The sequence below is a fragment of the Coleofasciculus sp. FACHB-542 genome (assembly GCF_014695825.1).
Taxonomy (GTDB): domain Bacteria; phylum Cyanobacteriota; class Cyanobacteriia; order Cyanobacteriales; family FACHB-T130; genus FACHB-T130.
Window position 1 is genome coordinate 1 of record NZ_JACJPB010000023.1, and the last position, 57671, is coordinate 57671.

General features: G+C 47.5%; 43 protein-coding genes (1 of these 43 running past the window's edge). 20 read left to right on the forward strand and 23 right to left on the reverse strand.

Annotated features, from left to right (window positions below; genetic code table 11):
• Positions 1–200: 200 nt before the first annotated feature.
• From H6F52_RS06320 to H6F52_RS06335, 4 genes are all read right to left on the reverse strand, one after another.
• On the reverse strand, positions 201–2897 hold the full coding sequence (locus tag H6F52_RS06320; RefSeq protein ID WP_190427568.1) for an ATP-binding protein: 2697 nt from the start codon (positions 2895–2897) through the stop codon (positions 201–203).
• A gap of 127 nt (positions 2898–3024) precedes the next feature.
• Entirely contained in the window at positions 3025–3453 is a 429-nt protein-coding gene (locus H6F52_RS06325; protein ID WP_190413616.1) for a response regulator, read from the reverse strand.
• A 59-nt stretch (positions 3454–3512) separates the two neighbouring features.
• Positions 3513–6404: a PAS domain-containing protein gene (locus H6F52_RS06330; RefSeq protein ID WP_190532919.1), complete on the reverse strand. Its 2892-nt coding sequence runs from the start codon at positions 6402–6404 to the stop codon at positions 3513–3515.
• A gap of 629 nt (positions 6405–7033) precedes the next feature.
• Complete coding sequence (locus tag H6F52_RS06335; protein WP_190532922.1) at positions 7034–9217, reverse strand: PAS domain S-box protein; 2184 nt, start codon at positions 9215–9217, stop codon at positions 7034–7036.
• A gap of 747 nt (positions 9218–9964) precedes the next feature.
• Between H6F52_RS06335 and H6F52_RS06340 the strand changes: the two genes are divergently transcribed.
• The 3 genes from H6F52_RS06340 (at position 9965) to H6F52_RS06350 (ending at position 13217) form a co-directional block, all read left to right on the forward strand.
• The gene (locus H6F52_RS06340; protein ID WP_190524996.1) at positions 9965–10687 is read left to right on the forward strand and encodes a response regulator transcription factor; all 723 of its coding nucleotides are present in this window, start codon (positions 9965–9967) and stop codon (positions 10685–10687) included.
• A 348-nt stretch (positions 10688–11035) separates the two neighbouring features.
• Positions 11036–12784, forward strand: a complete 1749-nt coding sequence (locus tag H6F52_RS06345) for a SpoIIE family protein phosphatase (RefSeq protein ID WP_190532925.1) — start codon at positions 11036–11038, stop codon at positions 12782–12784.
• 4 nt (positions 12785–12788) lie between these two features.
• Entirely contained in the window at positions 12789–13217 is a 429-nt protein-coding gene (locus H6F52_RS06350; RefSeq protein WP_190413607.1) for an anti-sigma regulatory factor, read from the forward strand.
• A 320-nt stretch (positions 13218–13537) separates the two neighbouring features.
• Here the strand turns inward: H6F52_RS06350 and H6F52_RS06355 are convergent, their stop codons facing one another.
• Complete coding sequence (locus H6F52_RS06355; RefSeq protein WP_190532928.1) at positions 13538–13972, reverse strand: ketosteroid isomerase family protein; 435 nt, start codon at positions 13970–13972, stop codon at positions 13538–13540.
• A gap of 174 nt (positions 13973–14146) precedes the next feature.
• On the opposite strand from H6F52_RS06355, the gene queG reads away from it, so the two are divergent.
• Both queG and H6F52_RS06365 read left to right on the forward strand, forming a co-directional pair.
• Positions 14147–15160, forward strand: a complete 1014-nt coding sequence (gene queG, locus H6F52_RS06360) for a tRNA epoxyqueuosine(34) reductase QueG (RefSeq protein WP_190533386.1) — start codon at positions 14147–14149, stop codon at positions 15158–15160.
• Between the two features lie 66 nt (positions 15161–15226).
• Positions 15227–15877: an HAD-IA family hydrolase gene (locus H6F52_RS06365; protein ID WP_190413601.1), complete on the forward strand. Its 651-nt coding sequence runs from the start codon at positions 15227–15229 to the stop codon at positions 15875–15877.
• Positions 15878–15949: 72 nt separating this feature from the next.
• Here H6F52_RS06365 and H6F52_RS06370 read toward each other — a convergent pair whose 3' ends face one another.
• The 3 genes from H6F52_RS06370 to gyrA form a co-directional block, all read right to left on the reverse strand.
• Positions 15950–16591 (reverse strand): restriction endonuclease subunit R, encoded by a 642-nt coding sequence (locus H6F52_RS06370; RefSeq protein WP_190532930.1) that lies wholly within the window; start codon positions 16589–16591, stop codon positions 15950–15952.
• Positions 16592–16767: 176 nt separating this feature from the next.
• The gene (locus tag H6F52_RS06375; RefSeq protein WP_190413596.1) at positions 16768–18111 is read right to left on the reverse strand and encodes an ATP-binding cassette domain-containing protein; all 1344 of its coding nucleotides are present in this window, start codon (positions 18109–18111) and stop codon (positions 16768–16770) included.
• Between the two features lie 165 nt (positions 18112–18276).
• Positions 18277–20808 carry a DNA topoisomerase (ATP-hydrolyzing) subunit A gene (gene gyrA, locus H6F52_RS06380; protein ID WP_190532932.1) on the reverse strand — a complete coding sequence of 844 codons (2532 nt, stop codon included), beginning with the start codon at positions 20806–20808 and terminating at the stop codon, positions 18277–18279.
• A gap of 165 nt (positions 20809–20973) precedes the next feature.
• Here gyrA and H6F52_RS06385 point away from each other — a divergent pair, with 165 nt between their 5' ends.
• Complete coding sequence (locus H6F52_RS06385; RefSeq protein ID WP_190413592.1) at positions 20974–21369, forward strand: response regulator; 396 nt, start codon at positions 20974–20976, stop codon at positions 21367–21369.
• A gap of 244 nt (positions 21370–21613) precedes the next feature.
• On the opposite strand, the gene H6F52_RS06390 is transcribed toward H6F52_RS06385, so the two are convergent.
• Positions 21614–21778 (reverse strand): hypothetical protein, encoded by a 165-nt coding sequence (locus tag H6F52_RS06390; RefSeq protein WP_190532936.1) that lies wholly within the window; start codon positions 21776–21778, stop codon positions 21614–21616.
• A gap of 166 nt (positions 21779–21944) precedes the next feature.
• Here H6F52_RS06390 and H6F52_RS06395 point away from each other — a divergent pair, with 166 nt between their 5' ends.
• Positions 21945–22343, forward strand: a complete 399-nt coding sequence (locus H6F52_RS06395) for a response regulator (protein WP_190533389.1) — start codon at positions 21945–21947, stop codon at positions 22341–22343.
• Between the two features lie 362 nt (positions 22344–22705).
• On the opposite strand, the gene H6F52_RS06400 is transcribed toward H6F52_RS06395, so the two are convergent.
• On the reverse strand, positions 22706–23053 hold the full coding sequence (locus H6F52_RS06400; protein ID WP_190532939.1) for a hypothetical protein: 348 nt from the start codon (positions 23051–23053) through the stop codon (positions 22706–22708).
• A gap of 213 nt (positions 23054–23266) precedes the next feature.
• Between H6F52_RS06400 and H6F52_RS06405 the strand changes: the two genes are divergently transcribed.
• The gene (locus H6F52_RS06405; RefSeq protein WP_190413586.1) at positions 23267–24196 is read left to right on the forward strand and encodes a DMT family transporter; all 930 of its coding nucleotides are present in this window, start codon (positions 23267–23269) and stop codon (positions 24194–24196) included.
• A gap of 221 nt (positions 24197–24417) precedes the next feature.
• On the opposite strand, the gene H6F52_RS06410 is transcribed toward H6F52_RS06405, so the two are convergent.
• Complete coding sequence (locus H6F52_RS06410) at positions 24418–24600, reverse strand: hypothetical protein (RefSeq protein WP_190413584.1); 183 nt, start codon at positions 24598–24600, stop codon at positions 24418–24420.
• A 142-nt stretch (positions 24601–24742) separates the two neighbouring features.
• Positions 24743–25657, reverse strand: coding sequence for a LysR family transcriptional regulator (locus H6F52_RS06415; protein WP_190532942.1), 915 nt, complete (start codon positions 25655–25657; stop codon positions 24743–24745).
• Positions 25658–26056: 399 nt separating this feature from the next.
• Between H6F52_RS06415 and H6F52_RS06420 the strand changes: the two genes are divergently transcribed.
• On the forward strand, positions 26057–26359 hold the full coding sequence (locus tag H6F52_RS06420) for a hypothetical protein (RefSeq protein ID WP_190532945.1): 303 nt from the start codon (positions 26057–26059) through the stop codon (positions 26357–26359).
• Positions 26360–26555: 196 nt separating this feature from the next.
• Here H6F52_RS06420 and H6F52_RS06425 read toward each other — a convergent pair whose 3' ends face one another.
• A complete protein-coding gene (locus tag H6F52_RS06425) occupies positions 26556–26762 on the reverse strand; it encodes a hypothetical protein (RefSeq protein WP_190429256.1) in 207 nt (68 codons plus the stop codon).
• 33 nt (positions 26763–26795) lie between these two features.
• Positions 26796–27458 carry a class I SAM-dependent methyltransferase gene (locus H6F52_RS06430; protein ID WP_190532948.1) on the reverse strand — a complete coding sequence of 221 codons (663 nt, stop codon included), beginning with the start codon at positions 27456–27458 and terminating at the stop codon, positions 26796–26798.
• An 86-nt stretch (positions 27459–27544) separates the two neighbouring features.
• On the opposite strand from H6F52_RS06430, the gene H6F52_RS06435 reads away from it, so the two are divergent.
• Together H6F52_RS06435 and H6F52_RS06440 are read left to right on the forward strand one after the other, a co-directional pair.
• Positions 27545–27952, forward strand: a complete 408-nt coding sequence (locus H6F52_RS06435) for a hypothetical protein (RefSeq protein WP_190413574.1) — start codon at positions 27545–27547, stop codon at positions 27950–27952.
• Between the two features lie 200 nt (positions 27953–28152).
• Positions 28153–28923 carry a hypothetical protein gene (locus tag H6F52_RS06440; protein WP_190413572.1) on the forward strand — a complete coding sequence of 257 codons (771 nt, stop codon included), beginning with the start codon at positions 28153–28155 and terminating at the stop codon, positions 28921–28923.
• 369 nt (positions 28924–29292) lie between these two features.
• Here the strand turns inward: H6F52_RS06440 and H6F52_RS06445 are convergent, their stop codons facing one another.
• Positions 29293–30630 carry an N-acetylmuramoyl-L-alanine amidase gene (locus H6F52_RS06445; protein ID WP_190532952.1) on the reverse strand — a complete coding sequence of 446 codons (1338 nt, stop codon included), beginning with the start codon at positions 30628–30630 and terminating at the stop codon, positions 29293–29295.
• A gap of 208 nt (positions 30631–30838) precedes the next feature.
• Between H6F52_RS06445 and pgl the strand changes: the two genes are divergently transcribed.
• From pgl to trpA, 6 genes are all read left to right on the forward strand, one after another.
• Complete coding sequence (pgl, locus tag H6F52_RS06450; RefSeq protein ID WP_190532955.1) at positions 30839–31564, forward strand: 6-phosphogluconolactonase; 726 nt, start codon at positions 30839–30841, stop codon at positions 31562–31564.
• 110 nt (positions 31565–31674) lie between these two features.
• Complete coding sequence (locus H6F52_RS06455) at positions 31675–32454, forward strand: FHA domain-containing protein (protein WP_190413566.1); 780 nt, start codon at positions 31675–31677, stop codon at positions 32452–32454.
• A gap of 464 nt (positions 32455–32918) precedes the next feature.
• Positions 32919–33410 (forward strand): FHA domain-containing protein, encoded by a 492-nt coding sequence (locus H6F52_RS06460; protein WP_190525022.1) that lies wholly within the window; start codon positions 32919–32921, stop codon positions 33408–33410.
• Between the two features lie 904 nt (positions 33411–34314).
• Positions 34315–34527 carry an NAD(P)H-quinone oxidoreductase subunit L gene (ndhL, locus tag H6F52_RS06465; protein WP_190413562.1) on the forward strand — a complete coding sequence of 71 codons (213 nt, stop codon included), beginning with the start codon at positions 34315–34317 and terminating at the stop codon, positions 34525–34527.
• Between the two features lie 24 nt (positions 34528–34551).
• The gene (locus tag H6F52_RS06470) at positions 34552–34863 is read left to right on the forward strand and encodes a DUF3007 family protein (protein WP_190413560.1); all 312 of its coding nucleotides are present in this window, start codon (positions 34552–34554) and stop codon (positions 34861–34863) included.
• 148 nt (positions 34864–35011) lie between these two features.
• Positions 35012–35809, forward strand: a complete 798-nt coding sequence (trpA, locus tag H6F52_RS06475) for a tryptophan synthase subunit alpha (protein ID WP_190428699.1) — start codon at positions 35012–35014, stop codon at positions 35807–35809.
• 105 nt (positions 35810–35914) lie between these two features.
• Here the strand turns inward: trpA and cheB are convergent, their stop codons facing one another.
• The 3 genes from cheB to H6F52_RS06490 all read right to left on the reverse strand — a co-directional run bounded on the left by cheB (position 35915) and on the right by H6F52_RS06490 (position 41402).
• Positions 35915–36967 carry a chemotaxis-specific protein-glutamate methyltransferase CheB gene (cheB, locus tag H6F52_RS06480; protein WP_190533392.1) on the reverse strand — a complete coding sequence of 351 codons (1053 nt, stop codon included), beginning with the start codon at positions 36965–36967 and terminating at the stop codon, positions 35915–35917.
• Positions 36968–37021: 54 nt separating this feature from the next.
• Complete coding sequence (locus tag H6F52_RS06485; RefSeq protein ID WP_190533395.1) at positions 37022–39562, reverse strand: hybrid sensor histidine kinase/response regulator; 2541 nt, start codon at positions 39560–39562, stop codon at positions 37022–37024.
• 259 nt (positions 39563–39821) lie between these two features.
• The gene (locus tag H6F52_RS06490; RefSeq protein ID WP_190532958.1) at positions 39822–41402 is read right to left on the reverse strand and encodes a methyl-accepting chemotaxis protein; all 1581 of its coding nucleotides are present in this window, start codon (positions 41400–41402) and stop codon (positions 39822–39824) included.
• Positions 41403–42011: 609 nt separating this feature from the next.
• Between H6F52_RS06490 and H6F52_RS06495 the strand changes: the two genes are divergently transcribed.
• Positions 42012–42200 carry a hypothetical protein gene (locus H6F52_RS06495; protein ID WP_190532961.1) on the forward strand — a complete coding sequence of 63 codons (189 nt, stop codon included), beginning with the start codon at positions 42012–42014 and terminating at the stop codon, positions 42198–42200.
• Here H6F52_RS06495 and H6F52_RS06500 read toward each other — a convergent pair whose 3' ends face one another.
• The 3 genes from H6F52_RS06500 to H6F52_RS06510 all read right to left on the reverse strand — a co-directional run bounded on the left by H6F52_RS06500 (position 42201) and on the right by H6F52_RS06510 (position 50096).
• Positions 42201–43259: a chemotaxis protein CheW gene (locus tag H6F52_RS06500; RefSeq protein ID WP_190532964.1), complete on the reverse strand. Its 1059-nt coding sequence runs from the start codon at positions 43257–43259 to the stop codon at positions 42201–42203.
• Positions 43260–43264: 5 nt separating this feature from the next.
• Positions 43265–44845 carry a CheR family methyltransferase gene (locus H6F52_RS06505; RefSeq protein ID WP_190532967.1) on the reverse strand — a complete coding sequence of 527 codons (1581 nt, stop codon included), beginning with the start codon at positions 44843–44845 and terminating at the stop codon, positions 43265–43267.
• A 124-nt stretch (positions 44846–44969) separates the two neighbouring features.
• On the reverse strand, positions 44970–50096 hold the full coding sequence (locus H6F52_RS06510) for a PAS domain S-box protein (RefSeq protein WP_190532969.1): 5127 nt from the start codon (positions 50094–50096) through the stop codon (positions 44970–44972).
• Positions 50097–50983: 887 nt separating this feature from the next.
• On the opposite strand from H6F52_RS06510, the gene H6F52_RS06515 reads away from it, so the two are divergent.
• Positions 50984–51385: a response regulator gene (locus H6F52_RS06515; RefSeq protein WP_190413546.1), complete on the forward strand. Its 402-nt coding sequence runs from the start codon at positions 50984–50986 to the stop codon at positions 51383–51385.
• A gap of 221 nt (positions 51386–51606) precedes the next feature.
• On the opposite strand, the gene H6F52_RS06520 is transcribed toward H6F52_RS06515, so the two are convergent.
• Positions 51607–54225 carry an adenylate/guanylate cyclase domain-containing protein gene (locus H6F52_RS06520; protein ID WP_242033197.1) on the reverse strand — a complete coding sequence of 873 codons (2619 nt, stop codon included), beginning with the start codon at positions 54223–54225 and terminating at the stop codon, positions 51607–51609.
• 155 nt (positions 54226–54380) lie between these two features.
• Complete coding sequence (recN, locus tag H6F52_RS06525; RefSeq protein WP_190428704.1) at positions 54381–56255, reverse strand: DNA repair protein RecN; 1875 nt, start codon at positions 56253–56255, stop codon at positions 54381–54383.
• 279 nt (positions 56256–56534) lie between these two features.
• On the opposite strand from recN, the gene H6F52_RS06530 reads away from it, so the two are divergent.
• Positions 56535–57671, forward strand: the 5' portion of a protein-coding gene (locus H6F52_RS06530) for an AarF/ABC1/UbiB kinase family protein (RefSeq protein ID WP_190532972.1). 957 nt of this gene lie beyond the right edge of the window; the window shows 1137 of its 2094 coding nt (coding positions 1–1137); the start codon lies at positions 56535–56537; its stop codon lies off the right edge, out of view.

The window sequence follows — 57671 nt, forward strand, 5'->3', positions numbered from 1 at the left end:
GTATTTCATTAGTTTTACTTATGAATTACCCGGGGTGAGCGTAGAAGACAGGTGAGCGAGCGCATAATTTCAGACCTCATATTACCCCAGCGACGACTTTTGCAAGAGGTCTAGTGTAGAGCAATTCTATTTGAATTGTGAGGGTGTAGGGCACCCTTGATTGAGAACTGCCTCGACACAACTGATTCGATGAAAACAAGCTAAATACTGACTCGGCGGGGAAATTTTACATTGAAGGTAGATCCGTGACCTAAATGACTTTCCACTGATATTTTTCCATGCATTAATTGCACTAATGAGTGAGTGATGGCAAGCCCTAAACCCGTACCCGGATATTTTTTGGCGAGGGACTGATCGACTTGCCGAAATTCTTCAAAAATATGCTTTAAGTTTTCCTCAGCAATTCCAATTCCGGTATCTTGAACGCTTAGTAACACTTGATCCGGGGAAATTTCTTGTACTTTGATGCACACACTTCCGGTGTCAGTGAATTTAATCGCATTGGAGAGAAGATTTACCAAAATCTGCCGCAGCCGAGCGCTATCATTCAATATCTGAGGGTTTTGTAAATTTGCCTCAACTTGCAGCTCCAAATGCTTTTCTGAAGCAAGCGATCGCAATTCTTCTGCGGTTGTTCTCACTAGCACTGGCAGATTAAATTCTTCCAGTTTGAGTTCCAATCTTCCGGCTTCAATTTTTGAGAGGTCAAGGATGTCATTAATCAGCGTTAGCAGGTGTTTCCCATTGCTGAGGATGCGATCCACCATGTCCAATTGTTGCGGGCTAAGCTGATTTTGCCGCTGGCGCAACAGCAGTTGAGAAAAGCCGATCACAGCATTCATTGGCGTCCGCAGTTCGTGGGACATGGTGGCGAGAAACTGCGATTTCAACCGTGCTGCTTCCATCAATTGCAGATTCTGAAGTTGAATTTGCGTGGAAAGATTTTCGAGTTCTTTGTTTTGCTGAGCCAGGATTTCGTTTTGTAAAGCTAAGCGTTCCTCTCGTTCTTCTAAAGCATTGATCAGACGGGCATTATTAATCGCGATCGCGGCTTGTTCTCCCACCGCCGCCAGCAGATATCGGTCTTCTTCGTCAAACGCATGAGAATTTTCCCAATTACCGATTGCCAGCACGCCCAACCGTCCCGCTTGCGCGGACTCAATCGCCACCACATAAAGTGAAGCTGGCAACTCTGAGGGCTTTACGGTGTCGGATGTCGAGTGGAGGAAAGCGGCTTGTTCCCCTTCGATAAGCTGAGAAATCCCAGTCAAAAACACCTGAGAAAGCAATCCTTCCCCCGAACTAAAACCATCTTCCAGGCGCAATTTTTCCGTACCGATTCCCGCCGTCACCGTCAAGACCAGGCGATTGCACTGGGGGTTTTGCAGCATGATAAAGCAAAACTGGGCACCCGCGATCGCATCGCAAACCGCTTGAACCATCACCCGTAACAAACCAGGTAAGTCACTCAGGCGCTGGTTTAGTAAATTCGTCAGCTGCTGGAGTGTCCGGAGTTGTTGCTGTTGTTCGCCCAGAATAATGATCGCCTTGCGTAAGTTCTCGGTCGCCGCTTGCGCTTCTCGGTATAATTTTCCATTTTCGACCGATAAGGCAGCACGACGGGCAAGTTCCTCTGCCAGAGCCAAGTCCATCGCATCGTAGCGGCGTTTCTCTTGAGTGGACACCAAGGAAATTGCCCCTAACGTGCGATCGCGCACCAACAGGGGCACCACCATGTAAGACTGAAAGCCCAGCTCCCGAACGATTTGCAGATGTTCGGCATTGCGGGTCGCAGCTACGAGCATTTCGTCGTCAATTTCAACGGCAAATTTTGGTTTGCCCGTGCGTAATACAATGCTTGCGGGGTGTTCTCCATCCGGGTCGGGGGGGAACAGATGCAGCACCTCCTGCACCAACTTCTCTGGAGAGGGGTTTGCATAAGCCGTCCCCATCCGATGAATTGAGCCGTCCGCTGCCAGAATATCTACTATGCACACGTCGGCTAAGTGGGGTACTGCCAATTGAGCCAGATTTTCCAGGGTTGTTTTGTAATCTAGAGAAGCTGAAAGGACAGCACTCGCTTCTGCCAGAAATCGCTGGTTTTCTAATGCCCGCTTACGCTCTGTAATATCGCTAATAATTCCAGACATCCGGAAAGGCTTGCCGTTCCCATCTCGCTGCGCTTTACCTCTGGCAATGCAGTAACGATAATGCCCAGAAGCGTGCAACAGCTTAAATTCCACATTACATTCAACTTGATGCTCCAGGTGATCGCGGATGCTCTGGACGATGCGGTATCGATCTTCTGGATGCAAAAGTTGGCACAATGCCTGGTAATTGCCGACAAATTCTTCACGGGACAAGCCGCTGATTTCAAAACAGCGGTCATTCCAATAAACTGTGTTGGTGGTGATATCCCAGTCCCAAATTCCGTCGTTCGATCCCTCTAGAACAAATCGATAGCGTTCTTCGCTTTCTTTGAGTAATTGGTTGGCTTCTGATGCCTGTCTTTCCGCTCGATAGAGGCGAAGCGCATTGTGCAGGCTGCGAGAGAGACTTTCTGGAGAAACTTTGCCTTTAGAAATATAGTCGGATGCTCCGGCTTTCATCAGTTCGACGGCAGTTTGTTCGTCTCCCTGACCCGTCAAGACGACCAAGGGGATTTTAAAACCAGACGAGCGGATATTTTGAACGAGGGTGAGTCCATCCCCGTCAGGCAAGCGATAGTCGAGGAAGACACAGTCAAAATGGTCGCTGTGTAAAGTAGCGATCGCTCCTTGGCAGTCGCTGGTTTCTACTAATTCCATTTGCACGCCAGCCGTTTTGAGCGACCGGCGAACCGCCATCCGGTCTACTTCATCATCATCGACTACCAGGATTTTTAACTTTTCTTCCATAACCATTCAAGGACGGAATTCGTAAAAAGCTTTGAGTTTTAAATTTTAAGTTTTGAATTAAAGAATTTTCTTGTAATTCATCACTCATCACTCATCACTCTTACAATCCATTACCCATTCTCCAAAATTAGGGCATTTCACTAAGCATCCAATATTGATTGAGCGTTGCCACTACCTCCACGAATTTAGCAAATGTTACGGGTTTGACAATATAACCCGCTACATTGAGATTGTAGGCTTCCACCTTGTCTTTATCTTCATTGGAAGTCGTTAGTACAATCACTGGAATTGCTTTGAGTTCTGGGTCTGCCCGCAATTCACGCAAAAATTCAATTCCACCCATTTTGGGCATATTCAAGTCGAGTAAGACCAGCCGCCGCTCTCGCGGAACCTTTGTTGAATCGTCAGTCCCCCGCAACATAGCCAGTGCTTCTAGCCCGTTATTGGCGACATAGAAGGGATTTTGAATATTATTTTTTTTGAATGCCCGTTTTACGGTCATTACATCAACTTCGTCGTCATCAACTAGCAAAAGGTTTGTCATCTTATCTACCATGATTTAAAAAACTATTGATTATTATTTTTTTATTCATTTTTTATTAGTAATATCCATATCTAGACAAAAAGCGAATTGTTACTACTGGGTTGTTTGGGCCAGGTAAAGTAGAAAGTTGACCCTTGATTGACTTGAGATTCCAGGCGAATGGTTCCTCCTTTGTTTTCGATGATTTTCTTAACGATGGCGAGTCCCACGCCGGTGTTTTCTACCTTATCTCGTGCCTCTAGAGTTTGAAACATGACAAAAATTTTTTCATGATATTCCGGAGCGATCCCACACCCATCATCTGCCACGGCAAATTCATAGAATGTCTCTTTATCTTGTACTGATATGGTCGCGCTTCCATCCAACCGAGGGTGGTGTTTGAAGCAATTGCTGAGCAGATTTGCAAACACTTGTTCTAAGGGCAAACGCTCGGTGTGGAAGGTAGGCATTCCGGGCTGGATGGTGATAGCGAACGTGGGTGGAGGTGCAAGCGTGTTGATAACTTCTGCCAGTAAGGTGTCAACGTCCACAAGATCCACAAAGGTCTTAACCCGCCCCACACGAGAATACTGCAAAAGACCGTTGATTAGAGCTTCCATCCGATGAACGCGCCCCCGCAGTAAATTCATATTCTGCTGGGTTTCCGGATTTAGAAAGTCGAGTAGGTCTTCTTCAATCCAAGTGGAGAGGTTAGCGATCGCTCTTAGAGGTGCCTTGAGATCGTGGGAAACAATATAAGCGAAGTGGTCGAGTTCGGCGTTGCGTTTTTCTAAAGCGGCGTTAGTTTTGGTGAGGATGTTACTCAGACGGGCTAATTCCGCCGCGCGATCGCGCAAAGCTTCTTCGGCAAATTTTCGCTCAGTAATGTCAATACACGAGCCAATATAACCCGCAAAACTTCCATCCGCCAAAAATCGTGGCGTTCCGGTATCTAAAACCCAGCGATACTGCCCATCTGCCCGCAATAGACGGTACTCCATTTGGAAATTTTTTTGGACATGAGAAGCCGCCCGATAAGTATCCAAACAGCGCGGCAAATCCTCTGGATGCACGCCTTCTGCCCAACCTTTGTCGAGTTCTTCCTCCAAGGTTCGCCCTCGGAAGCTCAGCCAACGCTGATTGAAGAAATGACACCGCCCATCCCGATCTGCCACCCATAACAAGACGGGGGCACTATCTGCCATCGTGCGGAAGCGTTCTTCGCTCTCCCGCAATGCCGCCTCCGTTCGCTGACGCTCTGCGAGTTCTTGTTGCAGCGTTTTAAACAGACCCGCGTTGTCAACAGCTAAAGCGGCGCGACGGGCAAGTTCGCAGGCAAAGGTCAGGTCAGCTTGACCGTAGCGACGACCCGACTCGGCTGAGGTAAAGGTAATTGCCCCCAAGGTGCGTCCGCGAGCTACCAGGGGCACCACCATTGCCGATGTAAAGCCTATCTGTCTCAAGATTTCTAGGTGTTCGGGATCGCGAGCCGCCTCTACCAGGAGGGAGTCGGGAACCTCCGCGTATAACTCCGCCTGACCCGTGCGTAAAACGTTGGGGAGACCATAAGCTTCATCGGGATCGGGCGGGTAGCGCTCCTGCAATTGGTAAGCCCAATCGACCTTCGATGGGTCTTGATGGACAACCGCCAGTCGGCGAATTGTTTGATTTTCGTCGAGCATATCGATAGAACACCAGTCAGCTAGCTGGGGAACTGCTAGATGAGCCAGGGTTTCTAAGGTAGTTTGATAGTCAAGGGAGCTAGTCAGGAGGGTCGTCGCTTCACCCAAAAAGTGCTGTTGTTCGTTAATTCGCTGGCGTAGCGTAGCGTGCCGATGGCTTTCGCTGATGTCCGTACCCACCCCAATCGTGCGTACTGCCTTGCCGGTTTCGTCGCACAAAACCTGACCTTTTCCAGAGATCCAGTGGATGCTACTGTCAGGCCAAACGATGCGAAATTCAAGCTCAAAATCAGTCTTCTGCTCGACTGACTGAGCGATCGCCTTTTTCAAGGAATCCCAATCCTCTGGATGCACTACTTCTAGGAAGGCAGCAAACGTACCGGCAAAAGTTCCGGGAAGTAAACCGTGCATGCGTTCTAGAGTCTCTGACCACGTCAGCTCGCCAGTAAGGATATTCCAGTCCCAGATCCCCATCCGTCCTGCCTCCAGGGACAATCGCAGTCGCTCCTCGCTCGTATGTAGCGCTGCTTGCGTTTGCTGCCGACTGGTAACATCCAGAACCAAAGATAACACTGACATCAAGCGACCCGATTCATCTAGCAAAGCAGAGTTGTACCACTCGCAGTAGACAATCGAGCCATCTTTTGTATAGTTACGGTTTTGGGACACGCTGCGCCCTTCGCTGCCTTTGAGCAACCGTCCGATCTCATCATTGACTGCTGCTACATCTTCGGCGTAGATAAATTGCCATTCCTGAGGATGTTTACCCGTTACTTCGGCGCTTCGCCATCCGAAGAGCGCTTCAGCTTCCCGCGACCACCTCGCCACTCGAAAGTTGCTGTCCCACTCAATGAGTGCTAAGGGTGAGTTTTCTAGATGGAAGTTGAGTTTTTGCAGTTCATCTCCCGATGCCGTTGGAGTTGGCTGTAAGAAGCCGCGATCGCTGAGCATTTCCTCCCAGGAGCGATCGCGGCTTCGGTCTGGCGTTTTTAGAGACATCTGAGGATAATTGCTAACAGCACTACTCAGCCTCGTTTCCAAAACGGAATTTTCGCTTGGGCTTCCCGCCTCTGGGTACTTTTTTACATTGGCGAAAGCCGCTAAAACAGCGCTCCACAGACCGAGTTTCGTGCCACCGTACCAGATGCCCACCAATATGGCAGCAAAAAGTATTAGAAAAGGAGTTTCTTTTCCACCAGTTAGAATGTTTAGAATCAGTTTAATTAGCAGTGCTAGTGTCACCGCTAATAGAGCGATACCGTAACGCATTACCTGGAAGCCTACCCCTGGCAAAAGTTTCATCCTTCTAAACACAAATTGCCATAAAACCACTTTCTCAGGCATCAACCACTAGGAAGGTGATCGATTGCCTAGGGTTTTCCGCTGTGTTCAGTCGGATTGCATCCAGTATTATAGAACTCGCTCCAGAAAGTCCGCGCAATTGAGTTGGAGCTGCGATCGCGTGTCTTCGGAGCGAGGCGTTAGCCTCGCCCTGGCTTGTTAATTCGCGCTAGAGTTTTTGTAGTTGCTTTTTAGTAGAATCAACCCTGACGTAGCATCAGCCATAGGGACGATTATAGAGATTCGGCATCTACAATTTGCACCGTTACTCTATCGAATCTAGATTAAGGAATCCTTACTAAAGGCTTGAATTTAAAAAAAAGTTTAAGTTTTAACGAAAGTAAAAAAGTAAGTTTTAGTACCAATCGAAGATTTAAAACTCGCATTAGATGCAGACCAAAAGTTTTTGAATTGGTACTTTTGTACGCCTAAGCAAGGATGGTTTTGTTTATCGCAGTTCTCTCTTGAGTGCAAGAAGGAACCTCACCCCCAGCCCCTCGACCTTCACGGAGAGGGGAGAAGATTGAACGCCTCTGGGATGTTTAGACGCGCTTTCAACCGCCAGCTTAAGACGGGTGCCTGAGATGAGTTTAGGTACTCAGAACCGATTTCGACCAGGTAAAGCGAAAGGTTGCTCCTTTGCCTGCTTGAGATTCTACCCAGATGGTTCCTCCTTGGGTTTCAACGATTTTTTTGACCAGGGTTAGACCGATGCCCGTGTTTTCGACGATATCGCGAGCTTGTAAAGTCTCAAAGATGGCAAAAACCTTCTCGTGATATTCGGGGGCAATTCCTGGCCCGTTATCTGCCACGGCAAACTCATAAAAGTTGCTTTGGTCTTGAACCGATATTGTCACTTGTCCCTCTGCTTGGGAGTTGTGTTTAATCGCGTTGCTAATCAGATTGGCAAACACCTGTTGTAGGGGCAAGCGTTCGGTGCGTAGGGTAGGCATTCCAGGGTTTACGGCGATGGTAAAAGCCGGTGGCGGTGCGAGGGTGTCAATGACCTCTGCGAGAAGTTTTTCCACATCCACCCATTCCACAGACGCCTTTATGCGCCCAACGCGGGAATATTGAAGGACGCCATTGATCAGCGCTTCCATACGATGGACGCGCGATCGCATTAAGTCTAAATTGTGCCTAGTTTCTTCAGTCAGGTGGTCGGAGATGTCTTCTTCAATCCAAGTGGAGAGATTAGCGATCGCTCTCAGCGGTGCTTTGAGGTCGTGGGAGACAATATAGGCAAACTGATCGAGTTCTTGGTTGCGTTTCTCTAGAGCAATATTGGTTTGGGCAAGGATGGCGCTTAGGCGGGCTAATTCCCCTGCACGCGATCGCAAATCTTCTTCTGCTTGTTTGCGTTCGGTGATGTCGCTGTTGATTTCCAGGGTCGCTAAGGGTTCGCCCTCATCGTCTGTCTGCAATGTCCATCGGCTAGAAACCCGAATCTGCGTACCATCGCGCTTGGTGTCGAGCAGTTCGCCTTTCCAGTAACCGTCGTGAAGAAACATTTCGTCGATTTCTTCGATATTGGGGGGAAATTCGGTTCTCAAGAGTTCGTGGGCGTATTGACCGAGGGCTTCTTTCTTTGTCCAACCGTACAGCCGTTCTGCCCCCAGATTCCAATAAGTAATCCGATCGTCGCGATCGCGCACTAAAATCGCGTCATTTGCCAGATCCAGCAATGTCGCTTGTTTTCGCAGCATTTCCTCAGCTTGCTGGCGATCCGTAATGTCCCGCATAATCCCAATCAGCAAGCGCTGATTGTAAGAATGTATCTCGCTAAACGCTAACTCCATTGGAAACGTGGTGCCATTCTTGCGGCGTCCTACCGTTTCTTGCAGTTGCCGCATTTTGACTGGGTTGTTGCCCACAAAGTGGTTGAGCGCCTGGATGCTATCACCGCTGAAGGGCTGCGCCACCAAGAGTTTCAGGTTTTTGCCAATCGCTTCGGCGGGTTCGTACCCAAACATCAAGGTAGCAGCTTGATTAAAAGACTCAATATGACCTTGATCGTTGATAGTGATAATCCCATCTACCACATTGTCTAAAATGGCGCGGATGCGAATGTTACTTTCGCGCAAACCCGTTTGTTGTCCTGCCAGTTCCCGGTCGAGCTGATCGAACAGATACACCGCTGCTAACGATCCCAGAAGACCGAGTGTTGCTGTGGCGCTGAGTACGCCAATGGTAATTCGCTGCTGATGCTTTAAGTCTCGGCTGCGCTGGTCAAGCAAACGAGCTTCCTCGGCGGAGAACAGGGCAATTTGCCGACGAATGGCATCCATCGTGGTTTTGGCTTGAGGCTCCAATCGGAAACTGCCAGCATTTCCCTGCTTGACGACTTTTATCCGAGCCACATTCTGGTTCATTATGCTGACTTTTTGCCGTACCAGCGTTTGAAGCTGCTGGACTCGTTGCATCTGTTGCGGCTTATCTTTGACGGAATTATCCAGTTCTTTGAGGAATTGAGGAATGCTTGCGATCGCTGCGTTATAAGGTTCTAGATATTCCGGGCGATAAGTTAAGGCATAACCCCGAACCCCTGTTTCGGCATCCACTATCGCTGTGAGCAAGCGATTGGCTTGTAATAGCACCTTCTGCGTTTTGTCAACATAATTTTGCGCCGTTGCAGTACTGCGTTGCAGCCCAGCAAATACCACCACCGACGTTAAAAGACACATGATCGGGATGGCGATGATCAGGGCACCTCGCCGACGCACGGGAAGATCGGACCAAAGAAGGTGTAGGTATTGAGTTCCAGAAGGAGCCATTGCAAGCTTTGACTTTTAGCTTAAGCTTTTAGCTTAACGAACTTGGGTGCTGTCCCAGTGAAAGTGTAGATGGTGGCTGATAACGAGTGAGTGGCTACTGATGGAGAAAGCGATCGCCCAACTTGCCAAGTCCAAAGCCGACACAATCCGGTTCTGTAACAGGTACAGTCCTGGGATCGGGGTGTAACTGAACGAGCTATCTATGCTCGCTGCTTCGGCTCTAGATGGTTTGGCAAAGAGATTCCTTTAAAGAATTCTCCAGCCCGGATGATTCTCATGCTGCCAACCCGGTATACTCATACCAGCGGTAGTTGAACTCTGGGCTGCTCGTGCTGCCATTGGCAAGTAAAAATCTGAGATTCTGATGTCTGCCACGTCTGGTGATGTTGAGCAAGGCATTTTCCCAGTTCAGCCACCTGACTCAACCAGAGAAACCGCCTTGTGCGCTCCAGCAGAAAGGTAAAATCCAGATGGTTAGTGGTTTGTTGCAGTTATCGATCGTACACTCGTACTAAAATTGACCAATTGCCAAACTGTCCCCTTTAAAAAACTGCCGCGCTCAAGCTTTGGTTTATGGTTAGGTTTGCCATGTCCCCGCCAGTAAAAATATCACCTCAAACAGATGAGGAGGGTATAAATTACTAATACTAGAACACGCAAAGAATGGCAGTAGATTGACGACTGCAAACTCTTTAGGAAATCTTTATTTTTAGAAAGTCCATAGAATTGCAAAGTGTGGAAGAGAAGATGAGTCAAATTCGCGTCGCTTTAATTGAAGACCACGACCTGACTAGGGTCGGCATCCGGACAGCGCTGCAACAGCGCGGGGAAATTGAATTTGTAGGTGAAGCCGCCAATGCCACTGAAGGTCTGAAATTACTGGAAACGACCAAGCCAGATGTGGCGATTGTCGATATTGGCCTGCCCGATATGGACGGAATTGAATTGACGAGGACGTTTAGGGAATGGCAGGCGGCTTCGGAGGATGGGGGTCATACCAAGATACTGGTGTTGACTTTACAAGATGACGAAGAAGCGGTATTGGCGGCATTTGCAGCAGGTGCAGATTCCTACTGCATGAAAAACATTAGTTTTGATAAGTTGCTCGAAGCGCTGCAAGTGACGCACGAAGGCAACGGCTGGATCGACCCAGCGATCGCCCGGATTGTCTTACAGCAAACTCGATCTAGTCAGACAGGATTGGATCAAGCAGCCATATCCAAAACGGTGATTATCAATGCCACCGAACCGGAATACAGCCAGCTAATTGAAGCTTATCCGCTAACGGAACGGGAATTAGAAGTTTTGCAGCTGATTGTTGAAGGGTGCAGCAATGCCGCGATCGCGGAAAAGCTCTACATCACTGTCGGAACGGTCAAAACCCACGTCCGGAATATTTTGAACAAGCTGTGTGCCGATGACCGCACCCAAGCGGCGGTGCGTGCTCTACGCTCTGGCTTAGTCGGATAAATACCTTTGCTTGTGGAGGATCGGGCGCTCGGTATGAGTTGACTTCTGCTTGGCTTGACATCGGTGAACCCTCTGTAGCTGCCACAACCTGGCAGCTATGCTCGCCTCTATATCCTGGCAGCGGTATTTAACCCGTAGTCAGTTGGTCGAGTAACAAACCTTAGTCAATGGGCGTCTCAGAATGCCCTCAAAGCTGTTATTCTATCGAATCATCAATCAGCAGCATCACGAGAAATAAAAGCGAGAACCGGATTTTGCTCCGGGAATGCGATATGCAGGCAAGGGATGAGGAGTGAAAATCCCCTCAAGCTGTCGATGATCTAATTAAGCGGGAAGCGGAGTGTGCCGATGAGTCAGGCAGAAGGGAGCAAACTCAAACTGATGGTGGTTGATGATGAGCATGACAACCTAGATTTACTTTATCGGACATTTCGGCGAGATTTTCGCGTCTTCAAAGCCGACAGTGCCTTCAGCGCCATTCAAGTTTTGGACACGGAAGGGGAAATGGCGGTGATTATTTCTGACCAGCGCATGCCCCAAATGAATGGAACCGAATTTTTAAGTAAAACAGTTGAGCGCTTTCCCGACACCATCCGGATTCTCCTAACCGGCTACACGGATGTCGAAGATTTAGTCGATGCGATTAACTCCGGTCAGGTGTTCAAGTACATCACCAAACCCTGGAACCCGGAGAACTTAAAAGCAGTGGTTCAACAAGCCGCGGAAACTTACCGCGTGCTGAAGCAAAGGACGAACGAACTGCGCCGCGCCTTGCGCCGAGAAGAACTCTTGAATGCGGTGACAACGGCAATTCGGGAGTCGCTAGATTACCAGAGTATGCTGCAAACCGTTGCCAATACCATTGGGCAAGCTTTTGAAGCGAGTTATTGCGTTCTGCGACCCGTAGAGAGCGATCGCTTGACCAGCGAAATTTTTTTCTATCCAACTCCAAATGAGCCGAGCGAGGATACAGAACCCCCAGTACCGGAACACGACTCAGACTCCTTACTCCAAGCAGCCCTGGAAAGTCGTAAGATCCAACTTGCCCAAGGCGAACAAGAGGGAAGGCGTTCCACTCAGTTAGGAGTGCCGCTGATCTTCCAGCAGCAGGTGTTAGCGGTTCTCTGCCTCTATCAAGAAAATAGCGATCGCCTCTGGGCACCCGACGAAGTTCAGCTGATAGAAGGCGTCGCCGAACAAGCCGCTTTGGCGCTTTCTCAGGCGAAACTCTACCAGCGCACGCAGCAGCAAGCTCAGCAAATGCGTGCCGAACTAGAAGTTGCTCGTCAAATTCAAAATAACCTCCTCCGCCAAAGTTGGCCTGAAGTAGAAGGGATGCAGGTGCAAGCCTGCTGCGTCGCCGCTAGAGAAGTGGGGGGTGATTTTTTTGAAGTGTACGTCCATCCCCAAGGCGATGTTTGGCTAGCAGTGGGAGATGTCTCTGGGAAAGGCGTCCCAGCGGCTCTATTTATGGCAAGCGCAATTTCTATTCTGCGCCGGGAACTCGCTCAGGAAATTTCTCCGGAGCCAGATGTCGTCATGCGGAATCTTAACAGCATTATGTCCAACGATCTCGTCAGCACCAACTGCTTTATCACGATGGTGCTGGCTCGTTATACCCCAGCCACTCAAGAGCTGGTATATGCCAACGCCGGTCACATCTATCCCTTAGTCTGGTCTAATCGGGAAGTCGTGCAACAAAGAGCGGCACCTACTTCAGACTCGGCGCTGGAACCAAATTTTCTCAAGACTCGCGGCATCCCTTTGGGAATTTTACCCATCTGGAAAGCTAAGCAGGGGCAACTGACCTTAAATTCAGGTGAAATTCTGCTACTGACGAGTGACGGGATTACCGAGGCGACTGTCACCCAAGAAAGTAGCCTTCGACATACTGCTTCGGAGATCGCGCCGACGGCAGAAGTTAACACTGGCAGCTTTGAAGGTACGAGTAGTATGCTGACACAAGATGGGCTTTGGAAACTTGTATGCCTTGAGCCAGTACCTTTCGATTTGAATAACTTACTCGCGCGGATTCGAGAACACACCAATAACGTTCAGGAAGACGACCAAACTATACTCTCTCTGGAGGTTCTTTAAGTACATGAAAACGGAGCTGCACATACCAAGTGATTTGAAGTTTTTAACAATTGTTGAAAGCTGGCTACTGGGATGTTTGGAAGTCGAACTGACCGACTCGGTGGATTGGCCTCGTCAATCGAATCGCTTGCGATTGGCTTTGGTGGAAGCATACTCGAATGTGGTGCGTCATGCTCATAAGGAGCAACCAAATTTGCCCGTGCTAATTCGCCTAGAGCTGAAAAATCGGGATATTGCTCTCGAAATTTGGGATCACGGTCAGGGATTTGACTTATCAACTTATCTCCCGCCTACCCCGAATGATAAACAGGAAAGCGGCTATGGGTGGCTGATTATGAATAGGTTAATGGATCGAGTAGAGTATCGCTTACAAGTAAACGGTCGTAACTGTTTGAAGTTAGAAGCGAGTTTGCCAGAAGCGACAAAAGCATAGCATCGTGGGATTGATGGTTTTTTATGCCATCAGGGTGCCCAAAAAATAGACATAATTAGGAACCAAAGAGAGCTTTTAACCGGGTATTTTCTGACCTCATGAGCTGGATAGCCTGAGGTTTTTTAATAGGAACCAGCACATCGATCTAGGCGAGCCGGGTCAATGGAGTGGCATCGCCTCTTTTTGTTAAAAAAAGTAAAGCGAATAGCGATCGTTTTACAGGAAATTTATAAGTTTCACAAAGAAGAGTTGACTTATAAAATGACTCGATCCCAGGCTTAGCCTGGGATCGAGGTAAAAATCCTTATCGAAGCGCGTAATCAACGGCGTAAGTTCAGTAACTCTTGGGGAGATGCTAATAGTTTGATCCGGGTAAAAATAATTTGACGGTGTGGATTGAGGATAAATATCCAGGAGACATTGACGCCAAAAACGGGAGTTTGTACCTTACCGCTAACCTGAATCTGCGTGTTGCCGTCTTCTAGGGTTTCGGAAATTCCTTCACGGGGGGAGAGAGTCATGCCCTTGGCTTCTGCTTGCAGGTAAGATGCGATCGCATCATGTCCCACAATCGGCGACTCAAATGGGGGATTCATTTCCCCATCCTCTGCAAACAAAGCAGCAGTTGCCTCAAAGTCGCCTGCATTCATCGTTTCAAAATAGCGCAGCACGACAGGCTCTGTTATTCCTGCAATTGTCAGCTCGGTAGTGGATTCAGATTCGGAAGTTAAAAGTAGATCGTCAGCTGGTGTCATGGCATTTCCTACAAACCACACCGATCAGTATTAAACAAAACACCAGGTTCACACCTGCGCTTATGGAGGGATTGTTCAGAACTTTCCTGGTTTTGCATCTATGTCGCTGCGCTTGCAAGCGCAGCGACATAGATGCAAAACCGAAATCCGAGAAACTATAATGATTCGAGTCAGATGCGATCGCCATCAAACCTTGTGAAAGTACCCATCAGTAGTCGCGAAGTGAAGCAAAAAGCCTTGGAGTTGGGATTCCACAAGGCAGGAATCGCGGCTGTAGATAGCTCAGAGATGGAAGTACAGCGGTTGCAGGCATGGCTGGCACAAGGCTATCAGGCGGACATGGAATGGATGGCGAATCCTAAGCGGCAAGATATCCATCTAGTCATGCCAGAAGTACGATCGCTGATTTGTGTGGCCCTCAACTATTACACGCCTCACCAGCGTCCCGAAGGTAAGGAATACGCCAAAATCTCCCGCTATGGCTGGGGAAGGGATTATCACAAGATCCTGCATAAAAAGCTGAAAGCACTCACCACTTGGCTGCAAGAGCAGGGAGAAGGCATCTCTGCGCGTTACTATGCTGATACTGGCCCCGTGCAAGATAAAGTTTGGGCACAGCAAGCTGGAATTGGTTGGATTGCCAAGAATGGAAATGTCATTACGCGCGAGTATGGTTCTTGGGTATTTTTAGGGGAAGTATTGACCAACCTCGACTTAACGCCTGACTTGCCCCATACTGAACACTGTGGCACTTGCACTCGTTGTATCGATGCTTGTCCCACGGGTGCAATTACCCAGCCCTTTGTCATAGACGCTAATCGGTGCATCGCTTACCACACAATTGAGAATCGGGCTGAAAAGTTACCAGACGCGCTAAGCGAAGCGAAACCGTTAGCGAAGCAGGACGGAGTGGCAGCGATCGCATCTCCTCTGCAAGGCTGGGTTGCTGGTTGCGATATCTGCCAAGATGTTTGCCCTTGGAATCAGCGTTTTGCTCAGCCTACGGATGTTGCCGATTTTCAGCCGTATTCTGGCAATGTAGCTCCCCTTCTAAGCGAATTAGCGGAAATTTCCGATGAAGAGTGGGATCGTCGGTTTCCCGCCTCAGCGCTGCGGCGGATAAAACCGGAGATGTTGCGGCGCAATGCTAGGGCAAATTTGGAAGCAAAAGCACCACTCGACGTATGACATAGCGCCAGCAACTAGGCACTACACAAGACAAAATTCAGCCCAAGTTGAGATACACCCAAAACAATGACCGTAAAAGTCATAATTTTTGATTTCGATGGCACAATTGCTGATAGCCTTGATGCCGTCGTGAATATTACTAATCGTTTAGCCGTAGAATTCGGGCATCAGCCAGTCAGTCTAGAAGATATCGAAAAGATTAAAAATTTAAGTTCTAGCCAAATTATTAAATTTTCCGGGGTTTCTATCTTTAAGTTACCCTTTCTACTTAGGAAAGTTAGAACAAGATTACATAATCAGGTTCAAGATTTAAAACCTTTTCCAGGTATTAAAGAAACTTTTACAGAGTTGAAAAATTTGGGGTACCGATTAGGGATTATAACATCTAATTCCAAGGAAAATGTTTCGATTTTTTTGAAGCAGAATGATTTTATAGACTTATTTGATTTTATTTATTCAGCCCCAACGATTTTTGGAAAACACAAAGTAATTAATAGTTTTTCTAAAAAACAAGATATGCAAATTAATGAGATGGTTTATGTTGGAGATGAAACAAGAGATATCGAAGCGGCAAGAAAAAGCCGGATAAAAGTAATTTCAGTTAGTTGGGGTTTTAATTCAAAAGAAGTTTTAGCCAAACATCACCCAGATTTTTTGATTGACAAACCTAGCGAACTATTAGAAGTGATAGGAAGTTTACAAAAACAGCCAGTGTAAAGATGGAAGCCGCTTTCTAAAGTTAATTGAAAGAATACGCGAGCGTGCTGCCATAGCTCAGATAACTACTGACTAGCCTATGACTTTACAGATAGCTTTGAGAACTTGTAGTAATTGGGTTAAACGCTCAGAATCAATCAAGTTCAACTCTGGCATTAGCAGATAAGTCGGGGGATTTCCCTGCTGAATATACACTAATTGATATCGCAGCCCGTTTGTCGTTAGTCCCCAAACGGATGTTTGATGTTCTAAACTTTTATGGGCATAGGTAAGGAGTTGAGGAAGACCCGTGAAAGCTTCAACCTGACTGTTTTTAGCTTCAATGACCAAAACCCAAAAAGATACGTTAGCTGTTGTCTGGTGAGTTTTCTTGACGGCTAAAATATCCAACCGTCCTGTAATGATGGTGTCTTCATCTGTGATATTGATATCTGCGATACCCTCTTCCAAGCTAATGTGGATAGGGTAGCGGTAAAAGCCAGCTAATCGCAGTAACGGAGCAACGGTAAGAAGCTTTACCTGTCCTTCCAGCACTTTTCCTGCTGTTAAATAGTGGCGAAAGTCATCCCAAATTTGTAATAGTTCTTGCTGTTCAAATTCTGTTAGAGGTTCTAAAGATAACAACGGTGTGAAAGAACCATTGTACTGCTCCTGAAAGTTTAAAAGACGATGAACATCATCTAGAGATAAATTGCGGGCGTTGAGAGTTGTCATGGGGTTATGTGAATTTTGGATTTTGGATTGAATGAGTTCGGTTGTTAGGGGTAAAAATTATTTTCTGAGTTTATGCCTATAGCGGGGGAAGATGCTCTTTTGGTAAGTGGTAGATGAGCGAATAGTACCCAACAGCTTATTGCCGAAAAAAGTCTTGCTAAATCGCAAAAATCCAACTAACGCGAGGGAATTGCGATGCCAGTCTGTGGATCGAAGAAATGAATTTTCTCTGGCATCAGCGATAACCACAAGCGATCGCCAATTCGCACCGCTTTGTCTGGTGGAATGCGTACCTGTAAGGGATATGCGATCGCTGACTCTAGGAGAGTGGCAGATAAATAAGTTTCGTTGCCTAGTGCTTCCACCAAATCTACTCGCACTTGGAGATTTTTGGGGGCGGGAACGCCAACGATCAAGTGTTCGGGACGGATGCCTAAAGTGAGGGATTGCCCGTCGTATTTTTGCAGTGCTGACGCCCAAACATCGGGGAGAGTGAGCCGAAATTGAGAATGGGTAATGAGGAGAGGTGCTTTCACTTGCACCGGCAAAAAGTTCATCGGCGGCGAACCAATGAATTCTGCCACGAAGCGGTTGGCTGGCTGGTTGTAAAGTTCCAACGGTGCAGCGATTTGCTGGATTTTTCCGTGATTCATCACCGCGATGCGATCGCCCATCGTCATCGCTTCTGTTTGGTCGTGAGTAACGTAAATGGTTGTTGTGCCAAGCTGTCGCTGCAACTTAACAATTTGGGCGCGAGTTTCTGCCCGAAGTTTGGCATCTAAGTTTGAAAGTGGTTCATCCATCAAAAATACTTGAGGATTGCGCGCGATCGCTCGTCCCAATGCGACTCGCTGCTTTTGCCCTCCTGATAGTTGTTTTGGCAACCTGTTTAGGAGCGGCTCAATTTGCAACAATTGAGCCACTGTCCGCACCTGCTCGTTAATCGCTTTCTCGCGTTCGGGTATGTAGCGAAGATGCTTGGGAAGCGATCGCGTCATTTCCACCAACAGATTTTCCGCCCAGATGGGCAAAGAGGACTGTGGACTGAGTGAAGCATTCCCCTCCTCTGCGCCCCCATTTTCCTGCTTCCCCGCGCCTTTGTGCCCCGTGCGCCGCAGTCCAAAGGCAATGTTGTCATACACCGTCATGTGGGGATAGAGGGCATAGTTTTGAAACACCATTGCGATGTCTCGTTCCTTTGGCGGCAAATCGTTCACGAGAGTGTCCCCCACCCGGATATTGCCCCCCGTTAATTCTTCCAGTCCCGCAATCAGCCGCAACAGGGTACTTTTGCCACAGCCTGAAGGGCCTACCAACACCATAAACTCGCCATCTTGCACCGTCAGGTTAATCCGTCGCAAGACATTTGTTGCTCCAGACGGAGACGAAGGTTTGTCATCTACAACCAGCGAACCCTCATCGACTGGCGTCAGCAGAGGTTCAGGCGCGATCGCTGCGACGACTTCCCCTTGACGACCGGAAAAGCTTTTGTAAACGTTTTCTATAACAACTTGTGCCACGGCTATTAATACCCACTACTGAATCTATTTTCAATCACTTACTCGCAGCACAGAACTCTTAGGAAAATCGGAGAACCAAAGCAGTAGGGAATCTTGTGGCGGAAAAGAATTAATTACTCCGAGTTCGGGATTCATCACACTTCCCAATAAATCCCGAACGCCGAACTACGAACAAAGGACGACAGTAATAATTTTTTCGTCCGGGTTTAATTCGAGGATGCGATCGCCTGTTCCATCTTTCCCTCGCAACTGCACTGAATTTACTGGCATTCGCACGACTCGCTGGGCGCTTGTCAGAAGGACGATCTGAGACTTTGCTGGAGCCGCGACCATCGCTGCCAAAGCATCTGTTTTGCTGGTAAAATGCAGTGCCTGAGTGCCAAGGTCGCCAAGATTTGCCAGTCGGATTGTACTCATCGGCAGGCGTTTGGCATACCCCAACTGGGAAACGATTAAAATATTCTCATCATCCCCCAGCGTTAAGGCTCCTACCAGTTGCTCGGAACGCCGCAGCCGCATTGCCTGCACCCCCATCGTCGTGCGTCCCATCAAGGGTAGATGATCGTCGTTGACTTGAAGCCGCAGCAAACGTCCGCCCCCAGTGGCCAAAACGAGCTGTTCGCCGGTTTTAGCCAGATTGACGTACTTTAACCGATCGTCTTCTTTCAGTTTCATGAGCGTGATGCCGCGACTGGTAAGGTTAGCCAGTTCTACCAGGGGCAGGCGCTTGATTCTCCCCTGTTCGCTAAGCAAAATTAGGTCGGCACTTTGCGGATTTTCAGGCAGAAAAAAGTTGGAGACAATCGTTTCTGCCGCAGTTTGAGCTGAGTTGGACAGCAAGCCGATTAGCGGCGTTCCCCGCGATTGCTTCCCGGTTGGCGGAATCTCACCCACCTTGATGGGGTAAGCTTTGCCGCCGCTGCTGAGTACGACTAACTCGGCTTGGGTGCTAGTCACCTGAGTTTTGACGACAAAATCATCTGGACGACTGCTGCTATCGCCTTTCCCAGATGCGGATTTATTGCCATTCTTAGGGATGCGCCGGACATATCCGCGTTGGGTAAACTCCAGAACTGCCTCTTCTTCCAGGTGTTCAGGAGTTAGGAGTGCGGCTTGAGTAGATTTGGCTTCTGACTTGTGACTTTTGTCTTTTGAGTCGGGTTTTTTCTCTGTTGGCTGAGTCTTTAATTCTTTCGCTTCCGTGAGGATCTTGCTACGGCGCGGATCGGTGAATTTGCGTTTGAGCGATCGCAAATCTTTTTTCAAGGCTTTCAGGAGTTCGCGGCGATCGCTTAGCAACAGTTGCAACAGATGAATTCTCTCTGACAACTCGTTAAACTCACCTTGTAAGTTTTGCCGTTCCAAGCCAGTGAGGCGTCGCAAGGGCATTGACAAAATAGCATCCGCCTGAACCTCACTGATATTCAACCGTTCTTGTAGCCTTAACTTGGCGGTGCTGCCATCGGCAGCATTCCGGAGAATTTCAATCACCGCATCCAACTCGGTTAAAGACGCCAGCAACCCTTCGACAACGTGAAGGCGTCTTTCTGCCTCACCCAATTCGTAGGTATACTGCCGAGTCAGCGTCTGTTCTCGGAACTTGAGAAATTCCTCTAACAGCTGGCGCAACGTGAGCTGACGCGGCTGCCCATCTACCAATGCCAACAGGATCGCGCCAAAATTGGTACACAGCGCTGTTTGTCTATAGAGTTGATCGAGGACATGGTGAGGATTGGTATCGCGTTTCAATTCCACCACCACGCGCATTCCTTCGCGATCGCTTTCATCCCGCAGATCCGCAATGCCTTCGATTCGACCCTGATTGACCAGTTCCGCTACCTTCTCAATCCAACCCGCCTTATTCACCTGAAAAGGCAATTCCGTCACCACAATTGCCGTCCGCTTGTGCCGTCCCCGAGTTGCCGCAATTTCCTCAATCTGGGCGACTCCCCGCACGGTGATACTACCGCGACCCGTGCTGTAAGCTTCCCGAATTCCCTCTGTCCCGACAATTTCGCCCCCCGTCGGGAAATCTGGCCCCGGAACTAGCTTCCATAGCTTCCCGTCTGGGAGATCGGGTTGATCGATTAGGGCAATTAAACCATCCACGACCTCACCCAAGTTGTGCGGCGGCACATTCGTTGCCATGCCGACGGCAATTCCGGCGCACCCGTTGAGTAATAACACCGGCAGCTGAGCTGGCAGTACGGTTGGTTCTTGTTGGGAATTGTCAAAGTTGCCGATGAAGTCAACTGTGGCTTCGCCAATTTCACTCAGAAGCGCTTCATGACTAATTGCAGCCAGTCGCGTTTCCGTGTAACGCATCGCCGCAGGTGGGTCATTATCCACCGAGCCAAAGTTACCATGACCGCCGAGGAGGGGATAGCGGCTGGAAAATTCTTGCACCAGACGCACTAAGGCGTCATAAACCGCCTGGTCGCCATGTGGGTGATATTTGCCCAAAACATCCCCAACCACCCTCGCACACTTGCGGTAGGGGCGGTCTGGCGTCAGTCCGAGTTCGTGCATGGCATACAAAATCCGCCGATGCACCGGCTTTAAACCGTCGCGGACATCGGGTAATGCACGCCCGACGATCACACTCATGGCATATTCAAGGTAAGACCGTTGCATCTCCGCGTGTAAAGGCGTGGGGATGATCTGTCCGGTTGCCAAAAGGTTCAGTTGTTTCGCCATGAGTTTTATTCCCTAGTTCCTGAAAACGTAAAATTTTTTTGCATCTTGAGGTTGATGACCGATCGCGTCACAAATGGCAACGTGACAAAGAACCTTTCACAGTAGTATGGAACCGCAGCTATGACCACGACTCTTCCAAAGAGCGCCATTGAAAGGAAAAACTCGATGAAAACCGTTTTGATTGTAGAAGACGATCCGATTAATGCTCGGGTTTTTTCTAAGATTCTGAGCAAGCGGGGCGGTTTGGCAGTTAAGCATACCGAAAACGTGGAAGAGGTGATGCAAATTGCCCAATCCGGTGAGGCTGACATTATTTTGATGGATGTTTCCCTGGCCCATAGTGTTTACCAGGGTAAGTCGGTTGATGGCATAAAAATCACGCAGATGTTGAAGGCTGACCCGCAAACTGCTAGTTTGCCTATTATCCTGGTTACGGCTCATGCGATGGAGGGCGATCGCGAAAATTTCCTCAAACAGAGTGGTGCCGATGCCTATATTTCTAAACCAGTTGTCGATCATCAACTGTTTGTGGATCAAATTAAGGCATTGTTGCCACAATAATACTTTTATGTTCCAGGGGTAGGGCGGGCATTGACCGCCCTGAGTTGTAAAATTCAATGTCTTCCATTTGGAGTGTGAAGGCACTCTGGTGGCTTTTTACCTTTCAGCCTTTGCCCTCTTCTGTTGCCACCAGTTTAGTACATTTGTATTATTTAAGGAATCCTGGTGGGTGGTTTCTTTACTTCGCGTGACTCGCATCCCCCGACAACTCTGGCAAAGTGACATGAGGGGCGTGGCATTAATCTTACAAGCTGGGATTTAAACGGTTGCGGACGTTGGGTAAGGCACGTCCGGCGATCGCGCTCATGGCATATTTAATGGCGTATTCAAAATATGATGGTTGCATCTTTGCGTGTAATCCTGTAGGGACAAACCGTCCGGTCGAAGGTCGGTTCAGTTTTTTTATCATAAGTTTTATTTCCTATTTATTAACAGCAATAAAAAATTTGCATCTTGCGATTGATGGCAAATTAAGCGATAAATTTTAAGGTGACAAAGAAATTTCCATAATCGTATTGAAACAAAAAACAATGACTACGACCCTAGAAAAAAACGCTGTTGAAGGGAAAAATTCGATGAAAACCGTTTTGATTGTAGAAGACGATCCGATTAATGTTCGGGTTTTTTCTAAAATCCTGACAAAGCGAGCCGGTTTGCGAGTGAAACATACTGAAAATGTAGAAGAAGTAATCCAAATTGCCCAAGCTAGGGAGGTTGACATTATTTTGATGGATGTTTCCTTAACAAACAGTTTTTACCAGGGTAAATCGGTTGATGGCAAAAAAATTACCCAACTATTAAAAGCTGACCCGCAAACTGCCGCTCTACCGATTATTCTGGTGACAGCTAATGCGATGGAAGGCGATCGCGAAAATTTCCTCCAGCAAAGTGGTGCCGATGAATACATTTCTAAACCAGTTGTCGATCATCAACTGTTCGTGGAGCAAATCATGGCACTGATACCACAAAAGTAGTTTTGATGTTGATAAGGTGGTGCAAGCTTCATGCAGGCGAGTTGCAAAGCTCTTGTTTCAAAACTATTTGTGACGGCTGTGCCCAAACTTCGGCTCGCAGGTCTTGTATTCAGTTAGGTAAAACCTAGTTTAGTACACTTGTATTTTTTCAGAAATAGTAGAGGCAGAAATAGTAGAGGGGGAGCATTTTTGCGGCTGCCCAATCGTGTCTCATGTTAGAGTGCGATCGCGTAACGTCTAGGCTTTCTTCGCTGTTTCCCCTTAATGCCTCAATGATGCGACCTTTATTGGCGCTGCCGCAAGCAGTTAGCGCGAATAATCCTGACTCGCGCCTACGTCTAGGTGCGATGATGCTGAATCAATTAAAGATTTTGACCCAATAAGGAGTCAAACTCCGCTTTTAATGCCTTTAGATCGGCAACTCTTGCGACTAACAAATTCTCTTTGCCAGCATCCTTAAGACGCTTGTTCCAATATTGGATATTGTCAGAATTGTTCAGCCAAAAGTCTACTATTGTATGCAGAATCTCTTCTAAATTCCAGCCTCGCTTGGGTGGAACCGCTTCGACGGATTCCAGAAAAGCATCCAGGGTACATTTAGGACTTCCTAAGTATTCGGCTCTGTGTGGATATGTTTGAATAATTTCCTGTTGATGGTTAAAGAAATAAAGAATGGGAGATACCCCTAAAATTTCAAAGGTATAGTTCATCGCAGTCTCCTCAAAATTTTCTTTCTTACTGAATCCTACCAATTGTTAAAGAATAGTATGGTTACATTGCTAACATCTTTGGCATCCGGCTTAAGTAAATTTATACAATGTTTGATAAGCGAGAAATATCCGCCAAAAGAAGTGTGCAGCCTAAACTGAGGAGTATGCCCTTCGGTAAAATTTACATCAGAATGACCGATTCAAAAAACAGGAATGATTTTTTTAACAAATTTTTTTAATTGGATTACAAATTTTAAAGGAGAACTGGCGGCACTCAGTGCCGCCTTTTTATGGGCGATCGCTTCGCTGGTTTACAGCCGCTTGGGACGGCAAATCCCACCCCTAGAACTGAATTTGTTTAAAGGGATAATTGCGATCGCGTTCCTTGTCCTCACCCTACTTTTGCAAGGACAGCTGCTACCTGAAATCAACCCGACTGCACTGACACTATTGCTACTAAGTGGCGTCCTTGGCATTGGATTGGGAGATACGGCTTATTTTGCAGCCATCAACTGCCTGGGTGCAAGGCGTACCTTGATATTAGAAACCCTAGCACCCCCCTTAACAGCCGTGTTAGCGCTAGTCTTTTTACAAGAACAACTGACGGCTGCTGCTTGGTGCGGAATTTTATTAACCATTCTGGGCGTCGTCTGGGTGGTGACGGAACGGGTGCCTAATTCCACCGCTGAAAGCAAGCATCTGACGATGCGGGGAATTAGTTGGGGTTTACTGGCAGCAGTAGCACAGGCAACAGGTGCCGTCCTCTCGCGGACAGCCCTCATCCAATCGAGTATCAGCCCCTTGTGGAGTACCTTGGTGCGCTTGGGGGCAGGGGTACTGGTGCTACTGCTGTGGAAGTTGCTGGGGCGGCGTCAAGCCAATGACTGGCTTAAACCGTTGCAGTCTTGGCGCATTGTGGGAGTCATTGCCATAACCGCTTTTTTCAGCACCTATCTCGGCATCTGGCTGCAACAAATTTCTCTGAAATTCGCCCCCGCAGGAATTGCCCAAACGCTAAGTTCTACTAGCCCGTTGTTTGTCTTACCCCTAGCGATTTGGATGGGCGATGTTGTCAGTTTTCGAGCTATCTTAGGTGTTTTAGTTGCCTTGGGTGGAGTAGCGGTGCTGTTTAGCCTTCGGTAGGGATTTGGTAGGGAAGTGCCCTGAACAGAAAATAGCGATCGCACTATTACACCAGTAGTTTTAGAAAGGGAGATTGCTCGATTAATAAAGTTTGAGGCTATGCTTAACCCCTAAAAACATAGCGCCTACTTCAGAAGTAGACGCTCTCAAGAGAGGACTTTTTAACCCAGTTCTATCACTTTGTCACAAGCCGCAATAACTTGCGATCGCCAGTAGATAGACTAAATAGTTGTATTTTCCCGATCCATCTGGCGTTCAATGGTTTCGATCGCAGCGTTAAGTCCTGCCAATCTCGCCTCTAGATCGTTTCGCATCCATTTCAGGAACCGAAGTCTGCGTTCCTGATAATCTCTACCGGAAACTGGTTGAGATCCCCAACAGGTACTACCCCAAAACGGAAACATAGCGTTCATCCTTAATGTAAGTCTACTTTCATCTTGACCAAATTTTTTGGCAGTAAGGGGACTGAGAATGCAGTGATTACCGTATCTCCAACCAAAAAGAGCGCCCTTCTGATTTGCGATCGCGCTCTCTCCTGAACTTTAATTAAACCGCTGCTTTAGCCGCAAAGCGTCCTGTATTCCGGATAGCATCTAGAAATGCATAGACGGCTGGAGTATGAAGGGCATTTGCGAGAAGCGCTACCCCAATTACTCGCTCTAGAGGTGCTGGCAAGCTGCACACGCGCACCCCAGTGGGAACAGGTTCGGCAGCCAGACGAGGGAGAATTGCTGCCCCTAAACCCTGTTCCACCATGCTGACGATAGTTGAATCTTCTTTGATTTCATAAGCAATGTTGAGCGCGTATTCTGCGATTACCAAGTATTTGCGAATCCACTCATTGCAGGGAATGCCGGAACTAATAATCAAAGGATAAGTGGCTAACTGCTTCCAAGTGACTTTGGCACTACTTAAATTAGTTGTAGGCGGGAGTAGGAGAACGTAATCATCCCGCAAAATTTCCCAAGTTTCAAATTCATTACCAGCGGGTAAGTAGATAAACCCAATATCGGCATAACCGGCTCGTAATGCATCTCCTACACGCGAGTAATCATCACCATCAACGATGCTTACAGTGATATTCGGGAAGCAAGCGCGAAATCGAGCGATCGCTGTCGGGAGTATATGAGTCGCCACACTCCGAAAACAGGCAACTCGCACGTTTCCACCCTGTAAGCCTTTTTCTAAATTGGCTTCCTTCTCCATTGCTTCCAAAAGCTGTAGCAATTTACGAGCATGAGCCGTAACCCGCTCTCCGACTGGGGTAAGACGCGCTCCATAACGTCCGCGAGCCAGCAAGACTACTCCCAATTCTGCTTCAAAACTTGCGATCGCATGACTGATTGCTGACTGCGATACCTCCAACTGCAAGGCGGCTTCGCTGAAGTTGCCGTAGTCTGCCACTGCGACTAAAGCACGAATCTGGGAAAGCTTCATCCGGCTTTTATTGATTTCATTCATGGCGGTTATGCAAGCGGTGTATGCATTGTCGCAAACGCAGTCAAATCATGTCTTCTTCTATATATGAATTTTATTCATACTACCTATACAAATATTGCTTTGTCTATCAAATAACCAAAAGTTACATTGAATTTGTCAGCGAATTTAGGTTGTGCAATCTAGATTTCTTGGTTGAATTAGTCGAGATTTTACAAGCTCCTCTCTAGTTCCACATCACCCATTCAGGTGATTCTACTGGAGGAAGTAAACTTCTAATCTTCAACTTTACTCTGTAATTAACCTTCATCAGTTGCGGCGGAATCAATATTGATAACTGCTGCAAGCAAATAAGTTTGTCTATCCTACTTTTTTGCAGCACAATCTGAAATTCATTCTATCTTGAAGCGGGAGAAAATTATTATGGAAACTTCTGAGAATTGTTTTGAAAAAAAAAGGTTAGAAACTATTTACGCCCAAAAGGAGCAGAAGCCTGTTCAGGAGACTAAAGTATTTTCTATTCTGAATAGTGTTTGGCAGCGTTTAGTTACATTCTTGACTCAAGAGCCAGAGATAAAAGTTTGGAAGAAGTCCGACCGCTTTGGAAATATCTGGTGGGAAGTTTACGATCCTTTTAGCGGCAGCTCTGCAACTTTTGGTTGTGAAGTTGATATGCTGGAATGGGTTGAAAAAAGGTACTACGGAAACAATAAGTCAATGTTTTAAAGAAAAGCAAAACATTGGAATCCGGGGACTTTTATCTTCCAGCTAGATTTTCTGGGGAAGCGCTTTTAAAGCGAAACAAAAAGAGTAACACACCAGGAAAATATTCTCAACGTATTGCACAACCCCTAGCTAATGCTGGGGGTTTTTGGTGGAAGAGATCGCTCCCTCTCACTCCAACTGAATTTATTTCTGGCGGTTATGAATCGTCTTCAATTCCCATCGTCAAATCTAGAGTCGCACGAGCAACAGCGGCGTGTTCTTCTGCAATATCGGGAGGAGGAGTGGTGATATTTTCGTTTTGACCTTCGACTAGCAGCTTAGGTTTATCGTCCTCTTCCGGTTTCAGAGTAGAGTTATCTAGATTAGCTTGCTCATTTTGGGGAGTCAGTTTCTCATCTGTCATAAGCGTTCTTTTTGCGAAGTATCTTCGATTTCCTTATCGCTTAACCGCTAAGGTCAATCCATCTGCTATGGGGACGAGACTGATAGAAACTCGTTCGTCGCGGTGCAATTTTTCGTTCAAAGCTCGGATATTCTGGGTACTGTTATCCCGATCTTGAGGATCGGCAACTCGTCCACTCCACAAGACATTATCGATGGCAATTAAACCACCGGGACGCACCAGCTGGAGCGATCGCTCATAATACCCGTCATAATTACTCTTATCAGCATCGATGAACGCAAAATCAAACGTTTGTGCCTCCCCCTGTGCCAATAGCCGATCCAGCGTTTCCAGCGCCGGTGCGATTCGCAGATCGATCTTGTCCGCCACCCCAGCTTCCTGCCAATAGCGCCGCGCTACCGAGGTAAAATCTTCACTGACATCGCAAGCAATAATCTTGCCGTCTGGGGGAAGTGCCAAAGCTACGCACAAAGAACTGTAGCCAGTAAATACACCCACTTCCAGCGTTTTCTTTGCCCCCATTAGCTGAACCAACAGCGCCATAAATTGCCCTTGTTCTGGGGAAATCTGCATCCTGGCGTAGGGATGATTTGCCGTTTCTTCCCGCAGACGGCGAAGAATCTCTGGTTCTCGCAAGGATGAAGAAAGTAGGTAATCGTAAAGCTGGTCATCTAACCCTAGGGCTTTTTTTGACATGATGGATTTAGAACTCGAAGAACGCACACAGCCTATCCTATCGTTCTGGTTGTGATACGTAGGAAATAGAGGAGAAGTTAAACGCCATGCTGCGAATTATTTTGACAGTAATTTTGCTGGGACTGCTGACAGCTTGCGGCATTGGTGTACCCGCACCAGGTGGTCAACTGGTACAGAAAGCGATCGCGCTTCAAGTTAGCCAAACCCAAAAGCAGCTGAGTCAGCAGTTATTCCAGCAACCCTCTAGCTTTGAAATCGCTCAAATACGAGTGACTCACGAGGAACCTTTGTTGATTCAAAAGTTACCTGCCTACCACATCCAAGGCACCTACAACTTTACCCTGCAACGTCCTAACCATCAGGTAACTCAACAACAAAACCACTTTGATATCTACTTGCAACGCCAAATCGAAGGTAAAACATGGCGTCTGGCAATCCCTCAATCTACTAATACAAATACTGAACCGACTTGGCGCACTTGGTTGATTCAATAAATAAAATTTGAGCCATTAATATTTAATCAATTTCTGTCCATCCTGCCCCATCCTTTTCTTTCTTTCCTTCGCGTCCTTTGCGCCTTCGCGGCTTAACAATCCAACTCATGTGAAAGTTGCCAAACTATCACAACCCAATCTATCGTCACCGTTATCCCCAGCCACGATTGAGGCAATTCCTTCAGGCAGACATGGCATAGATGTATTTCAACTTTATTGGTTTCAGTGTGGGACTGGTCGTTTTGATGCTGGTCGCTTTTGGTGTAGTGCAAGGGTTAAATGTACCAGCAGGTAACTTTATCGATTGGGTAATTGGTGCGGCGAGTTTTTGGTGGCTATTGGTGATTGTGACGGTTCCGTGGAATATCCACTTTGACGCGAAAGAAGTCATCGCAGAAGCAGCACTGTCAACCGAAAAGGGAATTGCGATTGATGAGAAGCAAGTTAAGTATGCCAAAGCGATCGCAAATCGGTCATTTTGGGTAGCGATCGCGCTCCATTTTCTCTCTGCTGCTGGTCTTTATACGCTAGCTGTAACCGGCATCAGTGCCGTTGGATACGTCAGTTCCGGTGCCGCTTTACTATTAACGGCTTTGCGTCCCGCCGTGCGAACCTACGAATATTTAGCCGCCCGGTTGTCGATGATTCGCCAAGAATTTCAGTATCCCCGCCAAGATATTTGGGAACTCCGCAACCGCTTTGATAATTTAGAGTATGCCGTCAGGCAATTAGAAGCGCAAATGAATCCTGAAGATCCATATTCTTTTGTCGCCACTCAACAGCGAGCGGGCGATGAAACTCGCAAAGAATTAGCCCGCGTGAATGCCACAATTGAAGAACTGCGAGCCACAAACCAAGCCGATCACGAGCGCTTATCCAGAGAAGCGAAAAATGCGATCGCTCAACTCAGCGCAGATGGGCAATTTCTCGACCACGTCCGCGAAATTATCCGCTTTTTCAAAACCGCCTAATCAGAAGAGAGGGAGAGGGCTGAGGGCTGAGGGCTGAGGGCTAAGGGTGAGGACTGAGAAGGGGGAGAGGTTTGAGGGCGAGTAGAAGCACGCGAGATATGAAACAGTAAGAGAGTTGAAGTTAACTTATTGCGCCCAAGGCTAAAGTGTTGAATCTGGAGTTCTGTTGTCTCTCCCTTATACCTTGTTAATACCTGTCCCTTGTTAATACCTCAGCCCTCAGCTCCTCATTCACGCCCCTATCTAGGGGTTTTTTGTGAACTGGAGCCTCTCCCCTCCTCAGCCCTCAGTCCTCTCCTCTCAGTCCTCAGCCCTCTCCCCTCTTCATACTTCAGTCCTTAGTCCTCAGCCCTCTCCCTTACTCAGTCCTTACAAGAATCCCGCTGACTCATACAGCCTTCTGAGAGTTGCCTCAATCTTAGTCCCGTACTGCGGATCTGCTGCCCACCGTCCGCTCAACTGAGAAATCAGCGGCGCGACGCCCCGCGTCACAAAGCGAAAGCGCGGATCGACCAGTTCCTGCACCAAAGGCTCCAAACTCGCGTAAGCTTTCAAGTGTTGGATATGGGCGCGGACGCCTATTCTGGCGCTGGGGAAGGTCGCGCTCTCAGAAGCTCCGCCGATCGATCCCAAAGCGGCAAAATTATTTTGGCTGGGCTTAATGTCACCCCCAAAGCGCAAAAAGCCGGTTTCTACACACATTTGACAGAAAGCAATGTCATAGTTGACGCCCTCAATTGTGGCTTCTTCCCGGTAAAGTTTGGGTAAGTCGGGAAACTGGGCGAGGGCGTTCTCGTTATTGGCTTTGAGGAACATAATCATCTGTACCTCAGAGGTATTTCCATATCCCATAATCCGATCTAGTTGACCGGGACAGATGGGTAAAATGGAGCGCAAAGACAGGGTGCGGGTGGCGCTATCCCAACCAACCGAGATATTAAAAGGCCGAAGTTCAATGGCTTTGACATAGACGACACCTCGGTAGGACACGCGGCGGACTGAGGTGTTATTTGTCAAGTCAATTGCGAGCCTGTCCACTAGGTCAATAGGGATGTAGGCGTTGCTATTGATGAGAACGCCCTTCTCCCCATAGACCTGGTTATTAATGTTGATATTGATGGAAGGATAGGTGGGGGAAGTGCCAGGATCGGGGGTGGGAGTACCGCCTCGGCTCCAAGATGCCAAGCCGTCTGCAATTCCTAGCGCGATGTCGCGGCGGCGATTCTGAATTAAGAATCGGTCATCCGGATTGGTGAGATAGCCAACTTCCATCAGCAGGGAGGGAATAAAAGTGTCACGGCAGAAGCTCAAACGTCCGACGCCGGTGGCGGTGTCTGGCTTGACTCCCCGGCTGGGCAGCTGGGGAACGCGGCGCAAAAGCGCCAAAAGTAGCAGTTCGGCATTCTGCTTGCGTTCCTCGTTGCTGGAAATGTAGAAGACCGTAGCGCCACGAGTCGCTGGGTTAGAATAGGCATCGGCATGGATTTCTAGCGCCACGTCGCCGCTCCGAGAGCGGGCGTTGATCCAGGAAATCGACTGCGTTGAAGTCTGGTCATCTGGGACAGAAAGAACTTCAAAACCCCGCGATCGCAGTTCGGGTACAATCTGGTCGCGCAGCAGAATCATCTCTTGAGCCTCTGTGGTGCCACCTGCTTGCCCTCCTGGCTCTCCAGCACCATGACCGGCTGAAATAAAAATTCGTCCCATCTTGAAGGATTCCCCCAGCGCTAAAAGTAATCTATATTAATCAACCACGATAAGGATTTCCGGGTGCTACGGCTAGTCCAACTTAACGCTTCCTCTTTGAGAACAGCGAATAAATTGTTCCAGACACATATATTAATGGGTACTAAGAAGAAGAAACTGTAAGATTTTCGGTATGGTAGAGCTGGAAATCATCAATTCATCCCCATAGATGAACAAAATCGTTGAAGTCTTACCAGATAAAACGGCGCTGATTGAGCGATCGCTCCAAGTGTGCGTTGAGCAAATTCACGCCACAATCGAACAGCGATCGCTCTGTACTATCGCCTTGTCCGGTGGTAGCACCCCCAAGCCGCTGTATGAAGCGATCGCGACCCAAAATTTGCCTTGGGATAAAATTCACATATTTTGGGGCGACGAACGCTACGTGCCGCCAGACCATCCCGATAGTAACCAAGGGATGGCGCGGAGTGCATGGCTGGATAAAGTAAATATCCCAGCCGCCAACATCCACCCCATGCCAACCGATGAAGCCGATCCATCTGTTGCAGCGGATAAGCACGAACAACACATCAGGGAGTTTTTTCAAGTTCAACCCGGTGAATTTCCAGCGTTCGATCTCATTTTGTTAGGGATAGGAGACGACGGACACACAGCTTCTCTGTTTCCCCACACAGAAGCATTGAATGTACGCGATCGCCTGATTACCGTCGGCAACAAAGATGGGCAACCCCGGATCACCTTCACGGCACCCCTAATTAACCATGCTCGGTGTGTCATATTTGTGGTTGCCGGTGCGAGTAAACGACCTGCTCTCGCTCAGGTTTTTGCTCCTACCGCTGACGACCAAACCTATCCCAGTCGGTTAATCCAGCCCCAAGGCGAACTTTGGTGGCTTTTTGATGAGGCTGCCGGTCTTGAATTAAGCCGGTCTTGAACTAGCCGGTCTTAAACTAAAAAGTTAAGACGCCTCGCCATTCAGACTATATTTGAATTTCCACCTTCCACTCCCATCTCTAGGAGGGATACAGCCTGCAAGGAGGTTTTATGATTGTCTGCCCGAATTGCAATCACCAAAATCCTGATGGAGCAGCCCAGTGTGAGGCTTGCTACACCCCCTTACCCGCCACCACCGCTTGTCCCAACTGTGGCGCACCCGTCCAAACCGACGCTACCTTCTGCGGTCAGTGTGGTTCTAACCTGCGACCGAGCAGTCCAGGTGAGGTAGGGGCATCGACAGGACTAGACCCGTTCCCCGGCGTACCGGACTTAATGGCACCCGATCCGCTGGTGGCACCCGATCCTTTAGTGGCTAGCCCTCAATCATCAATGCCCAGCTCTAGCCCGGATGTACCCGCTCCGGTGGCACCCGTTCCAGCTACAGTGGTCAGTCAGCCACCCGCACAGGAGCAAGCAAGCGTTACCCCCCCGGCGGCTTCTAGCAGCACTCCACCCGCGTCCGCAGCAACTTCTGGTAGCTCAAAAACGCAGCTACAGCAGCAGAATGCCCGTTTGCTGCACGTCCAAACGGATACGATGATTGAATTGCCAGCACAACTGTCGGTGATTCACATCGGCAAGCCAAACGACCAGATTCCACCTGATATTGATGTTTCAGGATTCCCCAATTCCGAGATTGTTTCTCGGATTCATGCGGATATCCGCGTGGAGGGAGACGCCTTCTACATAGAAGACGTTGGGAGTGCGAATGGCACCTACATTAACCATAACCCCCTGCCTAGCGGCAATCGGCACCGTTTAAGAACCGGCGATCGCATTGGCCTAGGCAAAGGCGACAAGATGACCTTCTTGTTCCAACTCTCTTAATCCCAGAGGCTGTTCGATGCGATCGCAAAGCCTGAAAAGCCTGCTGCATCGCCTCTTGGGGTGAGGGGTCATGGCAATTGCAGACTGTTTTTTTAAGTGATAGGCTTGAGGGAAACAATTCGGCATCGGACTCAGGTTTATGTAAATTCCACAGTTATATAAACCTGTGATGGGAGAAATTGGGAATCCCGGCGAATCAATTCGGGGGATACACCGACTTGACCCCCTCATGATACGATGCCATTGGTAACACCCGTGGGTGCCTTGGAACTAAAAACGCGAAACCCAGGTGGAACGAGGTCAAAAGGGTTTACAATTCCATCTGCCCACGTTCTACCCATTCGCGGTCTGACTCCAGTCATTGGGGGATTCATTTCAATTCATTGAATGGAGGAAGTCACGTCAGTTGACAGTGTTACGAGTCCCAAGCCTAGAGACGGAAATCTTTAGAATATGTAACATCGGTGATTACCCTGACCCTGCTGCATCCTATCCAATCTATACCAGTTCAGAATTGGACTTTTGAACCCGAATCAGTAGTAATTCGGATTGGACGGTCAACCGAGAATGATGTCATTCTTTACAGTGCGGTTGTTTCTCGACACCACGTCGAGATTCGGCGTAGTGGTTCCGATTGGGAAGTTGTTAGTTTAGGTGCCAACGGCACCTATCTCGATGGAAAACGCATCGACCAAGTGCCGGTGGTCGATGGGATGATTATTCGCCTCGCCAGCTCCGGCCCCCAAATTCAAATTCGGATTGGCTCGGCAGAAACTAAGGCAAGGCTAAATACGGTTACAGGTAAGCAATCGGTCACTCGAAAGTCTGAAGAGAAATCCAGAGATAGAGAGACTTTCATAGATGCCCGTTCGCTTGAACCAGATGAAAAGAATCAACCAAACGTGAAGCTGGTTGCTGCTTTGGAAAATCTTGGTAAATCTAAAAAATTACCCTAGGGTTGCCAAGATTTTGTCCTGGGTCTTTACCATCGCAATTCAAGGGTTGTGTGGAATATATCCGTAGGGGCATGGCAATTAAAAAGCCCCTACTTAATGGGCGCGGTTAAAACGTAGAGCCGCGATATCTTCCACTCAACTTAAGAAACGCTATAAACGGTATTGAGCTAGCAATAAGCGAAAATACCAGTAAAATGCCTATCTCACCACAATGCTATCTCTCAGACAGCAACGGATTGCCGATCTGGAGATAGCATTGATTTTGGCTTGAATTGGAATGGGGGCAGAGGGACTTGAACCCTCACGACCTTTTACGGTCAACGGATTTTCATTCTCTCGCAGCTTTCGCTACTGTCTTTTACGACTTTGAGAATTGGACTCTCCCTTTACCCTCGGCTTGACGTTAGGGTAGCTCCCGTCGAGTCTCTGCACCTTCCAAAGAGTTTTGAAGTTTGGTTTTTGAGTTTTGAGTTTTAAATTCACTCAGTCCTCAGTCCTCAATCTTCAAGCACTGGCTTTGGCTTGGCTCAGGATTGCCATGTCTGTTGCCAGATTTAGGTTTCCCTGAATTTGAGAGCCGTCACTTGACAGATTTCTCCATCAAGGCTCAGTTTTCTAAGTCCGTAGCGTCTGCCATTCCGCCATGCCCCCCCGATGGGGAGAAGTGTCGTTACGTATCTTCTACAAAACTAACTTCATTGTCTATTGCACCATTAAATGGGGACTTTATGCAACTATTCCTTTAGTAGTCTCACTAATTAAGCGGCTGATTCCAGCAAACGGTAAAATATGGACAGTTCGTCGGGTGTCTAAACGGATAGTTCTCTGTTGGGAGACTTTTTGTGTTGATGTCCGCGCCGGGACGCCGGTACTCGCGCTCGTTCTTCTACCGCCAGAAAAAATTATGATGGTTGCGATATTGTATCTAGTTTTGAGTGGAGCCTACCTGGTAGTGATTCCCTTCGCCCTGTATGCCTACCTGCAACAGCGTTGGTATGTTGCTAGCTCCTTTGAACGGAGTTTCATGTATTTCCTGGTTTTCTTTTTCTTCCCAGGTTTGTTGCTCCTCAGCCCATTTTTGAATTTTCGACCCAAGCGGCGGCAAGTTCAGAGCTAAGGTTTGTCGTTGGGTAAGCGCTAAATGCGACGAATTGACATCATTGGAATTGGCATCGGCGTCTTTGCCGCCGGTGGAATTGTGTATTTGCTGTTGCTGGTGGCTGGGCTAGATAGCCTGGAAGCGGGGATTTGGAGTCAAGTTTTCCTAGTGGGCGGGTTGGTTGGCTGGCTGCTGACCTACCTGTTCCGAGTCGGAACGAAACGGATGACCTATAACCAGCAGCTCAAAGACTATGAAGAAGCCGTTTTACAAAAGCGACTGGAAGAATTGACGCCAGAAGAACTGGCTCAGCTGCAAGCTGAAATCGAACGGGAAAACAAATTAAAAAAATAGCTGATAGCCGTTAGCGGTCAGGTGTGTAGGGGCACGGTAATGCTGTGCCCGTATAAGAGCCTGTAGTTTCTTGTTTGCCCCTGACTGCTGATCCGTGAATTGCTAACGCCCGAAGTGCCACTGACCACTGACCACTGATTTTTGACAAATGACTTCAATTTCCGAGTGCTTTGAGTCTCTCGCGCGTCGCTCTGAATGTGCCTTAATTCCCTTTATCACAGCGGGAGATCCGGATCTGGAGACCACGGCTAAGGCGTTAAAAGTTCTTGATGCCGCCGGTGCTGACATGATTGAACTGGGCGTTCCCTATTCAGATCCGTTGGCAGATGGACCCACGATTCAAGCTGCCGCGACTCGCGCCTTGCAACGGGGAACCCGCTTGGAACAGGTAATAGAGATGGTATCCGGGGTTAGCAAAGAGGTGCGATCGCCTATCGTCCTATTTACCTACTACAACCCGATTCTAAACCGAGGCATTGAACCGTTCTTCAAGCAGATTGCGAATGCTGGGGTGCGGGGATTGGTCGTGCCAGATTTGCCCTTGGAGGAGTCTTCCAATCTGCTGCAAACTGCTGCCAGTATGGGAATTGATGTAGTTTTATTGGTAGCGCCTACCAGTTCCCCAGAGCGAATAGAAGCGATCGCGCGTCAGTCTCAGGGATTCATTTACTTGGTAAGTGTCACTGGCGTAACGGGAATGCGCTCTGGACTGGACTCGCGGGTGCAAGATATCCTCAAGCAGATCCGAAGCGTTACGGATAAGCCCATCGGCATTGGGTTTGGCATCTCCGAGCCAGAACACGCCCGTCAGGTGAAAGACTGGGGGGCAGATGCTGCAATTGTCGGGAGTGCCTTGGTGAAACGTTTGGCAGAAGGAACACCCGAACAGGGACTCGATGCGATCGCTGAGTTTTGCCGGAGTTTGAAAACGGCGATTACGACCTAACCCCGTTTGTAAAGTGAGTGGTGAGTTTTGAGTTATCAGAGAGTTTTTTAATTCAAAACTCATCACTTAAAACTTTTGTCCCATTTCTAATTAGCGATTAAATCATTAATCGCTACCCATAATTCTGGCGAGTAACATGGGCGCGATTTCAGTGACAGGCAAAACATACTGCGCTGCACCGAGAGCGATCGCTTCTTTTGGCATTCCAAAAACCACGCAGCTTTTCTCATCTTGGGCAATGGTAACGCCACCGGCACGAGCGATCGTTTCCATGCCTTCCGCACCGTCTCTACCCATCCCAGTCAACAATATCCCCACCGTTCCTTGACCGTAGAAACTCGCCACTGACTTAAAAGTGACTGTGACAGAGGGGCGATGTCCCCCCACTGGCAGGGCGGCAGAATGACAAAATCTGCCTTGAGTATCCAATTCTAAATGCAGCCGTTCCGGTGGAAAATAAATCGTTCTCGCTTTTGGTATTTCCCCAGCACGGGCAATTTTGACCGGCAAACGACATTCCAACCCTAACCAATCCACCATTCCTTGCAAAAACCCCTCACTGATGTGTTGAATACAAATCACTGGGAGGGGGAAATTCGCTGGCAGATGGATAAGAATGTTGTATAAAGCTTGCGGCCCTCCAGTAGACGCGCCAATCACCACGATTTTGGATTTTTGATGGGGGATTTTAGATGGGGAATTTATCGTCGAAAATTTAAAATCCAAAACTGGCTTCTTCCGATACTGGGTAAAGACACTCACGCCAGACAGGATTTTAATCTTGCCGATTAACTCCTGTTTTACTAACTCATAATCCGATCCCGCACCACCACGAGGCTTGGGAAAAATATCCACTGCCCCCGCCTCTAAAAGCCGGAAAACATTTTGCCTATCCTCTTCCTGTACCGAAGTGCTAATCACCAAAATCGGACGAGGATAAGTTGCCATAACCTCAGAGATAAATTCCAGACCGTCCATCTGTGGCATATGTAGGTCTGTGCAAATCACCTGTGGCGAGCAAGAAGGAATCAATGCCAATGCTTCCCGACCCGTTTGAGCCATTCCCACTACTTCAATTTCTGGTGAGGATGACAGAATCCGTTTCAGCACTGCCATTGCAATCGCAGAATCGTCTACTAATAAAACTCGAATTGGCATTTTGTTCATTGCTAATTGCTAATTATTCAAAAGCCATTAGCGATTAGCGATTAACTACACAAGTCTTCTTAAGGTTTCTAATAATATTTCTTGGTTAAAAGTGCCTTTGGTAATGTAAGCATTCGCACCAGCTTCTGCACCTCTGCGTTTATCTTCATCTGAAGCCAGAGATGTCACCAGAATGATTGGAATTTCATTATATTCCTTATTCTGGCGAATCTTCGCAGCAAAACCCAGACCGTCCAAATTCGGCATTTGCACGTCGGAAACCACCGCATCAAAAGAACGAGTTTTAAGTTTGTTGAAACCGTCCAATCCGTCCACTGCTGTTACCACTTCATAACCGGCACCCTCCAGAATGCGTTTTTCTTGAGTGCGAATGGCAATGGAATCTTCTGTTAACAAGATTACGGGTTTTCTGGCTTCTTCTGTAATGGGTGCAAATGATTTCACAAGCGGGTTTCGTTTTCGCACAGATTTAATTAAATCTGAAGGATTTAAAATCATACAAACTTCCCCAGTACCGAGGATAGTTGCGCCAATCACATTGCGAACTCGTTTGAGCAATTTACTTTGAGATTTGAGTACCACATCCTGTTGATCTACCCAGCCATCAACGAATAGTCCCAGTTGATCATCTCCCACTTTCAAAATAATGCAGGGCAGTTGTTCTAAATCGGTAGAAGTCGTTCGTTGTCCGTTGCTACTGGCGACTGGCAATTCCAGCAAATCTGCCAGTCGCGCGACGGAAACCGGGTGTCCATTCACAACAATGGTTTCTCTGCCTTCAATCGTAAAAATTTGATTCTGGGAAATCAACCGCATTGTTTGCACAAACTCCACTGGAAGGGCGTAAGCTTTTCCGTTCACTTCCACAATCAGTACCGGCGCGGTTGCCAGGGTCGTGCCTAAACAGAGCCGAAGCGTGCAGCCTTTTCCAGGTGTTGATTCAACCTCAATGCTGCCTTTGAGACGTTCTACATTGGTGCGAACCACGTCTAACCCTACGCCTCTGCCTGAAACTTCGGTCACAAAAATCCGCGTTGAGAAACCAGGGGCAAAAATCAACGAGTGAATTTGAGCCGGTGTCATGGCGGCGAGTTCTTCTTCCCGGCAGAGTCCGCGCTTGAGAGCTGTCTGCTTAATCTTTTCGATGTCTAATCCTCGCCCATCATCCTTAATGGCGATCGCAATATTTGTGGCAGTTTGGTAGCTTTTGATCTGAATAGTAGCGGTACGGGGCTTTCCCTGCGCTTCCCGCTCTGCTGGTGTCTCAATACCATGATCGACGCAGTTGCGAAGAATATGCATCAAGGGGTCTTTCATTTCTTCCAAGATGCGCTTGTCCGCTTTGGTTTCGCCGCCTTCAATGACCAGATTGACTTCTTTATTTTGCTGTCTGGCTAAATCCCGTACCATCCGGGGAAATAACTGAAAAATGGTGGATAGGGGCAACAGGCGGAGAGTGCGAATGCCTTCTTCCAAGTCACCGGCAATGGTGTCCAGTCTGGCAGTATCTTCATAGATGGCATCTCTTAACTGGTTGATCAGAACTCCCAGGCGCTCATCGAAGTCCTGTAGAGGCTGGCTTCCCCCGTTCATACTGTAGGAGTGTCCCCCCAACGGCGCTGTAGAGATGGGGTCTCTCCGCCCGTTCTGAGGGGAAGCAGTGAAACTTACCGCTTGCCTGTCACCTGTTATCTTTTCTTTGTGTAGGGTCAGGGCTGAAGTTTTCTGCACCCTTAGACGGCTCGACTCCTCCCATAGCGTCACGATTTCCTCAATTTCAGCGAGTCGATGGGCAATGCGGATTTTGGTAACGGTGAGTTCGCCTGCTTGGGTCAGCAATGCATCAAGATTGCGGGTTTCGACGCGAATCGTTTCGATGCGGTAGGGTTCGCCGAGGGCAACGGGGGGGGAGTTTGGGTGTTGAGAGCCGTTGTGCGAAAAGTTGGGTGGACTGTCCTTACTGTTGGGAGCATCAGGGGCAGGTTTGACACCCACCTCCACTGGTGTGAGGGATGCGGGTGTTTGGAGAAATGTTGTCTGTAATACTTCTATGTTGGCGGATGTTTCGGGCAGTTCGGAAGTTATATCCGGAGAAAGGGTTTCTTGCTCAATTGCTTCCTCATGTTCTGGCTGAACTGCTTCCTCATGTTCTGGCTGAACGCCTTCTTGGTCTAAATAATTCTGATTATTTTGATTCGCTGGAGTTGTAAATTCAGCTCCCATCATGTGGGCGAGGACGAGAAAGGTGTTGATACCTGTGGGTTCCCCGGTGACGGCTTCGCAGACCAGTTTGCGAATGGCATCTAAGCCTTGATAGAGGCGATCGCATATTGCAGATACCAGTTGTGTCTCGCCACGTTTGACACCTCCCAAAATATGTTCCAGCTGATGGGTGAGAGTTTCCACATCGCGCACGCCCAGCATTCGAGCATCACCTTTGAGACTGTGGGCTTCCCGCAATAATTCTTCTAGTCGAGCTTCGTCGTTGGGGTACTTTTCTAAATGCAGCAACCCATCATCAAGTTTCTGCAAATGTTCTTCGCTGGCAATTTTGAATAAATCTCGGAGTTCGTCGTCTTCTATCATCATGGTTAACTGAGAAGCTTTTAGCTTTCGATTCTTAGTTTTAGAGATAATTAGCCGTAATTTTTTGGGATATTTTTAAGCGAATATAGCAATCCTGATTGAATAGTGAAATTTTCTTTTGTTAACGAACCGCGTTGGCGGAGCCTGTGCCTTAGCGCTTAGACGCTCTAGCAAAGCAGGGGGAAGATCAGGACGCCAAGTAAGAGAGAAAAAGGAGCAGATAATTTTACGACTCTTGCACGGATTGCTATAGGATTCGCTACACCACTGACTTGAGGCTCAGAGCCGCTTCATTCAGTCTTTGGATGCCGATTTTAGTTTGAGTAATGCCACTGGCATTTTCTTTAGCTGCGACATTAAGGTTGCTCATTGCATCAACGACTTGTTGAATCGCGATCGCTTGTTGTTTGGCAGAAAGCGAAATTTGTTGACTGTTTATGGCGATATTTTCGATGGCATCAGCCACGCCGGTGAATGCTTGTGCTGTGCCCTGAGCGGTTTTCACCCCAGCTTCCACCGTTTTCGTCCCTTCATCCGTCACCATCACCGTGACATTGATCGCGTTTTGAATATCACTAACCAGGACGTTAATCTTTCCGGCAGATTTCTTACTTTGTTCTGCCAGTTTGCGAATTTCTGCCGCCACCACCGCAAAGCCTTTGCCGTGTTCGCCAGCTCGAACAGCTTCAACGGCTGCATTCAGTGCCAGCATATTCGTTTGGTTGGCTAAGTCACTCACCAAGCCAGAGATATTACCGATTTGATTCGTTTGCTCGGATAGACGGAGAATTTGAGAAGCGATCGCTCCCACTCTATCCTTGAGCAGCGCCATTTCCTCCAAAGTTCGCCCGACGGCTTGGCTTCCACCCTCCGTCAGCGAAAGCACCTGCCGCGATCCAGTTGCTGCTGCCTCGGCTTGCTCTGCTGATTGCTGAGATGAAGCACCCAACTCATCCATCGTGATCGTGGTTTGATTTACAGACGCCGCTTGTTGAGCTGCCGTGCGTTCTTGTTGCTCTACTGTGGCAGCAATTTCTGATGAAGAAGTGACAATCGTGTTGACAATGCCAGATATTTTGGCACCCAGCGGCTTAGCAATCGTGATGCTGAAGAAAACACCAAAAATAATCGCAGTCAGGGGGCCAAGAATCATCCCAACAAACACCCAAAAAGAGGTTTGAGCCACATCTGTTTCTGCTGCCTTCTGGGCTGCTTCCCCAAAGTTCTGGTTGTATTCCACAACTGCTAGCACCGATTCTGTGGCTGTGTTAAATGAGTTTAGTTCTTCATTTGCTGCCAGTTCGCTAAGTTCGTCCAGCAGGGCATCCGCCGCTTTTGCCCGTGCAAATTCTGGTGAGGTCTGCCTCTCCTGACTTACAAGCTCAGCCAGCCGATTCGCAGGATCTAAGACGCCCAGTTTGGCAAATTGTTGATAAATGTCCAGGAATCTTTCATGGTCTTGCTGCCACCTTTTCCAGTCCCCAAGAAATTTTTGATAGAGCTTTTTTTCGTCGGCAGTCTGTGAAATTGACTCATATTGTTTAAACCCTTCATCAATCTGCGCTTTAGCATTTTTAATTCTATTCAATTCAAACTGGCGATTTTCGGTTTTCAAAAATGTATTGAGTAGCGCTCGTTCCGATGACTGGATTTGGGTTTGTCCTTCATTGATTTTCCACAATCCAGTTACGCTAGGCAAAGTATTATTCCCCAGTGTATTAATATGGTCGCCCAGCCGAGTAGCTCCGCTCCAACCTACGAGAGCAACCACTAATACAATTAGACCCATTAGTAAAAATGAGCCGATTAATCGAGATTGTAAAGATAAATTTTTAAACATCAGACTTATCCTGCATTATTAAATTCGACGATTGGGTAAAGATTGAAGGCAGCTTTGTTCAGATTTTGGCGCTAAGTTTGATTTTGCTCGTACTAGTATTTTTTTGTTTCCTCAGTCAAGCCACCATGACTCGCTGGATAGCGATCGCTTAGGGCGATACAAGGAGTGAGAGAAAGCCAGTAACTCAAAATACTGTAGCTAATTTACCCGTTTTATGACTTTTCGTTTTTAAATTTAATACACCTAGAGGATTAGTATAAATACTGGTGATAAATTCTTCTTAGGGTAGGTTCTCCTAAAAAATTGAATTGCCAAAGAGAGGATTGTTTAGGAAATGTAAAATTTCTTAGTCAAACTTGCCCCTAACATCTCTATAATCCACCAAGAAAATACTCTTTGGAATTTTTTTAAAAATCTATACATACTTAGTTCTGTCTTAGAACGGCTCTTATTATTAATCCCTCTTCCGCTCTAGGAGTGTTAAGAGTTTAAAAAACTTAAAATATAGAAATGATATTTATTCACGTTGCCAACCAGCCGCGTACAGATTAACCAAATGACTGCCTTGAATCTCAACGCAGCTTTGTTGAGGTTTTAAGTGCCAATCAGTTGAGTAATGCCGCAAGCGGTGTCTTTGGCTTGCTGATTGGGAGCCTTCAGCGCTCCAACAACCTGTTAGATAGCGGCTTTCGCTCTTCTCTTCTCAGCATCGCTGCCCCTTCTAATGTTAGCGATGCCGCCTGGGTTGCTTTCTCAGCCAGCATTAAAGCTTTCTGGGCAATGGAATTTAACAACTAATCACACTTCTTCATCAACCATCAACCCTGCTTGCATCAGGATTTTGGGTAAATCTAAAATAGCTATCATCTTTTCGCCGTAAGCAACCGTTCCTCGGAGGTATTCTTCATTAACAGAACGGGCTGCGGCAGGTACTGGCATCATCTCCGTTAGGTGCAAATACATCACATCCAATACCTCATCAACTATCAAACCAGCCACCAGATCGTCAATGCAAGCAACCATCGCCTTCGCGGTATTCTCTAAATTACCCAATGGTAAATTTAATACCCCACGAATATCGATTAATGTCAAAATCTCACCCCGCAAATTCATATTGCCGACAATATAAGCTGGGCAACAAGGAATCGGAGTAACTTTGCGAATATCAGTAAATTCGCGCACGTTCCCCAAATCTACCCCAAAATATTCACCATTTAAATTAATCACTGCCATCGGGCGGCTTCCCGTAAAATCTTGGTTCTCCGCTTGTCGCCTTAAATTTTCTGCCCGTTCCTGGAAAATCGCTATTTCTTCTGAGGTTTTATTGGAGAAAAATAGGCGTCTCTCTTTGGGAGAACCAAAGGCAATATCAGCTTTTGTTTCTGGATTTAGCGATGTTTTTCCTGTAATTAATGTTTCAATTTGTTCTGTAGATTGGAGGAGCCTTTCCGGGTTTAGTAACATCACGATATCCGCCTCTAGATTGGCAATCCCCGTAACAAAATGGGGTTGATTCGCGATTTTTCGTTTATAGGAAAAATCTGCCGCGATCGCATTAGTGTAAATCTTCTGCACGTCATGAACTTCATTGACAATAATGCCAAATCTAAATCCCTGACATACCAGAACAATTACACTATCCGTAAGGCGATATTCTGGGAATCCGTACCCCAGGCGATAATGAAGATCCATAACTGGTAAGATTTCACCTCGGAGATTAAGCACTCCTACCATTTCAGGCGGTGCTTCTACGATTGGCGTTAACTCTGGGAGAAAGAAAATCTCTTGTACTGAAAATGCTTCTACTCCATAAAGGGAAGCATTCAAGCTGAAAATAATATATTGTTTATATTCCATAGAGATTATAACTGTGGTTGTAACATTTTTTGGATGTGTACGCTCAATTCTCCAACGGTCATTTTTTCTGGAGATTCAACTATCGATTCCTGGGGTAACTTTTTTAAAATTTCTAAAGCAACTGTTCGCATTTTTAAAGCTCTAGAAAGATTTCCTTCTAGTTCGTAAATGCCGCTAATTTCCAGATATGCCAAGATAGAGGAAGGCACTAAGTAAATGATTTTTTTTAATAAACTTTTAGCTTCTTCAACATCCCCCCGTTCTTCCGCAATATGGGCGAGTAGGTATAAAGGTTTTTCGGAAAGAGAATCGATTTTAAGTGCTAGTTGGCAGTAGTGAACTGCTTTGTCATATTCACCTAAGTTGGCATATATTTGAGCCATGAGATAGTAAGAGTCAAAGTTTTTGGGTGACAAAGCGATCGCTTGCTCTGTTTTTTGAATTGCTGAGGGATAATACTTCTGTTTGAAAAGGGTTTTAGCTTCACAGATAAGTGTCTGAAAGCTTGAAGTAGTCGCCGGTTTTTCGCTGACTTCAAGATTAGATAGGCGTCCGCATTCATTGACTTCGTTACTATTTTTTTCTCTTACTGGTACCGGAAAATAACTTTTAGGAACTAATTGTGCAAGTTCTATTTTTACCTTATTTGCCGCTGGGTAAGATGGGCAAAGTATTGGTTCTTCAGTGTCAGAATAAACTTTTGCTTTCTTCCTTGAAAGCTTCCCTCCAACCGTCTCTTTAGGGCGTTGATAGATCGTTGATTCGGGAAACGACTCCGTGTGAAATAAGCTGATATCTATCCCCTGAAGTTCAGCATGAGCCGTCAAAAGATATCCTCCTGGTTGTAAAGTATTGTAAAATTTATTGGCAACAAGTGAAATAGCAGGTTTATCAAAATAAACAAAGACATTTCGACAAAGAATTAAATCAATATTTTGAACATCTAACAATAAATTAGGAAAGGGCGTTTTAATTAAATTGACAGTTTTGAAATCAACTATGTCTTGAATGTTGTTGTTAATTTTCCATTCCGTCCCATGTGGCTCAAAGTAGCAGTTTTGTAGTTTCTGGTCTAACAATCGAAATGACCAAGAACTATAAACTCCTTGTTTTGCTTTATTGATAGACTCTTGATTGATATCTGTTCCTAAAATATAGAGATTCCAGCTTTCCCAATCTGGAATGAGTTCGGTGAGGAGAATCGCTAGAGAATAAGGTTCTTCGCCAGTTGAGCATCCCGCGCTCCAAATTCGCAGGGTTTTCGTTTGCTTTTTAGCGGCTATCAATCGCGGTAAAATTTGATATCTTAATAGAGAAAACTGACCTTTATCTCGAAAGAAGTAACTTTCGCCAATTGTTAACAAATTCGCTAGTTCTTGCCATTCGCCCTGACTTTGATAAGTCTCGGTTTCTAATAATTGGTAATAAGCCTCAGGAAGATAGATAGAAATGACGTTCATCCGGAAGCAAATTTTTTCACATAAAGCTTCTCGCTCTTGCGGACGAATCTGTAAGCCTGTATGAGTCCCGATGAGTTGTATAAAACGCTGTATGAGAGCTTCATTAAATTGTCTTTGAAATGACACGGAATCTCCTTCTCATTAAACTTCCCTGGTAGGACGAGTAAATAGCTTACTAAATACAAGAGGGCGATCGCTTTAGCGGCAGATGCATTCCTCAGCAAGGGCAACGCTTAGTCATGTTGAGTGGTTACAGGCAAGGAATCATAGGAATTTCAATCCAAAACTCTGCTCCCTGTCCTGGTTCTGACACGCACTTGAGCATTCCGCCATGTTTCTCCACCACAATTTGGTAGCTAATGGATAGCCCCAAACCAGTTCCCTTGCCGACTGGCTTGGTGGTAAAGAAGGGGTCAAACAGACGCTTGATAACGTTCTCTGGCATTCCTGGGCCATTGTCTCGAATCCGAATCACAACGACTTGGTTCTTGGTCATTGGTAATGGATCTTCGGTGATTGGCGTCAGCGACGTGTTAGGGTTTCCAGTCTCTTCCTCATTACCCGTTAGACGATTACGGATTTCGGTGGCGATAGTAATTTTCCTTGGTTCGGGTTGGCTGTCGAGGGCATCAATCGCATTGCTGAGAATGTTCATGAACACTTGATTGAGCTGACCGGCGTAGCAATCGACTAAGGGAAGATTGCCGTACTCCTTCAAGACTTGAATCCCGCCGTAAGCGCCATTGGGTTTCAGACGGCTATGGAGAATTAGCAAACTATTGTCGATTCCCTCGTGGATATCGACCGGCTTCATTTCAGCTTCATCCAGACGAGAGAAGTTCCGCAATGACAAGACAATCTGACGGATGCGGTCAGCGCCCATTTGCATGGAAGATAGCATTTTGGGCAAGTCATCAATGATGAACTCTAAATCAATCTCTTCCTCCTGCGCTTGAATTGCGGGAACGGGATTGGTGTAGTGCTGTTGATAGAGGTGTACGAGATCGAGTAGGTCTTGAATGTAGTCGCTGGTGTGGCTGAGGTTGCCGGTGATGAAATTGACTGGGTTGTTGATTTCGTGAGCAATTCCAGCGACCATTTGACCCAAGCTGGACATTTTTTCGGTCTGAATCAGCTGAGATTGGGCTTGTTTGAGATTGTGCAATGCTTGCTCTAGTTGTTGCGTCTGGGTTTGCGCGGCACGGGCGGCGGCACGACTTTGGGCGTAGAGTTCTGCTTGGTCAATGGCGATCGCTAGCTGATCCACGACGCCTTGCAGTAGCTCAATTTCGCTGTCAAGCCAGGGACGAGATCCACTGCTATGACTACAGACAATCGCGCCTAAATGACCGGCGTGGGTTTTCAAAGGTAGCAGCAGCACCGAACGAACGCCCAAATTGCTCAGTAGAGGTGCGATTTGCATTTCTCCATCCTCGGCATTTAGGCTGCGATCGCTTGTCAGATCGTCAACCCGCAACGTCTGAAGTTTGCGGATTTTGTCGCTTAGGGGATCGAGTTTTTCTGGGGGACACTCGGAGAGCAAACTCGGTCTACTCCCGTCTGTTGTCGCTTCGTGAGTTACGGTCAGACTCGCCTGATTGGACTGCGCCCAGCACCACAAATATTGACATTGGTCAACTTGCAACAAACCGCGAATCTCATTCACGGCGGTTCCCAGGATGGTATCTAGGTCGAGGGAATCTCGAATCTGGCTTGCTAAGCGAAACAGCAAGGCTTCCCGACGTGCTGAGAGGGCTTCTTTCGCCCAAGACCGATCGATGGCGATCGCGATCGCGTTGACGACCCACCCTAAGACTTGATGAACGGCTTCGGTAAAGCGTTGGCTGCTGCATACAGCCATGACGCCCACCAGTCGCTCTTCGACAATCAGGGGATAGATTGCTAAATAGCTTTCGGGAATTCGCAAACAGCTTTCAGCGACAAAATCATCGTACAAGCGGGCTTCCAACCCGCCCCCAGACCGATAATTACTATCCTGAGTCAGGTAGGGTTGACGAGTTTGAGCGACGAAGCCGACGAGGGTACCGTCTAGAACCTGGTGACGCTGAGCCAACAAATCTTGCCAATACAATTCGCTGTCTCGATCAACCCTTGTCGTTGCTTGCAATTCCAAGCGATTGAGTTTTTGGTTAAATGTCCAGATACAAGCAAAAGTTGCATCGAGATGCTGCACCATTGCTTCCGTACAGTGATTGAGACTTTCCGATAAAGACCCAGCCGCACCCAAAGCAGTACCGATTTCTGCTTCTAGGGTCGAGAGGCGCGATCGCTCCATCAGTGCTGCTTCTGACTGTTTGCGACCTGTAACATCCCGGAAATAAACCGATAGACCATCTTGATAGGGATAGCCCCGCACTTCAAACCACGACTCCAGCGGCTCGTAGAACACCTCAAAGTGAACCGTTACTTGATTGGCAACTGCCCGCTGGTACTCCTGATAAAAATTAGAAGTGACTGCTTCTGGAAACTCATCCCAAATACACTGATTAATCAACTCATCTTTGCTTCTAAACAAAAGCTGCTCTGCCCGCGAGTTCAAATAGGTGAATCGCCACTCGGTATCTAAAGTAAAGAAAGCATCGGTAATACTTTCCAAAATGCTCCGAGTGCGGTTCTCGCTGTTGACAGCCGCCTCGCGTGCCGCCTGTTCTCTCGCCAAAAGCTGGATGCGCTCCTCCTCTTGCCGCTTGCGCTCGTCGATATCCGTGTTCGTCCCAAACCAACTAACGATCCTGCCTTCGTTATCATGCACGGGTACTGCTCGTCCCAAGTGCCAGCGATAGTTTCCCTCAGCCGCATTCAGCAGGCGAAATTCAACTTCGTAAGGCTCTCCCGTAGAGAGAGAATGACTCCAGCGGGCAATACACCCCGGCACATCCTCCGGATGCAGCACATCTTGCCATCCCCAGCCCACCATTTCCTCGAAGGTGCGTCCGAAATATTCTAGAACGCGCTGGTTCACATAATCGAGTGCGCCATCTGGCTGTGCCGTCCATACCTGTTGCGGAATCACTTCAGCTAAAGCGCGAAAGCGCTGTTCGCTCTGCCGTCGTAATTCTTCTGCCCTTTTGCGCTCAGTGATGTCTTGACGGATTGCTACATATTCAACGGGTTTTCCATCGGAATTTAAGACGGGCACAATGGTGGTATCTACCCAGTAACAAGTTTTGTCTTTGGCTCGATTTCTGATTTCGCCATGCCAGACGCTGCCACTACTGATGGTTGCCCACATCTGCTGAAAAAATTCCTTGGGGTGATAGTCAGAATTGACGATGCGGTGATTTTGTCCGAGCAGTTCCTCTTTGGAGTATTGAGAAATTTCGCAGAATTTATCGTTTACATAGTTAATCTTTCCGGTGGAGTCAGTGACTGCCACGATTGAAGATTGAGCGAGTGCAAACTTGATGTCTGCCACTTCTTTGAGGGATTCAGACAGTGCAAATTCAGCTCGCTGACGCTCTTGTTGTGCATGAGCGTCTTTGATGGTAATCATCAAGTATCCGGCAATATCAGTTAAGGTGGCTAGCTCATGTTCGCTCCATTTGTATGGTTGCGGCGAGTCAAAGCAAAGCAAGCCTACTAACTGGTCGGAATACGGAAACGGTACGTCAAGCATAGACTGAGTTTGGACTGCCAGCAGGACATCAGCCAGAGGCGCTAGCCGGAAGTCTTGGGTAACATCGTTACAGATGAATGATTCGCCCATCTGCAAGGCATTGAGATACTCCGGAGCCGCAGTGAGGTCAACCACCGCTCCTAAGAGTTTCGGCATTCCTGGCGGCTCGATGGCGGAAATTACCGTCAAGATACCTTGGTGATTAATCGTTGAGTAAGCTATTCGCAGATAAGGGAAATATTCGCTAATTTGTTTGAGCGTGCGCTCAATTATTTGCTCTATCGACAAACCAGATCGGGTTTTAGTCGAGATGCTGTTAAGCAACTGAAGACGAGTTTTGCTCTTCAGAAGCGCTGTCTCGGCTCGCTTAGAGAGCGTGATGTCTGTCTGAATGCCAACCAAGTAAAGTAAATCGCCATTATCTGAGAACACGGGCGAAATTTTTAATTGGTTCCAGAAAGGTTGACCATCTTTGCGATAGTTTAGCAGCGTAACTTTAACTTCTTTCGCTTGAGCGATCGCATTCCTAATTTTTGCGATCGCTTCTGGATCGGTATCGGCACCTTGCAAAAACCGGCAGTTACGACCAATCGCTTCCTCTGGCTGATACCCAGTAATTCGGGTGAAAGCTGGGTTCGCGTAAACAATCGGGCAATTTGGTTGATGGGGATCGACGATGACAACTCCATCTGAAACTGACTTTACAGCTTGTGCCAGTTTCAGATTTTCTGCGGCGGCTCGACGCAAGGCATCTTCAGTTTGCTGACGTTTGGTGATATCCATAACTGTGCCGATCGTGCGAACCGTTGTTGCCGTTTCGCTGTAAAGAACTTTGCCTTTTCCCGCTAGCCAGCGGATACTGCCATCAGGACAGACAATGCGGAATTCAATCTCGTGGTCTGTTTTACCCTGAATAGAGTCAGCGATCGCCCCAGCGACAAGTTCCCGATCTTCAGGATGAACCCATTTTAGGAAGCATTCCTGAGTTGCGTCAGTGCCCGGAACTAAACCCAATAGCCCCTCTAAATTATCAGATCCTGTTGGAGCGATTCCTTCACCTGTCAAAAGATTAAAATCCTCAATGTTAGTGCCAGAAGCTGCTCGTCCCAACTGAAATCGGGTTTCTTTCTCCTGAAGTGCTGCTTCAGTTTGCTGTTGATTGATGATAATTTGTTCGAGGTTTGTTAAGTTTTTTCCCAGTTGTAAGTGAGCGATCGCTTGCCTTCCTAATGTCCCCAGTGCTTGCTGCTGTTCCTTGCTTAAATCTCGCGGCACATCATCGAGGGCAGATAGCACCCCTACCATCACGCCCTCAGACGTGACTAAGGGCACACCCGCATAAAATCGGATTTTTGGATCGAATTTCACCAAGGCATGGCTAGCAAACCGTTTATCAGACAGGGTATCCCGAACGAGCATCAACTCGCATTCGCAGATTTCTGGTTGCAGGATGGCATAAGTGCAGAAAGCAACATAGGCGTCAGTGTCTGGGGTAGAAATGCCCAATTTTGACTGAAGCCAATGTTGTTTGCCATCCATAAAGCTGAGCAAAGCCATCTTTGTCTGGCAAATATAGGCTGCTAAACGGGTCAGATCGTCGAAAGCAGCTACAGATATTTGAAGATACGCTAGCTCCGGAGGAGCCGTAACGCTGATGCGATCGGGGATAGAGTTGAGTAGCGGACACCATCCCAGAGCATCGAGCGGGATTGCTCCGTTTCCAGGTATTCTTGCGTTCATGTTAAGCGCCCTTTTCTGCGAATGCTGCACTTTTTAGGAGCTAGCTGTATAAATGTTTACTTTTATTAAAACCGGATGATGAAGGCACTCTTTGAGACTTACTTTCCCTTTGCCTCTATGAGAAGCTTTATTGAAAGTTATATGATGTAGATGTTCCCTTATTTAGTTACTGAACTTAATCTTTGATACTGCATCGCTCAAGTTAGGTTAGTTGATGCTAGCCACAGACTAAAAGAAACAACAGTGTAAAGTTTAGGTAGGCAATACCCTCTTCACCGCAATTGCCAAGCCACCATCCGTCTTTAGGGAAAGCTAGGTTTTTGGCTGCAAGCAGAAATGCGATCGCGCTTCTGCTTGCAGCCTGCTAACGAAGCCTTTCTAGAGCAACTTGGCAGAACCTTCTCTATCTAGGATTCCCGTCGAGGATATATTTCTATCACAGACTGATATTTTTTGATTAACAAACACCCCATCCGCTCTTTTAGTATTTTTATCTTTACAAAACAAATGCAGCTTCAGTTTGTTTTCTTGTTACAATTATTTAACTATATTCCCGTAATTCTTCTATTCACTGAGCAATAATCCTCAAGCTATAGTGCATATAGTAGAATGTTTATTTTAATAAAATTCAATTTTTGTAAAGCATTTTGAGATAGACAAACATTGAACAAACATTTATTAATAAGGAGTCCTAAAAAACTCAACGAAACTAGAAAAGCCTTAAATTAAGAATAGCTGGACAGGATAGATGTATTCTGACAAAGGAAAGCGATGCTCTCTTACCTACTGGGGCTGACGTTAGAATAATTTGGATTGGGCTTTTTAATCGCCTTTGAACCGAATTCAATGATTGTAGGTTTTTGTATACTAAAAACTGGGTAAAGAAGATGTCTTCAACTTTGAGTGATATACCGACTATCCTAGCAGTGGATGATAGTAGCGTCATGCAGACGCTGATCAAACGTGCCCTAGAAAGAGACTACAAAGTTTTGGTGGCAGATAATGCAGTAGATGCCTTATCGGTGATTTACCACCAGCAGATTTCAATTTTATTACTGGATGTTTCCATGCCAGGGGTAGACGGCTTAGAACTCTGCCGCACAGTCCGGAGTTTACCGCAATTTAGCGAGCTACCCATCATCATGCTGACAGCCCGAGACGGAGTTTTTGATAAAGTACAGGGGCGTCTGGCGGGTGCAACTGAATATTTGACAAAACCCTTTGAGGCTGAGCAACTGCGCCAGATTGTTGGCAGTTTTATTAATTCAAATTGTTCAACTGAAATTTAATTTCCACTCCCTCAAACTAGAAGTGTTAGCGTAGCGAATACTTGTTGGTTAAAATTAGTCACCAACACGATGCCATTGGTTCACATCCCCAACTTCTCTCTCGAAGTCGGGGATCTCGCCTTCAGGAATCATTTAAGACGGTTACACTTATCCGATTCCAGGGTGATTTTGCTGATAGCTCATCGCAACAATAGAGGTTTGAGATTAGCCGTTAGCCATTCCTACTTTTCCGTCAGCGTGAAAACCCCATCCCAGTTATCAGGAGGCGGTTCTTGGAGAAACAACTGGCAGCGTTTCAGGTGCAAAGCAGCCGCTTTGTCGTTTTTGTCAATTTCTTCCAGAATGGTGCCAAACTCACCCATCGCGCGAGTAAACTTGCGATTTAGGTAATACTCGCGTCCTTTATGGTAAAGCTCGATCGTCATTTGCTTTTGATCTGAGATTTTCTCTTCCCGCAGTCCCACCAGTTCATAGATATTCACTGGCGTAGTCTTACCTTTGACTCGAATACAATCAAGTTCTCTTGCCCAAATCAGATTCTTGCAAGGCTGATAAGTGCTTTCGCTAATCACAATATCGCAACCATATTGTTTGCTAGCACCTTCTAAGCGAGATCCCAAATTCACTTCGTCACCAATTGCGGTGAACTCCATGCGCTTACTGGAGCCAATATTACCGCTAATTACCGTACCGGAATTAATCCCAATCCCAATCTTAAATGTTGGGAATCCGATGTCTTGGCGACAGGCATTAAATTCTGTCAAACGATGACGCATTTCGACGGCTGTTTGTACCGACATCCAGGCATGATCCGGCAAGGGTAAGGGAGAACCAAAGACTGCCATAATGGCATCGCCAATATATTTATCGAGGGTGCCTTTGTGTGTAAAAACAGCGTCTACCATCGACTCAAAATATTCATTGAGCATCTGCACCACGTCTTCTGCATTCATACTTTCGGTTAAGGTGGTGTAGCTGCGAATATCTGAGAACAAGATGGAAACTTCTTTTTTATCGCCCCCTAGTTTGGCATCACCGCTATTGATTAACTGTTCTGCTAATTCTTGAGTCATGTAGCGGTACATCGTACTCTTGAGCCGTTTCTCCTGAGAGATGTCATCCATCACCACCAAGGCACCGTAGACGTTGTTATTGTCGCTGGCATCTGCAATGGAGTTAATTGACAGGTGAACGCTATGTTGTTCTTCTTCTGTAGAGAGCAGAGTTTGATCGGGGTAGTATTGCTGGCGGCTTTTTTCTTCAGCGGCGTCTATCGCAGCTTTAAACCATTTAGAAAAGTCACCTTCTTTGATGCGGATCAGATCGGCAATTTTTCTACCTTCTATATGGTCTTCATTTTTAAATCCTAAGAGTCGCTTGGCGCTTTCATTCGCTGCAATGATCTGACCGGATTTATCAGTAGAGAGAACTCCATTAGAAAGGCTGCGGAGAATATCACGCTGCATTTGTTCTTGCTGTTTGACCGTAGCAAACAATTTGGCATTTTGCAGCGCTACACCGGCTTGAATATTAAATGCTTCCATGAAAGCTTCATCGCTTTGATTAAAGCTTGCCTTCCAGCATTCGGGGGGTTCGGGCCAAGTTTCCGGATTATAAGGGGGAAATTCTCCCTGTTTTTTCTTATTTACAAGTTGGGTGACACCGATCAACGCTTTGTCAGCGTTAAAGATTGGCATGCATAATAAGCTACAAGTACGATAGCCATTTGCCTGATCGACTTGTTTAGATACTTCAGAATCTGGATCGGCATAGAGGTCAAAGGAGATATTCAGCGGTTTGCCGGATTCAGCAACTTTCCCGACATAACCTTTTCCAACTGGCACTCGCAGTTCTCGCATGGAACCGTCGGAAAGAGGGATTCTTGTCCATAAGTCATGGCGATCGCTATCTAACAGCCACAGGGTGCTACGATCTGCATTCATCAGCTCCTGGGCTTCATGCATCACCCGTTTCAGGGTATCTTCTAAGTCGAGATTGCTTTGGCTTAAGGAGCGAGTCGCCTTCATCAAGGCATCGGAAGCCCGCTGTCTCTGCGTTGCCATGTAAAAAGAGCGGGAACTTTCTAGAATCAAGCGAATGGAAGGCGCAAATTCTGCAAAAATTCTTTCATCTTTTGAAGTAAAACCATTGAGATCGATTCTTTCCCCTAACGGCTTTCCTGGCTGATTTGGTAAATTTAATTTATTAATTAATTGAACGACAGCGACTAAATTTCCCTCTTCGTTTACCAGAGGTAAAGTCAACATCGTATAGGTACGATAGCCATTTTCTTGGTCTTTCTTTTTGGCGAACGCAGAGCGCGGATCTTCGTAAAAATCAAAGGGAATATTAATACTTTTCTTATGGGTTGCCACCTCACCGGCAATCCCTTTATCGGCAGGAATCCGCAACTCTAAAGGTCGCCCCTCTGCGCCTTCAGCAAGAATTGACCAGAGTTGGTTCTTTTCTTCATCCAGTAAATAGATGGTTGTGCGATCTGCGCCGAGTAATTCTCCGGTTTTTAAGGTAATGGCATTCAACATTTCTTGAAGAATGGCATCAAAACCCTGACTATCAGTCAACATTGACAGGGTTTGATTGACTACCTGAAGCTTTTCTTCGACACCTGTGACGACTTCTTTGAAAGTTTCCTTATTCAGTGGGGCAAGAAGTGCCGTAAAACTTCCTTCTTTTGTGGCTAATGCACCACCCGTACCAGTAGGAATATTTGTAGGGGTTTGGGGAATTTGATTTCCTGTTTGATTTTCATCGTGGGGAACAACATCAATCACCCTGTCTGTATCGTTCCAACCATGCATTTTGGTAGATGAAGGTGTCATAGATTTTTTCAGATGCCTGAATTTGAGCGAGGTACGAGGCGGTGGAATTATCCTACAAATTTAACAGCCAAACTTTTTGTGCCTAGTGAGCAAATGCCATACTACTTACTCAACAGTTTACTCTTTGTTTTGGGGTTGGATAGAGGGCAGGTTATTTATTTGTTGTTATTGGTCTTGCGTCCATTATGTTTGACTGCGGCTTGAGCTAGCAAGGACTCTGCAAAAGCGATCGCATCTTTGGCAGAATGTCCCCCAGCTAGCGTTGCTAATTCTTGGCGGCGAGTCTGGTGATTGTCAAGCACGCTGACGCGGACAACCGTGCGTTCGGAAGCCTGAAGGATGTAAGATGTCGGGTCTTCTTCCCGGAGTCCTTGAATTGCTCTCTCTAAGGGGAGGGTTGGATGAATTGCTTCGGCGTTGGTTGTCGAGACTTCGCTCTTTTTCCCAGCCTTCTTGGAGGGATCTGGCTTCTGGCTTCCTTCGACGACGTGTTTATCGACGCGGAAATGGCGGTCAGCCATTGCGGCGACGAGGGGTTGGTGAGTGACGCAAAGAACTTGGTGTCCCTGAGAAAGTTGGTGGAGTTTCTCTGCGATCGCTTGGGCAACCCGTCCGGACACCCCGACATCGATTTCGTCAAAAATTAGGGTTCCGGCGGCTTCCAGTTGCGAGAAACAAGCTTTCAGCGCCAGCAGGAAGCGGCTCATTTCCCCCCCAGAGGCAGTGGCAGACAGCGGTTGCAGGGGTTCGCCTGGGTTGGGACTAAAATAAAAGGCGATCGCGTCGGCACCTGTTGCGGTTGGGGGACAAGGGGTAATTTTGACTTGAAACTGCACCTTTTCCATCGCTAAAGGCTTGAGTTCTGCCACGAGCCTGCTTTCTAGTTCGTTGGCAGCAACGCCGCGCAAAGCTGTCAACTGGTCAGCCGTGGATGTCAAAGTTTCATGACATCGAGAATAGATTTTTTCCAGTTCTTCGAGGGAGTGACCGCTATCGGTGAGGAGAGCGAGTTCAGCTTGGATGCTCTGACTGTAAGCGATCGCTTCCCCTAACGTCGGGCCATACTTGCGGCAAATCTGCTTCAGAGTGCGGATGCGCTCTTCCACTTCCGCCAGTCGCTGAGGATCGGCTTCTAAAGAAGCACCGTAAGCATTAATTTGCTGTCCGGCTTCCACCACTTGCGCCAGAGCCGTACTCACCATATCCAGAACGGGTTGCAGCGTGGCATCATACGTCACCATATCAATCAGCGTGGCTTCAGCCTGACCCAATAAGTCTGCACCTGCTGACTCCCCCGCATCATTTTGATAAAGAGCTTGATAAACCTGATAACTCAGCTGTTGTAACTCCACCACATGACTTAAGCGCTGGCGTTCTTGTTCGAGCTGTTCTGGCTCATCCGGTTCGCTTAAATTAGCGGCAGTTAATTCTTGGGCTTGATACTGTAGCAAATCGAGCCGTTGCAAGCGTTGCTGCTCGGACTGACGGCGTTTGTCTAGGCGATCTCGTGCTTGTTGGCAGTCGAGATAGGCAGCTTGAACGACTGAGCGTTGCTGTAGCACCGCCTCGCCGCCATAAACATCCAGTAACTCTCGCTGAAGCGCGGGTGCCACGAGTTGCACGGTTTGACCTTGGGCAGTAATTTCTACTAAGCGATCGCGCAGGCGATCCATTAATTGCCGATTGACCAGAACGCCATTGACGCGAGAGCGGCTGCGGAGGCTTCCTTGCAGACAGGCAATCTCCCGACAACAAACCACGGCTGTATCATCCAGCAGCTCGATCTCTTGTTCGGAGAGCCACTCGGTCACAACTCGGTCAACCTTGAAGGTGGCTTCCACCAAAGCGCGATCGCTACCCGTGCGAATCGACCATTTGCTGACTTTTCCGCCCAAGGCGGCGTCAATCGCATCCAGGATAATCGACTTTCCCGCGCCGGTTTCGCCGGTCAGAACATTCAATCCAGAGCCAAATTCCAGCTCCAGATGGTCAATCAAGGCAAAGTTTTCAATCCGTAGGGACAGGAGCATGGAGCAAAATTCACCTTGAGGGAAGAGGGCAGGCAGTGGCAACCCAATGAACAATGGCAAGTGCGAAGCATTTGATGCTGTGCGAGTTATTTAAAAAAGGTACTGGGCTACCAAACTTAGTTTAGTGTTTAGTTTTAAGTCCCGAAACTTTTTCAGGGTAGCGGGAAATTGACCGAACTGGCATTGTCCCCAGCTAGAGCCGGAATACCTTGTCCTGGCGCTTCCCCTACTTATTGTTACAATACTTAACAGAGTTGCTCTGAGTCGGTTCCCAAGCTTATGAATGTTAAAAGAGTCTCCCCTATGTCACATCGGACAGACGCAAGCGATCGCATTTCTACAACAGGTGTGATGAAACCTGCCCAGACAGCGTCCGCCGCGCCAGGAGAGGCGGTCGTGGTGGAGTATGAGCTGACGCCGACAGCAGAGCAATATCCAGCAGCCGTAGATGCCCAAACCGCCTATATCCAAGCAGAAGAACTGCGCTACGACCCCGTCGCCATTACCGATTACTACCGGAGGCGTCCATTCCAAGTTTGGGGGCGATTGTTCAATATTCTGGTGCCGATACTCCGCTTTGGACTGAGTTTGTGGTGGGACAAGCAAACAGGTAGCGTTCCCAAGAACGAGCGGAAACGGGCAATTCGATTGCGGACAATCATCACGAGACTGGGACCCGCCTATATTAAGGTGGGGCAAGCGCTCTCGACCCGACCAGACTTAGTTCCGACGACTTATTTAGACGAACTAAGTCACCTGCAAGACCAACTGCCACCTTTTCCCAATGAATTAGCTTATCGGTTTATTGAGGAAGAATTAGGCGATCGCCCCGAACAAATTTACGCCGAACTCTCCCCCACCCCGGTAGCCGCTGCCTCCTTGGGACAAGTCTACAAAGGCAAGCTCAAGACTGGCGAAACCGTCGCTGTGAAGGTGCAGCGTCCCGGCTTAAGAGAAAACATTGCCCTAGATATTTACATCCTGCGTACCCTTGCCGGGTGGGCGCAGAGAAATCTCAAACAGGTGCGGAGCGACCTCGTCTCCATCATGGATGAATTTGGCACCCGCATCTATGAAGAGATGGACTATACCCAAGAGGGTCACAACGCCGAGCGCTTTGCCTCTCTATACGGTCACTTACAAGATATTTACATTCCCAAGATTTACTGGGAATACACCCAGCGTCGCGTCCTGACAATGGAGTGGATTAACGGCACCAAATTGACCCAGCCAGAGGCACTCCGCGCTCAGGGAATTGATGCCGTTCATTTAATCGAGGTTGGCGTTCAGTGTTCGTTGCGGCAATTGCTAGAACATGGCTTTTTCCACGCTGACCCCCATCCAGGTAACTTGTTAGCGACGACTGACGGTCAACTTGCTTATCTGGATTTTGGCATGATGAGCGATGTCAAACCT

Bases quoted from the DNA above. Each gene is read 5' to 3' on its own strand.
- H6F52_RS06440 (WP_190413572.1), top strand. From the start codon at position 28,153: ATGTATTTCAACTTTATTGGTTTCAGTGTGGGACTGGTCGTTTTGATG.
- H6F52_RS06365 (WP_190413601.1), top strand. From the start codon at position 15,227: ATGACCGTAAAAGTCATAATTTTTGATTTCGATGGCACAATTGCTGAT.
- trpA (WP_190428699.1), top strand. From the start codon at position 35,012: ATGACTTCAATTTCCGAGTGCTTTGAGTCTCTCGCGCGTCGCTCTGAA.
- H6F52_RS06390 (WP_190532936.1), bottom strand. From the start codon at position 21,778: ATGATAAAAAAACTGAACCGACCTTCGACCGGACGGTTTGTCCCTACA.
- H6F52_RS06425 (WP_190429256.1), bottom strand. From the start codon at position 26,762: ATGACAGATGAGAAACTGACTCCCCAAAATGAGCAAGCTAATCTAGAT.
- H6F52_RS06340 (WP_190524996.1), top strand. From the start codon at position 9,965: ATGAGTCAAATTCGCGTCGCTTTAATTGAAGACCACGACCTGACTAGG.
- cheB (WP_190533392.1), bottom strand. From the start codon at position 36,967: ATGCCAATTCGAGTTTTATTAGTAGACGATTCTGCGATTGCAATGGCA.
- H6F52_RS06470 (WP_190413560.1), top strand. From the start codon at position 34,552: ATGCGACGAATTGACATCATTGGAATTGGCATCGGCGTCTTTGCCGCC.
- H6F52_RS06485 (WP_190533395.1), bottom strand. From the start codon at position 39,562: ATGATAGAAGACGACGAACTCCGAGATTTATTCAAAATTGCCAGCGAA.
- H6F52_RS06520 (WP_242033197.1), bottom strand. From the start codon at position 54,225: ATGACACCTTCATCTACCAAAATGCATGGTTGGAACGATACAGACAGG.
- H6F52_RS06405 (WP_190413586.1), top strand. From the start codon at position 23,267: ATGATTTTTTTAACAAATTTTTTTAATTGGATTACAAATTTTAAAGGA.
- H6F52_RS06320 (WP_190427568.1), bottom strand. From the start codon at position 2,897: ATGGAAGAAAAGTTAAAAATCCTGGTAGTCGATGATGATGAAGTAGAC.
- H6F52_RS06385 (WP_190413592.1), top strand. From the start codon at position 20,974: ATGAAAACCGTTTTGATTGTAGAAGACGATCCGATTAATGCTCGGGTT.
- H6F52_RS06445 (WP_190532952.1), bottom strand. From the start codon at position 30,630: ATGGGACGAATTTTTATTTCAGCCGGTCATGGTGCTGGAGAGCCAGGA.
- H6F52_RS06415 (WP_190532942.1), bottom strand. From the start codon at position 25,657: ATGAATGAAATCAATAAAAGCCGGATGAAGCTTTCCCAGATTCGTGCT.
- H6F52_RS06400 (WP_190532939.1), bottom strand. From the start codon at position 23,053: ATGAACTATACCTTTGAAATTTTAGGGGTATCTCCCATTCTTTATTTC.
- pgl (WP_190532955.1), top strand. From the start codon at position 30,839: ATGAACAAAATCGTTGAAGTCTTACCAGATAAAACGGCGCTGATTGAG.
- H6F52_RS06500 (WP_190532964.1), bottom strand. From the start codon at position 43,259: ATGGAATATAAACAATATATTATTTTCAGCTTGAATGCTTCCCTTTAT.
- H6F52_RS06410 (WP_190413584.1), bottom strand. From the start codon at position 24,600: ATGTTTCCGTTTTGGGGTAGTACCTGTTGGGGATCTCAACCAGTTTCC.
- H6F52_RS06335 (WP_190532922.1), bottom strand. From the start codon at position 9,217: ATGGCTCCTTCTGGAACTCAATACCTACACCTTCTTTGGTCCGATCTT.
- H6F52_RS06490 (WP_190532958.1), bottom strand. From the start codon at position 41,402: ATGTTTAAAAATTTATCTTTACAATCTCGATTAATCGGCTCATTTTTA.
- H6F52_RS06430 (WP_190532948.1), bottom strand. From the start codon at position 27,458: ATGTCAAAAAAAGCCCTAGGGTTAGATGACCAGCTTTACGATTACCTA.
- H6F52_RS06510 (WP_190532969.1), bottom strand. From the start codon at position 50,096: ATGAACGCAAGAATACCTGGAAACGGAGCAATCCCGCTCGATGCTCTG.
- H6F52_RS06370 (WP_190532930.1), bottom strand. From the start codon at position 16,591: ATGACAACTCTCAACGCCCGCAATTTATCTCTAGATGATGTTCATCGT.
- queG (WP_190533386.1), top strand. From the start codon at position 14,147: ATGCGATCGCCATCAAACCTTGTGAAAGTACCCATCAGTAGTCGCGAA.
- H6F52_RS06350 (WP_190413607.1), top strand. From the start codon at position 12,789: ATGAAAACGGAGCTGCACATACCAAGTGATTTGAAGTTTTTAACAATT.
- H6F52_RS06515 (WP_190413546.1), top strand. From the start codon at position 50,984: ATGTCTTCAACTTTGAGTGATATACCGACTATCCTAGCAGTGGATGAT.
- H6F52_RS06455 (WP_190413566.1), top strand. From the start codon at position 31,675: ATGATTGTCTGCCCGAATTGCAATCACCAAAATCCTGATGGAGCAGCC.
- H6F52_RS06435 (WP_190413574.1), top strand. From the start codon at position 27,545: ATGCTGCGAATTATTTTGACAGTAATTTTGCTGGGACTGCTGACAGCT.
- H6F52_RS06330 (WP_190532919.1), bottom strand. From the start codon at position 6,404: ATGAAACTTTTGCCAGGGGTAGGCTTCCAGGTAATGCGTTACGGTATC.
- ndhL (WP_190413562.1), top strand. From the start codon at position 34,315: ATGATGGTTGCGATATTGTATCTAGTTTTGAGTGGAGCCTACCTGGTA.
- H6F52_RS06395 (WP_190533389.1), top strand. From the start codon at position 21,945: ATGAAAACCGTTTTGATTGTAGAAGACGATCCGATTAATGTTCGGGTT.
- H6F52_RS06355 (WP_190532928.1), bottom strand. From the start codon at position 13,972: ATGACACCAGCTGACGATCTACTTTTAACTTCCGAATCTGAATCCACT.
- recN (WP_190428704.1), bottom strand. From the start codon at position 56,255: ATGCTCCTGTCCCTACGGATTGAAAACTTTGCCTTGATTGACCATCTG.
- H6F52_RS06420 (WP_190532945.1), top strand. From the start codon at position 26,057: ATGGAAACTTCTGAGAATTGTTTTGAAAAAAAAAGGTTAGAAACTATT.
- gyrA (WP_190532932.1), bottom strand. From the start codon at position 20,808: ATGGCGAAACAACTGAACCTTTTGGCAACCGGACAGATCATCCCCACG.
- H6F52_RS06325 (WP_190413616.1), bottom strand. From the start codon at position 3,453: ATGGTAGATAAGATGACAAACCTTTTGCTAGTTGATGACGACGAAGTT.
- H6F52_RS06345 (WP_190532925.1), top strand. From the start codon at position 11,036: ATGAGTCAGGCAGAAGGGAGCAAACTCAAACTGATGGTGGTTGATGAT.